At 40.6% G+C, this 42,431-nt stretch carries 52 protein-coding genes and 3 pseudogenes; 5 read left to right on the top strand and 50 right to left on the bottom strand.

Translation table 11 applies throughout. The annotated features are described in order from the left end of the window. The first annotated feature begins 335 nt into the window (after positions 1 to 335). From STRDD10_RS03625 to STRDD10_RS03610, 4 genes and pseudogenes are all read left to right on the top strand, one after another. Positions 336 to 1,093: pseudogene (locus STRDD10_RS03625) on the top strand (threonine/serine exporter family protein). 9 nt (positions 1,094 to 1,102) lie between these two features. Further along, entirely contained in the window at positions 1,103 to 1,546 is a 444-nt protein-coding gene (locus tag STRDD10_RS03620) for a threonine/serine exporter family protein (RefSeq protein ID WP_067193202.1), read from the top strand. A gap of 130 nt (positions 1,547 to 1,676) precedes the next feature. Beyond that, positions 1,677 to 2,849: a hydroxymethylglutaryl-CoA synthase gene (locus STRDD10_RS03615; RefSeq protein ID WP_067193200.1), complete on the top strand. Its 1,173-nt coding sequence runs from the start codon at positions 1,677 to 1,679 to the stop codon at positions 2,847 to 2,849. Further along, a complete protein-coding gene (locus STRDD10_RS03610) occupies positions 2,846 to 4,123 on the top strand; it encodes a hydroxymethylglutaryl-CoA reductase, degradative (protein WP_067193198.1) in 1,278 nt (425 codons plus the stop codon). The genes STRDD10_RS03615 and STRDD10_RS03610 overlap by 4 nt, the downstream gene beginning before the upstream one ends. Before the next feature lie 13 nt (positions 4,124 to 4,136). Here the strand turns inward: STRDD10_RS03610 and fni are convergent, their stop codons facing one another. From fni to tgt, 39 genes and pseudogenes are all read right to left on the bottom strand, one after another. Then, positions 4,137 to 5,147, bottom strand: coding sequence for a type 2 isopentenyl-diphosphate Delta-isomerase (gene fni, locus STRDD10_RS03605; protein ID WP_067193196.1), 1,011 nt, complete (start codon positions 5,145 to 5,147; stop codon positions 4,137 to 4,139). Beyond that, positions 5,131 to 6,147 (bottom strand): phosphomevalonate kinase, encoded by a 1,017-nt coding sequence (locus tag STRDD10_RS03600; protein WP_067193193.1) that lies wholly within the window; start codon positions 6,145 to 6,147, stop codon positions 5,131 to 5,133. The genes fni and STRDD10_RS03600 overlap by 17 nt, the downstream gene beginning before the upstream one ends. Then, positions 6,140 to 7,087 carry a diphosphomevalonate decarboxylase gene (gene mvaD / locus STRDD10_RS03595; RefSeq protein ID WP_067193191.1) on the bottom strand — a complete coding sequence of 316 codons (948 nt, stop codon included), beginning with the start codon at positions 7,085 to 7,087 and terminating at the stop codon, positions 6,140 to 6,142. The genes STRDD10_RS03600 and mvaD overlap by 8 nt, the downstream gene beginning before the upstream one ends. After that, positions 7,069 to 7,947, bottom strand: a complete 879-nt coding sequence (gene mvk, locus STRDD10_RS03590) for a mevalonate kinase (protein ID WP_067193189.1) — start codon at positions 7,945 to 7,947, stop codon at positions 7,069 to 7,071. Before mvk ends, mvaD begins: the two co-directional genes overlap by 19 nt. A gap of 173 nt (positions 7,948 to 8,120) precedes the next feature. Then, positions 8,121 to 9,389 (bottom strand): glutamate-cysteine ligase family protein, encoded by a 1,269-nt coding sequence (locus tag STRDD10_RS03585; RefSeq protein WP_067193187.1) that lies wholly within the window; start codon positions 9,387 to 9,389, stop codon positions 8,121 to 8,123. A 229-nt stretch (positions 9,390 to 9,618) separates the two neighbouring features. After that, entirely contained in the window at positions 9,619 to 10,005 is a 387-nt protein-coding gene (rplQ, locus tag STRDD10_RS03580; protein WP_000331493.1) for a 50S ribosomal protein L17, read from the bottom strand. Between the two features lie 15 nt (positions 10,006 to 10,020). Then, positions 10,021 to 10,956, bottom strand: coding sequence for a DNA-directed RNA polymerase subunit alpha (locus STRDD10_RS03575; protein WP_067193186.1), 936 nt, complete (start codon positions 10,954 to 10,956; stop codon positions 10,021 to 10,023). A 45-nt stretch (positions 10,957 to 11,001) separates the two neighbouring features. Then, a complete protein-coding gene (rpsK, locus tag STRDD10_RS03570; RefSeq protein WP_001118385.1) occupies positions 11,002 to 11,385 on the bottom strand; it encodes a 30S ribosomal protein S11 in 384 nt (127 codons plus the stop codon). A 17-nt stretch (positions 11,386 to 11,402) separates the two neighbouring features. After that, positions 11,403 to 11,768, bottom strand: a complete 366-nt coding sequence (rpsM, locus tag STRDD10_RS03565; protein ID WP_067193185.1) for a 30S ribosomal protein S13 — start codon at positions 11,766 to 11,768, stop codon at positions 11,403 to 11,405. 17 nt (positions 11,769 to 11,785) lie between these two features. Next, on the bottom strand, positions 11,786 to 11,902 hold the full coding sequence (rpmJ, locus tag STRDD10_RS10410; RefSeq protein ID WP_001808836.1) for a 50S ribosomal protein L36: 117 nt from the start codon (positions 11,900 to 11,902) through the stop codon (positions 11,786 to 11,788). A gap of 24 nt (positions 11,903 to 11,926) precedes the next feature. Continuing rightward, positions 11,927 to 12,145 carry a translation initiation factor IF-1 gene (infA, locus tag STRDD10_RS03560; RefSeq protein ID WP_001029883.1) on the bottom strand — a complete coding sequence of 73 codons (219 nt, stop codon included), beginning with the start codon at positions 12,143 to 12,145 and terminating at the stop codon, positions 11,927 to 11,929. 114 nt (positions 12,146 to 12,259) lie between these two features. After that, positions 12,260 to 12,898: an adenylate kinase gene (locus STRDD10_RS03555; protein WP_067193184.1), complete on the bottom strand. Its 639-nt coding sequence runs from the start codon at positions 12,896 to 12,898 to the stop codon at positions 12,260 to 12,262. A gap of 299 nt (positions 12,899 to 13,197) precedes the next feature. Next, positions 13,198 to 14,505, bottom strand: a complete 1,308-nt coding sequence (secY, locus tag STRDD10_RS03550; RefSeq protein WP_067193182.1) for a preprotein translocase subunit SecY — start codon at positions 14,503 to 14,505, stop codon at positions 13,198 to 13,200. A gap of 20 nt (positions 14,506 to 14,525) precedes the next feature. Further along, positions 14,526 to 14,966: a 50S ribosomal protein L15 gene (rplO, locus tag STRDD10_RS03545; protein ID WP_067193181.1), complete on the bottom strand. Its 441-nt coding sequence runs from the start codon at positions 14,964 to 14,966 to the stop codon at positions 14,526 to 14,528. A 122-nt stretch (positions 14,967 to 15,088) separates the two neighbouring features. Beyond that, a complete protein-coding gene (gene rpmD / locus STRDD10_RS03540) occupies positions 15,089 to 15,271 on the bottom strand; it encodes a 50S ribosomal protein L30 (RefSeq protein ID WP_067193180.1) in 183 nt (60 codons plus the stop codon). 13 nt (positions 15,272 to 15,284) lie between these two features. Continuing rightward, the gene (gene rpsE, locus STRDD10_RS03535) at positions 15,285 to 15,779 is read right to left on the bottom strand and encodes a 30S ribosomal protein S5 (RefSeq protein ID WP_067193179.1); all 495 of its coding nucleotides are present in this window, start codon (positions 15,777 to 15,779) and stop codon (positions 15,285 to 15,287) included. A gap of 17 nt (positions 15,780 to 15,796) precedes the next feature. Next, on the bottom strand, positions 15,797 to 16,153 hold the full coding sequence (gene rplR, locus STRDD10_RS03530; protein WP_067193178.1) for a 50S ribosomal protein L18: 357 nt from the start codon (positions 16,151 to 16,153) through the stop codon (positions 15,797 to 15,799). 84 nt (positions 16,154 to 16,237) lie between these two features. Further along, a complete protein-coding gene (rplF, locus tag STRDD10_RS03525) occupies positions 16,238 to 16,774 on the bottom strand; it encodes a 50S ribosomal protein L6 (protein ID WP_067193177.1) in 537 nt (178 codons plus the stop codon). A 299-nt stretch (positions 16,775 to 17,073) separates the two neighbouring features. Then, positions 17,074 to 17,472 (bottom strand): 30S ribosomal protein S8, encoded by a 399-nt coding sequence (gene rpsH, locus STRDD10_RS03520; RefSeq protein WP_061588602.1) that lies wholly within the window; start codon positions 17,470 to 17,472, stop codon positions 17,074 to 17,076. 284 nt (positions 17,473 to 17,756) lie between these two features. After that, the gene (locus STRDD10_RS03515; protein ID WP_001085697.1) at positions 17,757 to 17,942 is read right to left on the bottom strand and encodes a type Z 30S ribosomal protein S14; all 186 of its coding nucleotides are present in this window, start codon (positions 17,940 to 17,942) and stop codon (positions 17,757 to 17,759) included. A 17-nt stretch (positions 17,943 to 17,959) separates the two neighbouring features. After that, positions 17,960 to 18,502 (bottom strand): 50S ribosomal protein L5, encoded by a 543-nt coding sequence (gene rplE, locus STRDD10_RS03510; protein ID WP_067193176.1) that lies wholly within the window; start codon positions 18,500 to 18,502, stop codon positions 17,960 to 17,962. A 23-nt stretch (positions 18,503 to 18,525) separates the two neighbouring features. Further along, entirely contained in the window at positions 18,526 to 18,831 is a 306-nt protein-coding gene (rplX, locus tag STRDD10_RS03505) for a 50S ribosomal protein L24 (protein ID WP_067193175.1), read from the bottom strand. 73 nt (positions 18,832 to 18,904) lie between these two features. Continuing rightward, positions 18,905 to 19,273 (bottom strand): 50S ribosomal protein L14, encoded by a 369-nt coding sequence (rplN, locus tag STRDD10_RS03500; protein ID WP_067193174.1) that lies wholly within the window; start codon positions 19,271 to 19,273, stop codon positions 18,905 to 18,907. 25 nt (positions 19,274 to 19,298) lie between these two features. Then, entirely contained in the window at positions 19,299 to 19,559 is a 261-nt protein-coding gene (gene rpsQ / locus STRDD10_RS03495; protein WP_002885836.1) for a 30S ribosomal protein S17, read from the bottom strand. Between the two features lie 24 nt (positions 19,560 to 19,583). Continuing rightward, positions 19,584 to 19,790: a 50S ribosomal protein L29 gene (gene rpmC, locus STRDD10_RS03490; protein ID WP_067193172.1), complete on the bottom strand. Its 207-nt coding sequence runs from the start codon at positions 19,788 to 19,790 to the stop codon at positions 19,584 to 19,586. A gap of 9 nt (positions 19,791 to 19,799) precedes the next feature. Then, on the bottom strand, positions 19,800 to 20,213 hold the full coding sequence (gene rplP, locus STRDD10_RS03485; protein ID WP_002928793.1) for a 50S ribosomal protein L16: 414 nt from the start codon (positions 20,211 to 20,213) through the stop codon (positions 19,800 to 19,802). Between the two features lie 3 nt (positions 20,214 to 20,216). Beyond that, the gene (gene rpsC, locus STRDD10_RS03480) at positions 20,217 to 20,870 is read right to left on the bottom strand and encodes a 30S ribosomal protein S3 (RefSeq protein WP_006595187.1); all 654 of its coding nucleotides are present in this window, start codon (positions 20,868 to 20,870) and stop codon (positions 20,217 to 20,219) included. 12 nt (positions 20,871 to 20,882) lie between these two features. Continuing rightward, positions 20,883 to 21,227, bottom strand: a complete 345-nt coding sequence (gene rplV, locus STRDD10_RS03475; RefSeq protein WP_000818137.1) for a 50S ribosomal protein L22 — start codon at positions 21,225 to 21,227, stop codon at positions 20,883 to 20,885. Positions 21,228 to 21,238: 11 nt separating this feature from the next. After that, a pseudogene (gene rpsS / locus STRDD10_RS03470) lies at positions 21,239 to 21,519 on the bottom strand (30S ribosomal protein S19). 96 nt (positions 21,520 to 21,615) lie between these two features. Further along, a complete protein-coding gene (gene rplB / locus STRDD10_RS03465) occupies positions 21,616 to 22,449 on the bottom strand; it encodes a 50S ribosomal protein L2 (RefSeq protein WP_067193170.1) in 834 nt (277 codons plus the stop codon). Positions 22,450 to 22,466: 17 nt separating this feature from the next. After that, positions 22,467 to 22,763, bottom strand: a complete 297-nt coding sequence (locus STRDD10_RS03460; RefSeq protein ID WP_067193169.1) for a 50S ribosomal protein L23 — start codon at positions 22,761 to 22,763, stop codon at positions 22,467 to 22,469. Beyond that, positions 22,763 to 23,386, bottom strand: coding sequence for a 50S ribosomal protein L4 (gene rplD, locus STRDD10_RS03455; RefSeq protein WP_067193167.1), 624 nt, complete (start codon positions 23,384 to 23,386; stop codon positions 22,763 to 22,765). The genes STRDD10_RS03460 and rplD overlap by 1 nt, the downstream gene beginning before the upstream one ends. A gap of 25 nt (positions 23,387 to 23,411) precedes the next feature. After that, positions 23,412 to 24,038, bottom strand: a complete 627-nt coding sequence (gene rplC / locus STRDD10_RS03450; RefSeq protein WP_000160197.1) for a 50S ribosomal protein L3 — start codon at positions 24,036 to 24,038, stop codon at positions 23,412 to 23,414. A gap of 239 nt (positions 24,039 to 24,277) precedes the next feature. After that, positions 24,278 to 24,586 carry a 30S ribosomal protein S10 gene (gene rpsJ / locus STRDD10_RS03445; protein ID WP_003009585.1) on the bottom strand — a complete coding sequence of 103 codons (309 nt, stop codon included), beginning with the start codon at positions 24,584 to 24,586 and terminating at the stop codon, positions 24,278 to 24,280. Between the two features lie 232 nt (positions 24,587 to 24,818). Further along, positions 24,819 to 26,632, bottom strand: a pseudogene (locus STRDD10_RS03440) (acyltransferase family protein). After that, positions 26,622 to 27,032, bottom strand: coding sequence for an MORN repeat-containing protein (locus tag STRDD10_RS03435; RefSeq protein WP_067193166.1), 411 nt, complete (start codon positions 27,030 to 27,032; stop codon positions 26,622 to 26,624). Before STRDD10_RS03435 ends, STRDD10_RS03440 begins: the two are co-directional and overlap by 11 nt. Further along, on the bottom strand, positions 27,022 to 27,450 hold the full coding sequence (locus tag STRDD10_RS03430; RefSeq protein WP_067193164.1) for a low molecular weight protein-tyrosine-phosphatase: 429 nt from the start codon (positions 27,448 to 27,450) through the stop codon (positions 27,022 to 27,024). The genes STRDD10_RS03435 and STRDD10_RS03430 overlap by 11 nt, the downstream gene beginning before the upstream one ends. Before the next feature lie 77 nt (positions 27,451 to 27,527). After that, the gene (locus STRDD10_RS10405) at positions 27,528 to 27,704 is read right to left on the bottom strand and encodes a nucleoside/nucleotide kinase family protein (protein ID WP_082782032.1); all 177 of its coding nucleotides are present in this window, start codon (positions 27,702 to 27,704) and stop codon (positions 27,528 to 27,530) included. Positions 27,705 to 27,736: 32 nt separating this feature from the next. Then, positions 27,737 to 28,879: a tRNA guanosine(34) transglycosylase Tgt gene (tgt, locus tag STRDD10_RS03425; RefSeq protein ID WP_067193162.1), complete on the bottom strand. Its 1,143-nt coding sequence runs from the start codon at positions 28,877 to 28,879 to the stop codon at positions 27,737 to 27,739. Between the two features lie 168 nt (positions 28,880 to 29,047). Here tgt and STRDD10_RS03420 point away from each other — a divergent pair, with 168 nt between their 5' ends. Beyond that, positions 29,048 to 29,872, top strand: a complete 825-nt coding sequence (locus STRDD10_RS03420; protein ID WP_067193160.1) for a DUF975 family protein — start codon at positions 29,048 to 29,050, stop codon at positions 29,870 to 29,872. Positions 29,873 to 29,911: 39 nt separating this feature from the next. On the opposite strand, the gene STRDD10_RS03415 is transcribed toward STRDD10_RS03420, so the two are convergent. The 11 genes from STRDD10_RS03415 to polA all read right to left on the bottom strand — a co-directional run bounded on the left by STRDD10_RS03415 (position 29,912) and on the right by polA (position 42,246). Further along, the gene (locus tag STRDD10_RS03415) at positions 29,912 to 30,220 is read right to left on the bottom strand and encodes a hypothetical protein (protein ID WP_067193158.1); all 309 of its coding nucleotides are present in this window, start codon (positions 30,218 to 30,220) and stop codon (positions 29,912 to 29,914) included. Between the two features lie 42 nt (positions 30,221 to 30,262). Beyond that, positions 30,263 to 30,736 carry a DUF6287 domain-containing protein gene (locus tag STRDD10_RS03410; RefSeq protein ID WP_067193157.1) on the bottom strand — a complete coding sequence of 158 codons (474 nt, stop codon included), beginning with the start codon at positions 30,734 to 30,736 and terminating at the stop codon, positions 30,263 to 30,265. Positions 30,737 to 31,028: 292 nt separating this feature from the next. Continuing rightward, positions 31,029 to 31,664 carry a DUF6287 domain-containing protein gene (locus STRDD10_RS03405; protein WP_067193155.1) on the bottom strand — a complete coding sequence of 212 codons (636 nt, stop codon included), beginning with the start codon at positions 31,662 to 31,664 and terminating at the stop codon, positions 31,029 to 31,031. 12 nt (positions 31,665 to 31,676) lie between these two features. Beyond that, the gene (locus STRDD10_RS03400) at positions 31,677 to 32,342 is read right to left on the bottom strand and encodes a DUF6287 domain-containing protein (protein WP_067193154.1); all 666 of its coding nucleotides are present in this window, start codon (positions 32,340 to 32,342) and stop codon (positions 31,677 to 31,679) included. Between the two features lie 81 nt (positions 32,343 to 32,423). Next, positions 32,424 to 32,996, bottom strand: a complete 573-nt coding sequence (locus STRDD10_RS03395; protein ID WP_067193152.1) for a hypothetical protein — start codon at positions 32,994 to 32,996, stop codon at positions 32,424 to 32,426. Between the two features lie 14 nt (positions 32,997 to 33,010). After that, positions 33,011 to 35,089, bottom strand: a complete 2,079-nt coding sequence (locus STRDD10_RS03390) for a GBS Bsp-like repeat-containing protein (RefSeq protein ID WP_067193150.1) — start codon at positions 35,087 to 35,089, stop codon at positions 33,011 to 33,013. Positions 35,090 to 35,325: 236 nt separating this feature from the next. Then, positions 35,326 to 36,237 (bottom strand): helix-turn-helix domain-containing protein, encoded by a 912-nt coding sequence (locus STRDD10_RS03385; protein WP_067193148.1) that lies wholly within the window; start codon positions 36,235 to 36,237, stop codon positions 35,326 to 35,328. Positions 36,238 to 36,359: 122 nt separating this feature from the next. After that, a complete protein-coding gene (locus STRDD10_RS11085) occupies positions 36,360 to 36,965 on the bottom strand; it encodes a DUF6287 domain-containing protein (protein ID WP_197458297.1) in 606 nt (201 codons plus the stop codon). Between the two features lie 58 nt (positions 36,966 to 37,023). Further along, the gene (locus STRDD10_RS03375; RefSeq protein ID WP_067193145.1) at positions 37,024 to 38,916 is read right to left on the bottom strand and encodes an SH3 domain-containing protein; all 1,893 of its coding nucleotides are present in this window, start codon (positions 38,914 to 38,916) and stop codon (positions 37,024 to 37,026) included. 103 nt (positions 38,917 to 39,019) lie between these two features. Continuing rightward, positions 39,020 to 39,454, bottom strand: coding sequence for a CoA-binding protein (locus tag STRDD10_RS03370; RefSeq protein WP_067193143.1), 435 nt, complete (start codon positions 39,452 to 39,454; stop codon positions 39,020 to 39,022). 155 nt (positions 39,455 to 39,609) lie between these two features. Then, a complete protein-coding gene (polA, locus tag STRDD10_RS03365; protein ID WP_067193140.1) occupies positions 39,610 to 42,246 on the bottom strand; it encodes a DNA polymerase I in 2,637 nt (878 codons plus the stop codon). Positions 42,247 to 42,431 lie beyond the last annotated feature (185 nt).

Here is a 42,431-nt window from a genome sequence, read left to right as displayed (position 1 = left end):
ATCAATAGCAAAATAATACGATTTTATTAGACAGTTCATATAATTACAACTATCAAACTTTTTGCATAAATACATATCTTATGCATATTTATAAAAAATAAACTTATCAAATCTAGGTGCTTGACAAATATAAATTATTACTGATATGGAAAAATTAACTGATAAACCCTAACTAATAGTGACTATAAGGATACAAGATTGGGCTCTTCCCCCCTCCTAATAACTGCCAACTCTTAGGATGTTATTGCCCAATAGTGGAGAGATGCTAACACTTTTTTCTCTCTCTTTTTTTTGCTATAATAGAAGGAGATTATCTTCTTGAAATGAGAGGAAGTATGAAAGAAAGTAAAGAGTTCAACCAAGTTATTGATGTCCTGATGTTAGCGGGGACTTTATTATTACGTAGCGGTGCCGAAATTTACCGTGTCGAAGACACCATGGTACGCATTGCCCACTCCCAAGGGATTCAAGATTGTAATGTCTTAGCCATGCCAGCGGCTATCTTTTTTTCTATTGAAAATACAAACATCTCGCGAATGAAACGAGTAACTTCATCAGCCTATAATATCGAAAAGGTCTGTGATGTTAATCAGGTCTCTCGGCAGTTGGTTGCTGGAGAAATCAGTCTAAACGAAGCTGAAATTGCCTTGAAAAGGTTACAAAAAAAGGATTCCCCTATAGTGAAAAAGAAATCACGCTCGCTGCAACCCTCAGCGCTCCATTTTTTTCCATCATGTTCGGAGGAAATCTATTCGATGCTTTAGGAGCTGGAGTTGCGACTTTTTTTGCCTTTGCTTTTTCTCTCATCGTTCAACGATTTATTCATATTCCCTTTGTAACGGCTTTTGCGGGAGCTTTTGTCTTTGGATTAATTGCACAGTTTTGGGCTCACCACCTCAACCTCAATTCTAGTGCAGAGCTGATTATTGCTGGTTCCGTTATGCCTTTTGTACCTGGAATCGCCTTGACAAACTCTGTTCGAGACATCATGACAAATCATATTAATTCTGGAATGAGCAAGATGTTTGAGTCTCTTTTGATTACACTTGCCCTTGGAGCTGGAACTTCTGTCGCTCTTTTACTAATCAACTAGGAGGACAGGATGAGTCTATTATTACATGCCATAGCAAGCTTCATTGCCATCGTCACCTTTCTCATTGTACTAAATGTGCAGCGTTCTGTACTCATTCCGGGAGGATTCCTTGGAATGGCAACTTGGCTTCTCTACTTACTACTTAGAGAACCTACTAATGTTATCATTGCTACTTTTGTAGCTGCTATTATAGGCTCTTGTCTAAGTCAAATTCTTAGTATCTACTATAAAACCCCTGCTGTTGTTTTTATTCTTGCCATCTTGGCACCACTTGTACCCGGATACCTAGCCTATCGTACCACATCTTTTTTTGTGACTGGCAACTATCACCAAGCTGTCGTCAATGCTAGTTTAGTGGTTATTCTAGCCCTAGTCATTTCAATCGGTATGGCGAGTGGAACCGTTATACTTAAAATCTACAACTATTTCAAAAAAAGAACAAAACAATCTTGATTATTTCTAACTTTATCCGTCTCAAGACTGATTTCCTCCTTTCTTGGAAATTTTCTGATAAGTCTCTTGATGAAATGTGATAAAATAGGAGATAGATAATACAAGATATCAAACTAAAAGAGGTTATTATATGACAGTCGGAATCGACAAAATCGGCTTTGCGACAAGCCAATACGCCCTTAAACTGGCTGATTTGGCAAGAGAGCGTGGAGTGGACCCTGACAAATATAGTAAGGGACTTCTACTTGATACACTGAGCATTAGCCCGATTACCGAAGATATCGTGACACTTGGAGCTAGCGCCGCTCATATGATTCTTTCCGAACAAGATTTAGCAGATATTGACATGGTTTTATTTGCTACTGAAAGTGGAATTGATCAGAGTAAAGCTGCTGGTATTTTTGTTCATGGACTTTTAAATATCCAACCATTTGCACGTACCATTGAAATCAAGGAAGCATGCTACGGAGCAACTGCTGCCCTACATTACGCCCAACTTCACGTCACAGCTCGCCCAACCAGTAAGGTATTGGTCATCGCTAGTGATATTGCAAAATACGGAATTGAGTCTTCCGGCGAACCGACTCAAGGAGCTGGTAGCATTGCTATGCTTATCACTCACAATCCCCGTATCCTAGCTTTTAATGACGATAACGTTGCCCAAACACGTGATGTAATGGATTTTTGGCGCCCAAATTATTCTACAACTCCCTTTGTCGATGGAATCTACTCCACTCGTCAATATTTAGAGAGCCTCAAAACAACTTGGGAAGAGTATCAAAGTCGCTACAACCTAACTATGGGAGACTTTGCTGCTTTTACTTTCCATCTCCCTTATCCGAAATTGGCTCTTAAAGGGTTAAAAAAACTACTTGACAAGACTGTCGCTCCGCTTGATAAAGAACGATTGACAGAGGCCTTTATGGATTCTATTCTCTATAGCCAACAGGTAGGAAATATCTATACAGGTTCACTCTTTCTCGGTCTACTATCTCTCCTCGAAAACAATGACAAACTAAAAGGAGGAGATCGAATTGGGCTATTTAGTTACGGAAGCGGTGCTGTTGCAGAAATCTTTAGTGGCACATTAGTCCAAGGATATAAGGACATGCTCAATACTGACCGTAAAAAACAGCTTGAACAACGTCAGCTCCTTTCTGTCAGCGAGTACGAACAACTATTCTTTGAAGAAAGTAAATTGGACAACACTGGAAGCCAAATCTTTAAAGAGTACAACAAGCAGATGTTTGCTCTCACTGCTATACATGAACACAAACGCCACTATGAAAAGGTAGAAAAATGAACAGGAACTGGTCTGGATTTTCAAAAAAAAATCCCCAAGAAAGACTACACATACTAAAAGAAAATAATCTAGTGTCAGAAGATATTTGGAAAATCTTGCAGGAGAATTCTGGTTTGCCTCTTTCTACTGCTGACCAAATGGTAGAAAACCTTATCGGTACATTCTCTCTTCCTTATAGTCTAGCGCCCAATTTTCTCATCGATGGAATGGACTACACCCTTCCTCTAGTAACAGAAGAACCATCCGTTGTTGCTGCAGCTAGTTTTGCTGCAAAAATCATCAAACGATCTGGCGGATTTCTAACAACCGTTCATAAGCGAGAAATGATTGGTCAAGTAGCTCTATACCATGTAAAAGATATCTCATTAGCAAAAGAAAAAGTCCTGTCTAATAAAGAACTACTCCTCTACCTAGCTAATCAAGCCTACCCTTCTATTGTCAAGCGTGGAGGGGGAGCTAGAGAGCTTTGGATCGAAGAAAAAGCAGGTTTCCTTATCTGTTACCTATCAGTCGATACCAAAGAAGCTATGGGCGCTAACATGCTCAACACGATGCTAGAAGCTCTAACCTATAAATTAGAGGAGTTGACTGATGGAAAAAGTCTAATGGCTATCTTATCCAATTATGCGAGTAATTCCCTTGTCACCAGTCAATGTCACATTGATTTTCGTTATCTTAGTCGTCATAAAGAAGAAGCAGACAAGTTGGCTTTAAAAATAGAATTGGCCAGTCAACTAGCACAAGCCGACCCTTACAGGGCTGCTACCCATAACAAGGGAATCTTTAACGGTATTGATGCGCTTGTGATTGCAACAGGTAACGATTGGCGTGCCATCGAAGCAGGATGTCATGCTTATGCATGTAAAGATGGTGCATATCGTGGCTTATCTCTTTGGAAAGCTGACTTTAACAAACGGATTCTCCATGGACAGTTAACTCTTCCCATGCCTATCGCTACCAAAGGAGGATCCATCGGCTTAAATCCTACCGCCCAAGCCAGCCATGAACTTTTAGGAAACCCAGATGCCAAAAAGCTTGCTACCATTATCGTATCACTTGGTTTAGCACAAAACTTTGCTGCCCTAAAAGCTCTCATCAGTACAGGAATTCAGGCTGGACATATGAAATTACAAGCCAAATCCCTTGCCCTACTTGCAGGTGCGAAAGAAGATGAAATGCCACTCCTTGTTGCAGCATTATTAAACGATCAACCTTTCAACCAAGAAAAGGCTCAAGCTATTTTAACGAATTTACGCCAACAAAAAAACGATTAAGCAGAATACTCGCCTAATCGTTTTTTACTTTACTATTTTTAGTAGCTTGTGCTAATTTCCCATATAAAAGATAATCAATTTCACGAAGCTCTTTCAGATTTTTACAGGATAGAGCACACATAATGATTCGAATATCCTTTTTCCAATTCTCTATTATTTCAATTATCTGCTCTACAGGATACTTCGTTGTAAGTTCTAAAATTGTCCGTGAAAGTCCGACTGCTTTTGCTCCTAAAACCAAAGATTTTACAATATCTAATGGATTTCGAACACCACCACTTGCTAAGATTTCTACTCTATCTACCCAGTCAGAGGCATTTAACAATGTTTGAACAGTAGACTGCCCCCAATCATTTAGATAATCACGATTACCACCACGGCAGTTCTCAATATAGGCAAAACTCGTTCCACCACGTCCCGAAATATCAAAAGTCTGAATTCCCAAGTTACTAGCTAGTTCAATCGTACGAATATCCATACCAAAACCAACTTCTTTTAAAACAACTGGAACAGGAAAATTTCTAGCATATTCAGCTAAATGTTGCTTCCAATCATGAAAAACCCTCTCTCCTTCAGGCATAAGAAGTTCTTGCATGAGATTAACATGCACCTGTAAAAATATAGGATCCATTTCCTTTACAGTCCGAAGCCCCATTTCTATTGGCTTGTCAATCCCAAGATTGGTCGCAAGAAGTAAGTTTGGATGGCTATTTCTTACCGCAAAAGATTGATCTTCAGAATTTTTTAATGCCGCACTGTAAGAACCTGTTACAAAGAGAATTCCGCATTTTTCGGCAATCATGGCTAGCTTACGATTGATTACTTCTGCCTGCTTACTTCCACCTGTCATCGCATTGATATAAAAAGGATACTCCCAATCTCTGCCAGCAAAGTAAGTTGAAAGATCAATTTCTTCCAAGTCATATTCAGGAAGAGAACGATGAATTAACTCAATTTCATCAAAACTATTATAGTTTGACTTTTGTTTCAAAGCATAATAGATATGCTCATCTTTTCGATTCATTTAAACCCATCCTTTCTTTATAAAGAAGGGTAATGCCTTCCTTTTCCCAACGCCTCAATAATTCAGTTGTACTGGATGAATCAAAACTAAGGGCAATGCCACAGTCTCCTCCACCTGCTCCACTTGATTTTGCAATAACATCTAAATTTATTTCTGACTCCTTTAATCTAGCTAGTCGTTTCGTATAGATTTGAGGGCTAAGGCTAATTAGGAGTTGACTAACCTCTTCCACTTTATGTTTAACAATCTTCTTATCCCCTAGCGAAATCGCCTCCCGAAGGAGCAAGACAGCTTTTTGTGTTTTTGCTAAAAAATCCGAATAGATAGCAGATTTTATCTGACGAACTAAGTCACTTGAAATTGCAGGTTCTTCTGTCCACCCTACTAAAAAATCACAAGTTAATTTATTTTGAACAGGTTCAATCACGTAGCCCCACTCCAAGTCTAACAGACCAAGTAAGTCCCATTTTGTCATCTCTTTTGCTATCCTATCACGACAAAAAGACTGATAATAAACTAGCTGTTCATATGCTATACAAGCCAAATCTCCCATAGACCCATTATCTCCACGACGAATCAAAACAAGAGATGAAAGCCGAAAGAGCAAATCTGGAGACAAGTCAAACTGGTAAAGACTCGCCATAGCCTTAATGGTGAGCACTACTACACTTCCGCTTGAACCAATTCCAAACTTTTTTCCATCTCTTTCAAACTTACCTGTAAGAGATAGGTGCAAAGGAAGTGTCCGTTTTCCGTTCAAAAACAGAAACTCTTCCATCACAGAAATCGTCTCCTGTATCAAACTATAATCCGCCTGAGGTTGCATCGTAACACTAAAATCAAATAAATCAGACTGAATAAGATACTCCTCTGCAAACTGAATCTCTGCTTGCATATAGATGGGAATAAAAGCGATTAAAGCACTTTGTCCTGGTGTCAAAACTGAGTATTCCCCTGCTAAATAGAGTTTGCCTCCGGTTTGAACACGTAACTTAGTCATGATTCAATTCCTTAGTTTTTGACACAATAACACGATAATTCTGTTTAAAAAGCGGAACCAAACGATCTAGATCTTCTTCTAGACACAGCACCTTTACATTCGGTCCTGCATCCATTGTAAAATAGCATTGCTCTCCTTTTTTTCGTAACTGTTTCACAAAATCCATCGCCTGGTAGCTTTCTTCTGTCAAGTAGGAGAAAGATGGGCTAGCTGTCTCAGTTGTAGAATGCATCAGAAGGGCATTCTTTTCCGTTAATTCACCGACTTTTTTGAACTCATTGTTCTTTAGGTAAAGAAGCATGTCTTGATAATCTTGTTCGGATTGCCGCACCCAATCTTCAAAATTGGTAGAAGTTTCCATACACCGTTTCATACCTTCACGACTAGAAATTGATTTTTTTTGATCATTTAAAACCAACATAATCATTGCTAATTTCAAATCAGTCTGAACTTGAAAGATTTGTCCCGTTTCCTTATCCCATCCAGCTATTGGTCCAAAGAAAGAACGCGAGGATGAACCTGAAGCAAATTTAGCTCGTTGAGCTAATTCTCCTTGATTCAAACCTAGTTGATAATACTCATTACAAGCCAATACAAGAGCAGAAAGACCACTTGAACTGGAAGATAGGCCCGCTGCGGTTGGCATATTATTGTGTGTATCGATACGAACAAAACCAGTTTCATCCGCAGGCTTAAACTGCTCAATAACAGATCCAATTTTCTCTTGTTCAGCGAGGCTTTGTAAGGTACCATCCAGATAAAAAACATGTGATTTTGCTTCTGAATCCAAGGGGCTTAGCTGAGTCTCTGTAATCATATTTTCCAGCGTTAGAGAGATTGAACTGGTTGAAGGAACCATTTTCGTCGTATCTTCTTTCCCCCAATATTTGATAATAGCTATATTAGCATAAGAACGAATTTTTACAGGCTTTCTATCCATATATCTTTTGCTCCTTTTTCTCGCAATCGTTCAACAATTTCCTTAGCTTTTTTTTCATCTTCAGCTAAAGCAATGATACAACCTCCTAGACCACCACCACTCATTTTAGCTCCAAGAGCACCTGCGTTTTCAGCCGTCTCAACCAAACAGTCCGCCTCAGGACAAGACACCCCAATGCTAGCCAACTCACGATGGCATGCTGAAAGTGCCTTACCTAATCCACTTAAATCTTTCTCAGCAATCGCTTGTTCCACTTGATTAGTTAATTGACCAATTACACGAAGGTGAGATAAAGCTTCTTGACCATTTTCCTCTACTTTTTGTATCGCTTCCCTTGTATGACCATAAATTCCTGTATCCGCAATAATCAATTTAGCATTTAAATCTATCGCTAACTCGGAAAAACCTACATTTCGAATAAATTTGATAGCTCTATCACTTAAACAAGTCTTAGCATCTAAACCACTAGGATTCATATGGGCAATCATTTCAGCCCGATTCACCAAGGTTTCCAATAAACTAGCATCTAAATCCTTTTTAAAATAATCAAACACTGCTCGAATAGCTGCGATACTGACTGCTGCAGATGAACCCATTCCACGCTTCTCAGGTATCATAGACGAAATTTGACATCGAATCTTAGCTCCCTCAAGCCCTAAAGACTCTAAAGAAACAAAAACAGCCATAGACAAAGTATCCGCTTCAAATAATTCCCAAGATTTAGTGGCAGGAACAATTTGACAAGTTACTTCAATATTCTTTAAAGGTAAAGCAATCGCAGGATAACCATAGACCACCGCATGCTCCCCAATTAAAATAATCTTACTATGGGATTTACCAACACCCTGACCATACAACATTGCGATTTACCACTTTCTACTACATGTCTTTCTTTTTCCATTATAAGGTAATTTTACAAAAAAAGCGATTGAAAGATTCTTTCATTCATTTATAAAGAAAAAATAAAATGATACTCAAGTAATCCATACAAAACTATTCTTCACAGCTTTTAATACTGCCCACTATCAAAAAGCTAAAATCTCCCTAGACAAAGAGGACGTAAATATTGCTCTTCTCCCAAACCACGACTTAACAAACCTTCATAAGCAATTCTTAAAATATCCGTCGCAAATATTTCCATATCTAATTTCTCCTTTTCCGTTAGCAACTTCTTTGAAAACTGCCGACGAAGTGCAGGATAATTTCGACCATAAGTAAGGAAAAAAGGGCAAGATTCTAAATATTTTTCTACCTCTTCCAACACCACTAATAATCCTAGGTGAAAAGCAGCTGGTGCAAACGTTCGATCTAGAGGTTGCGTACAAACACTCCGAAATTCCACTGTTCCCCTAGTTGTCAAATCCTGGTATTGATAACTTCGATGAAAATCAAAATCTTGAACCTCAGGTTCCAAAAGGACGACATTCCCATTTAAATCATATGCTTCAAATGGTCCCATATCTAGATAGTCAGTGGCTCGTATCGGTTCAAAAAAATAAGTTTTCTCCCCACGTTTGGCAGTAAAGATAGCTGACTGATCTAAATAGGTAAAAAATTCATCTTCTGTCTTAAAATCAACTGGGTTAACTCCAACATTTTCTTTGAAAATTCCATGCATTGATCCTTCCCAAAAAAAGTCACGACTAATTTTAAGATCCCAATCCTGCCCCCAAAATTCTGAATTAGCAAATAAGAAAGCTTTTAGAGGCTCCAACTGATTAAAAGCATTTATGACATGAAGGTAATTTTCTCTAGAAACATCAAGCTGAACTTGACTACCACAAATAAAACTCCCATAATCATAATAATCGTGTAAATCTTTATGATTTTTATTCAATGCTAAGGATAAATAAGACATGAGCATCTCATATCGAGGAGACTTAACAGCGTGATTATCATTTATTTGCCAATTAGGATTTACTCCCCATCCCTGAATCTCATGATGATTTTTTTCAAGTATCTCCTGAATGCGATCAAATAAGTCAAGAAACCGTTTTTCCACTTCATGAATAGCAGAAACTGGAGCAAAGGCAAACTCTATTGTGGTATATGACACTTCAAATAAAATCCGATCACCCGTTTCAGGATTTAGTAATTGTATAGGATTCCCATCCTCATCGATCTTTTCTACAACCATACTCTGAGCTAGTGTCTTCATTAGTTCAGTCGTTACTTTTATACTCGTTGGATTTCCCATTTTTTCAACAATTGGAAACTCTAACTCTACACCAATTAAGAGACTCGGATCTGGCTTAATATGAGACAAATAACGATTTTTAAGTAAATCAACTGAGGTTAACATAGTCTACTCCTTTAGATTCTCTTGTTTTATTATAACAAATTCAGAAAAATATTCATATAACAAAACGCCTGCTTACGAAATTGTTTCTAAACAAAGCAATTTCGTAAACAAGCGTTCACATCATTTACAATATGATGAGTGTTCCCGCTAGGAAAAACCTAGCGGTAGACCAGAGCTAGACTAAGAGGACGAGCCTCCATCATCATAACACTCAACAAAATTGATGAACTTAAACTAATTCAATGATTGCCATTGGGGCAGCATCACCACGACGTGGTTCAGTTTTAAGGATACGTGTATATCCACCATTACGTTCAGCGTAGCGAGGTGCAATTTCTGAGAACAATTTTTGAAGTGCTGTAGTAGATGTATACTTATCAGTAGCTTCATCATAATTTTCTGATGCAATTTCGTTACGTACAAAAGCAGCTGCTTGACGACGAGCATGCAAATCACCACGTTTACCAAGGGTAATCATTTTTTCAACTGTTTTACGGATTTCTTTAGCACGAGCTTCAGTTGTTACGATTGATTCATTGATCAAAAGATCTGTAGTCAAATCACGAAGCATCGCTTTACGTTGTGAGCTAGTACGACCTAGTTTACGGTAAGCCATGAGTTCCTCCTTTTATTATTTCTCTTTTAAGCCTAGACCAAGATCTGCAAGTTTAACTTTAACTTCTTCCAAGCTCTTGCGGCCTAAGTTTCTTACTTTCATCATTTCCGCTTCAGATTTTTCTGTCAAATCAAACACCGTATTAATACCGGCACGTTTCAAACAGTTATATGAGCGAACTGATAGATCCAATTCTTCGATTGTACGTTCTAGAACACGATCATCTGAACTTGATTCTGCCTCTTTCATTACTTCAGCTGAAAGTGCAATTTCTGTTAGATTTGTAAATAAATCTAGATGTTCAGTCAAAATACGTGCGGATAAACCTAGAGCGTCTTCTGGAATAATGGTTCCATTAGTCATGATTTCAAGGGTTAGTTTGTCAAAACCATCATTGCTACCAACACGAGCTGGCTCAACTTGGTAATTAACTTTGGACACTGGAGTATAGATTGCATCTACTGCTAATGTCCCCACCGGAGCATCATCTTTTTTATTTTCGTCAGCTGGTACATACCCACGACCTGTATTAACAGTCATCGTAGCTCTAAAACTAGCACCTGCCCCAATCGTAAATAGATAATGGTCTGGATTTACAATTTCAATATCACTATCTGTCAAGATGTCACCAGCTGTAATTTCAGCAGGTCCTTCAACATCTAGTTCAATTATCTTTTCGTCTTGGACGTAAGATTTTACAGCAATGCCCTTAAGATTCAAGATGATTTGCATCACATCTTCACGAACACCTGGAACTGTATCAAATTCGTGGAGTACACCTTCAATGTTGATTGAAGTAATAGCAGCACCTGGAAGTGAAGCAAGAAGTACACGACGAAGTGAGTTTCCAAGAGTTGTACCATAACCACGTTCAAGTGGTTCTACTACAAATCTGCCATAATCTTTATTTTCATCAATTTTTGTTATATTTGGTTTTTCAAACTCAATCATTTAGTTACTACTCCCTCTTAAAACGAAAAGCTGTGTAGGTTATGATTATACACGGCGACGTTTTGGAGGACGAGCACCATTGTGTGGTACAGGAGTCACATCGCGAATAGCGGTTACTTCAAGACCAGCGGCAGCAAGAGCACGAATAGCTGACTCACGACCAGAACCTGGACCTTTTACAGTAACTTCAACTGATTTAAGACCGTGTTCTTGTGCAGATTTAGCAGCAGCTTCAGAAGCCATTTGAGCCGCAAATGGTGTAGATTTACGAGAACCTTTAAAACCAAGTGCTCCAGCTGATGACCAAGCAATTGCATTACCATGCACATCAGTAATCATAACAATAGTGTTATTAAATGTAGCGTGAATATGAGCAATACCAGATTCGATATTCTTTTTCACACGACGTTTACGTGTTGGTTTAGCCAATTTTTTTACCTCCTATATTATTTTTTCTTACCTGCAATCGCAACAGCTTTACCTTTACGAGTGCGCGCATTATTTTTAGTGTTTTGTCCACGAACAGGAAGTCCACGACGATGACGAATTCCACGGTAAGAACCGATTTCCATCAAACGTTTGATGTTCAAGTTTACTTCACGACGAAGGTCACCTTCAACTTTAATTGCATCAACTTCACGACGAATAGCATCTTCTTGATCACTAGTCAAATCACGAACACGAATATCTTCCGAAATCCCCGCAGCAGCAAGAATTTTTTTAGATGTAGGAAGTCCAATACCATACACGTAAGTAAGTGAAATTACTACACGTTTGTCATTTGGAATGTCAACTCCAGCAATACGAGCCATATTTTCTCCTTTCTATCTTAACCTTGACGTTGTTTGTGTTTTGGATTTGCAGGACAAATTACCATAACACGACCATTACGACGAATTACTTTACAGTATTCGCAAATTGGTTTGACCGATGGTCTTACTTTCATTTCTTATGCCTCCAAGTTTTTCGACTATTTAAAGCGGTATGTGATACGTCCACGTGTTAAGTCATATGGACTCATCTCCACAGTAACACGATCTCCCGCTAAAATACGAATATAGTTTTTACGAATTTTACCAGAAACTGTTGCTAAAATCTGATGTCCATTTTCAAGTTCAACCGTAAACATAGCATTAGGCATGGTATCAACTACTTTGCCTTCTACTTCAATCACATCGTCTTTTGCCACGCAAAAGCACCTCCCTAAATTTCGATTTTTCCCTCCAGAAGCAGAGGGAACAATTATAAGTCAGACTAATTCATTCTAACAAATTTTATTAGATATTGCAAGCCTAAAAACCTTTTATTTCAAATTTGTCAAGACTTTTTTTATGTCAGCGAATACATCATTGATATCTTGATTTCCTTGAATATCGTGAACCAACCCTTTTGCACGATAATGTTCAATAATTGGTTCTCCTTGTGCAATATTAACATCTAAACGGCGCTTGACCGTTTCTGGTTTATCATCTTCACGTTGGTAGTAGTCTTCCTCTTTATAGTCAATTGGCGGGTTAAAGACTTTATGGAAAGTTTCACCCGTTTCTTTATGGATAATACGACCACTCAAGCGTTCAAGTAAACTATCCGGATTTACCTCAATATTAATAACTCCTTCAAGTTCTAGATCCAATTCCGATAAAATTTGATCTAAGGCATGTGCCTGTTCAATTGTACGAGGAAAACCATCCAACAAAAAGCCCGTTTCCTTAATATCCTCTTGAGCTAGTCGTTCTTTGACGATACCATTCGTAACATCGTCTGGCACCAATTCTCCTTTGGAGATATAGCTCTTCGCTAAAATTCCCATTTCAGTTTCATTTGCCATAGCTGCCCGAAACATATCACCAGTAGAAATGTGAGCAACATTGAAAGTTTCTACAATTTTTGCTGCTTGTGTTCCCTTACCAGCCCCTGGTAGGCCCATAATCAATAGGTTCATATTAAATCTCCTTTACCTTCTTTCACTATCCATACCCCTATACTTGATAGAAACATAGATAAAATTTTGAAAGTTCTTTTTTGTTTTTAAATGAAAGTAGAATAATGTATTCCACCCTCATTAAAAAACAAAATAGAGGGAGTAAGACGGAACTACCTTTTAGTCTTGTCTTACCCCCGCAAAGATGATTTGTATTTCTTCCAAGTTTAAAAGTCTTGTTAGAAACAATCAACTACTGCGCTATCAGTGTTTTTTTAAAAATCATCTATCTACTCTGAAGTTTTATTTCAAAATAGATTCTATTCTGTTGTATTCATAAAGCCAGTATATTTCCTCTTTAAGAGATAGCCTTCTAGCTGCTTCATTCCATCAATACCTGTTGAAATAATGATCAGAAGACTGGTTCCTCCTAGAGCAACGATATCTGTCAAGCCAAATGCATCGCGAGCAATGATTGGTAAAATAGAAATAAAGCCAAGGAATAAAGAACCTACCGCTGCTAATCGTCGTAAAGTTACAGACATAAACTGCTCTGTTCCCTTACCTGGTCGCACACCCGGTATATATGCACCACTCTTTTGAAGGTTTTCAGCGGTCTTCTCAGGATTTATCTGTACAAAAGTATAGAAGAACGTAAAAAGTATAATCAATAGAGCATAAATGGCGATTCCACTCGGATTGGCAGTATTAAAAATATTCTGTAAAGTGCGAATCCAAGTTGCTGATGGGTTACTAGAACCTAAGAATTGTAGAATCGCTGGCGGTGCTGCTGTGATAGAAGAAGCGAAAATTACTGGTATAACCCCTGCTGGATTAACCTTTAAGGGAAGATAGGAGCTAGACGGCGCCCCTTGTGCAACTTTAGTATACTGAATTGGAATTTTATATTCTGCTTGTTGCACATAAGTTGTAAAGAAGATGATTGCCAAAGCAACAAGAGTGAAAATCCCTACAAATACGAGAGAAGATTGGAATCGTTCACTAGGGACGTTGACAAAATAATCAACATAGATACTTTGAATCATCTCTGGTATTGCGGAAATAATCCCTGCAAAGATAATCATAGAAACGCCATTACCATATCCCTTATCGGTAATTAAATCACCTAACCAGGTTACAATCATAGAACCGGTTGTCAAAATAGCACCAATCAAAAGATAGGTTTGTAAGTTTGGAGTTGATACCAATTGTGCACTTGACAATGTCTGAAAACCAGCTGTAATCGTAATAGACTGGACAAAGGCCAAAGCTAGGGCGATATAACGAGTAGCTTGATTTAACTTTCTTCGGCCAACCTCACCTTGTTTTCCCCATTCAACAAATTTAGGAACGATATCCATTTGTAAGAGTTGAACAACGATGGAAGCAGTAATATAAGGACTTACCCCTAAAGCGAAAACAGAAAAGTTTCTCATAGCATTTCCTGATACTAAACTAAGCATATTCAAGAAAGAGAGGTTACTCAGCGCTTCAAGGCTTCGAGCATTAATACCTGGTACTGTAATATGAGTACCAATTCGAAAGACAAGTAAGATAAAGATTGTAAATAAAATCTTCGAACGTACTTGTTTTACTTTCAAGGCTTCTTTCAATGTTTTTAGGAACATAGGCCACCCCGCTTATTCGATTAGATGACTTCTACTGAACCGCCTTTAGCTGTAATAGCTGCCTCAGCTGATTTTGAGAATTTGGCTGCTTTCACAGTCAATTTCTTAGTCAACTCACCATTACCAAGAATTTTAACGCCTGATTTTTCAGCTTTTACAATTCCAGCTTCAATTAAAACAACTGGAGTTACTTCAGCTCCATCTTCAAATACGTTCAATTGTTCAAGGTTTACAATCGCATATTCTTTAGCGTTGATGTTTGTAAATCCACGTTTTGGAAGACGACGGAACAATGGAGTTTGTCCACCTTCAAATCCTGGACGTACGCCACCACCGCTACGAGCTTTTTGACCTTTTTGACCACGACCTGAAGTTTTACCATTACCAGATGAAGTACCACGACCAACACGGTTGCGGACTTTACGAGAACCTTCAGCAGGTTTCAATTCATGAAGTTTCATTTTTTCTCCTCTTTTGTAAAATGCTAGCGCTCATACAGGGAAAAAGGTGTTCCCTGTACAAACTCGCCTATACATATATTTAGTTTTAGGGGATGAGAACTTTCTCACATCCCCTAATATTATTAGTTTACTTCTTCAACAGTTACTAAGTGAGATACTGCAGTAACCATACCACGGATTGCAGCGTTATCTTCTTTGATAACTGAGCTATTCAATTTACCAAGTCCAAGTGCTACAACAGTTTTACGTTGTGACGGGATGCGTCCGATTGGAGACTTCGTCAAAGTAATTTTAATTTGAGCCATTTTATCCCCTTTCTTATGCCAAGTCAGAAACTGAAATACCACGAAGAGCAGCTACTTCTTCAGCACGTTTCAATTGTTTCAAACCTTCCACAGTTGCGCGAACAATATTAATTGGAGTATTTGAACCAAGTGATTTTGATGTGATGTCAGCAATTCCAGCCAACTCAACAACAGCACGAACAGCACCTCCAGCGGCAACTCCTGCCCCTTCAACAGCTGGTTTCAACAATACTTTCGCTCCACCAAATTCTGAACGAACTTCGTGAGGGATAGTTGTACCTACCATTGGTACTTCTGTTAAGTTACGTTTTGCATCATCGATTGCTTTACGAATAGCTTCTGGTACTTCTTTCGCTTTACCAGTACCAAATCCAACACGACCATTACGGTCACCTACAACTACAAGAGCTGCAAAGCGAAGACGGTTACCACCTTTAGTAACTTTAACAACACGGTTAATAGCAACTACGCGTTCTTCAAGTTCTACTGCATTGTCTTTAAATGCCATTTTATAGTGTCCTCCTATTAGAATTTCAATCCGTTTTCACGAGCTGCATCAGCCAAAGCCTTCACACGTCCGTGATATAGATATCCACCGCGGTCGAACACCACTTCAGAAATACCTTTAGCAACTGCACGTTCTGCAACAAGTTTGCCGACAACAACGGCTTGTTCAGTTTTAGTTCCTTTTGAAACTTCTTTGTCAAGAGTTGAAGCACTTGCGAGCGTTACACCCGCTACGTCATCAATCACTTGAGCGTAGATGCCTGTATTAGAACGGAAAATGTTCAAACGTGGGCGATCAGCAGTTCCAGAGAGTTTTCCGCGAACGCGACGGTGGCGTTTTTGGCGGAGTTTATTTTTATCTGGTTTAGAAATCACAGTTTTCACCTCTTAATTTTTAAATTGCGTGCTTAAGCACAAAATTGGAAAATAGATGGGTGGTTATAAAATAACCACACAACATTATTTACCTGTTTTACCTTCTTTGCGGCGAACAAATTCACCAACGTAACGAATCCCTTTACCTTTATAAGGTTCTGGTGAACGAAGGCTACGTACGTAAGCAGCTGTTTGACCAACTACTTCCTTTGAAATTCCACTAATCACAATTGTAGTTGGGTTTGGAAGTTCAAAAGTAATTCCTTCTGGAGCTTCAACTTCGTCTGGATGTGATTTACCAACAGCCAAAACAAGTTTTGTTCCTTGAAGCTGAGCACGGTATCCAACCCCACGCATTTCAAGTTCTTTCTTGAATCCTTCTGAAACACCAACAACCATGTTGTTCAAAAGGGCACGAGTAGTTCCGTGGATTGTTTTCATTTCTTTTGAATCGTTTGGACGGTGAAGAGTTACTTCAGTTCCTTCCACACGGATTTCAATATCTTTTGAGAACTGACGAGTCAATTCTCCTTTAGGTCCTTTAACAGTTACTAGGTTGTCATTGTTAGTGAGTTCAACACCAGCAGGCAACACGATAACTTTATTACCAATACGTGACATGTAGTTTTTCTCCTGTTAGATTGTCAGGCCTTTAAGGCCAGTTTTCACGGGGGGATTATGATACAAAGGACGTAGACAAAGTAAAAATAGGAAAATCGGTGACGGCTCGATGAGCCAAGACGATATTATCTTTTTACACAGCTTTCAGTCCGTATTCAATTAGTTCTTCAACGAGCTTTGTATCTTAATTTGAGTTCGAGCTAAGAATTTGGTGAAAAAGATAAGTTTGTCTTGGAGCATCGCTCCTGCTACAAACTTTCTATTTTCACTGCATTCTTTTAACGCTCTCACATCATCAATTACCAAACGTAAGCGATAACCTCACCACCAACGTTCTTTTGGCGTGCTTCTTTATCAGTCAACAAACCTTCAGAAGTTGAAAGGATGGCAATTCCAAGTCCATTAAGAACTTTTGGAAGATCTTCACGTTTTTTGTAAACACGAAGTCCTGGTTTTGAAACACGTTTCAAGTTAGTGATAACTTTTTCACCGTTTGGTCCGTATTTCAAAAATACACGGATGATGCCTTGTTTGTCATCTTCAATGATTTCAATGTTTTTTACAAAACCTTCGCGTTTAAGGATTTCAGCAATCCCTTTTTTGATGTTTGATGCAGGTACTTCAAGCACTTCGTGCTTAGCTTGGTTCGCGTTACGAATACGTGTTAGGAAGTCTGCGATTGGGTCAGTCATAACCATTTTAAATTTCTCCTCTTACTAGTAGTTTGCAAGACGCACTTGCTAGTTAATACATGATACAAAGAGCGTAACAGCAAGAGCAAAAATAGGCAATTTGATGCAGGAGCGATGCTCCAAAGATAATTGGTCTTTTTTGCCAAGGCTGTAGCTCGTGTTCAAATCGGAAAACCCAACTGAACTCGGGCTAAACTCTGTGTGAAAAAGATAAACTTTCCTAGAAACTCCAGTTTCTTCGTCAAGTTTCCTATTTTCACTTGGAGTTTTGACGCCCTTGATATCTTAAATTACCAAGATGCCTTAGTGACACCAGGGATTTGACCTTTGTATGCTAATTCACGGAAGCAAACACGGCAAAGTTTAAATTTGCGGTAAACTGAATGTGGACGGCCACATTTTTCACAACGAGTGTACGCTTGTGTAGAGAACTTCGCTGGACGTTTGTTCTTAGCAATCATTGATTTTTTAGCCATTAGATTTACCTCCTATATTATTTTGCAAAAGGCATTCCAAGGCCTGTAAGCAATGCACGTGACTCTTCGTCAGTGTTAGCAGTTGTTACGATAACGATATCCAAACCACGAGTTTTGTCAACGTCATCAAAGTTGATTTCTGGGAAGATCAATTGCTCTTTCACGCCAAGTGTGTAGTTTCCGCGTCCATCAAATGATTTTGTTGGAACACCATGGAAGTCGCGCACACGTGGAAGTGATACTGAAACCAATTTATCCAAGAATTCGTACATCCGTTCACCACGAAGGGTAACTTTTGCACCGATCGCAACACCTTCACGAAGACGGAAGCCGGCGATTGATTTTTTTGCTTTAGTAATCAATGGTTTTTGACCTGAAATCAAAGCCAATTCTTCAGCAGCCTTTTCAAGGTTTTTAGCGTTAGAAACAGCTTCACCCACACCCATGTTCAAAACAATTTTATCAACTTTTGGCACAGCCATAACAGATGAATAATTAAATTGTTCTGTCAAAGATGGAACTACTTCATTAAGATATTTTTCTTTTAAACGATTTGCCATTATACTTCTCCTTTCCTTCGTGATTAATCAAGCACTTCGCCTGATTTTTTGTTGTAGCGAACTTTTTTTCCGTCAACAACTTTGTAGCCTACACGTCCTGCTACACCATTTTTGTCTAAAACTTGAACGTTTGAAACATGGATAGGTGCTTCTTTTTCTACGATACCACCTTGAGGTAGCTCATTTGTTGGACGTTGGTGCTTCTTGACTAGGTTAACACCCTCAACTACAACTTTATTTACTTTTGGAAGAGCAGTAAGAACAACAGCTTCTACGCCTTTGTTTTTACCTGCAATTACGCGAACTTTGTCGCCTTTTTTTACAAACATTAGGGTTCTCCTTAAAATTTCTTACGCCCACAAGGGCACCCTGAGGACTTCCTCAGGGGACTAGTTTGTTCAATTACAATACTTCTGGTGCAAGTGAAACGATTTTCATGAATCCACCGTCACGCAATTCACGTGCCACGGGACCAAAGATACGAGTTCCACGAGGTGTTTTATCTTCACGGATAATAACTGCAGCATTTTCGTCAAACTTAATGTATGAACCATCAGCTCGACGAGCACCTGATTTAGTACGAACGATAACAGCTTTTACAACGTCACCTTTCTTAACCGCACCACCAGGAGTAGCTTGTTTTACAGATGCTACGATAACATCACCGATGTTAGCAAATTTACGACCTGAACCACCAAGAACTTTGATAGTCAAGATTTCGCGAGCACCTGAGTTGTCAGCAACTTTCAAACGAGTTTCTGTTTGAATCATTTACATTTTCTCCTTTCAGGTTTGATTAGATGATAACCGCTTCTTCAACAACTTCTACAAGACGGAAGCGCTTTGTAGCTGAAAGCGGACGAGTTTCCATGATACGAACGATATCACCTTCTTTAGCAACATTGTTTTCATCATGAGCTTTGTACTTTTTAGAGTAGTTAATACGTTTACCATAGACTGGGTGGTTACGTTTTGTTTCAACTACAACAGTGATTGTTTTATCCATCTTATCAGAAACTACACGTCCAACAAGAGTTTTACGTTGATTACGTTCCATTTGAATTTCTCCTTTCCCAATCTATTATTTTGATTCGTTTTGCACAGTTTTAATACGTGCAATTTGTTTTTTAACTTCATCAAGACGAGCAGTTCTTTCAAGTTGACCTGCTGCTGCTTGGAAACGAAGTTCAAACAATTCTTTTTTCAATTCATTTTCACGCTTCGCAAGTTCTTCTTGAGAAAGACCACGAAGCTCTTTAACAAATTCTTTTACTTCATTAAGTTTCATGACTTCTCCTTATTCTGCTTCACGTTTTACGAATTTACATTTTACTGGTAGTTTGTGGCTTGCAAGACGAAGAGCTTCACGAGCAACTTCTTCAGATACACCTGCAACTTCAAACATCACTTTACCACGTTTAACTGGTGCAACCCAACCTTCAGGTGCCCCTTTACCAGATCCCATACGTACCCCGATAGCTTTAGCGGTGTATGATTTGTGTGGGAAGATTTTAATCCAAACTTTACCACCACGTTTCATGTAACGAGTCATGGCGATACGAGCAGCTTCGATTTGACGGTTAGTGATCCAGTGGCTTGTTGTAGCTTGGAGACCGTATTCACCGAATGCTACTTCTTTTCCACCTTTAGCTTCACCCCGCATTTTACCACGGAATTCACGACGGTGTTTAACACGTTTAGGTACTAACATTGGTTATTTACCTCCTTTAGCGTCTTTACGAGCTGGAAGAACTTCACCACGGTAGATCCAAACTTTAACACCTAGTTTACCGTAAGTAGTATCTGCTTCTTCCCAAGCATAGTCGATGTCTGCGCGAAGTGTATGAAGAGGAACAGTACCTTCAGAGTAACCTTCAGCACGGGCAATATCTGCACCGTTCAAACGACCTGATACTTGAGTTTTAATTCCCTTAGCACCTGCACGCATAGTACGTTGGATTGCTTGTTTCTGTGCACGACGGAATGCAACACGTTGCTCTAATTGACGAGCAATCCCTTCACCAACAAGATGAGCATCCAAGTCAGGACGTTTAATTTCAATAATGTTGATATGGACTTGTTTTCCAGTCAATTTGTTAAGAGCCGCACGAAGTGCATCAACGTTTGCTCCACCTTTACCAATAACCATACCTGGTTTAGCAGTGTGAAGTGATACGTTAACTTTGTTTACTGCGCGTTCAATTTCAATTGTTGAAACTGCTGCGTCAGCCAATTCTTTTTGAATGAATTTACGGATTGCAAGATCTTCATGAAGGTAATCCGCGTATTCTTTTTCAGCATACCATTTGGCATCCCAATCACGGATGATGCCGACACGCATACCAATTGGATGTACTTTTTGTCCCACGTTTTTACCTCCTTATTTTTCTGCAACAGCTACAGTGATGTGAGCTGTACGTTTGTTAATTGGTGAAGCTGAACCTTTCGCACGTGGACGGAAACGTTTCATAGTTGGTCCCTCGTTTGCAAATGCTTCAGATACTACCAAGTTAGCTTTATCCAAACCAAAGTTGTTTTCAGCGTTAGCTACAGCTGAGTTCAAAACTTTCAAGATGATTTCAGCAGCTTTGTTTGGAGTGAATGTCAAAATTGCGATTGCATCGGCTACGCTTTTACCACGGATGTTGTCAAGAACAAGACGTGATTTACGAGGTGAAACACGTACTGTACGAGCCATTGCTTTAGCTGAAGTAATTTCTGCCATTTATGTTCTCCTTATTTTCTACGTGTTTTCTTGTCGTCTGCAGCGTGACCTTTGTAAGTACGAGTTGGTGCGAATTCACCAAGTTTGTGTCCTACCATGTCTTCTTGGATGTAAACAGGTACGTGTTTACGTCCATCATAAACTGCGATTGTGTAACCAATGAAACTTGGAAAAATTGTTGATCGACGTGACCAAGTTTTAATTACTTTTTCTTTTCGTCATTTGCTTGAGCTTCAACTTTTTTCATCAAATGCTCATCGACGAAAGGTCCTTTTTTAAGACTACGTCCCATTTTAATTCTTTCTCCTTTAAATGTTGTACCACAACGGCTTGCACTGCAAATGCAGTGCTACCGAGCTGGCGGAATAATTAAGCTACGCGCTTAAGTTTATTTTTGGTTGCGACGACGAACAATAAGTTTGTCTGATTTCGCTTTCTTGTTACGAGTTTTAAGACCAAGCGCAGGTTTACCCCAAGGAGTAGATGGCGCTTTACGTCCAACTGGTGCTTTACCTTCACCACCACCGTGTGGGTGATCATTAGGGTTCATTACAGAACCACGAACTGTTGGACGGATACCTTTCCAACGGCTACGACCAGCTTTACCAAGGTTTACCAATCCATGTTGTTCGTTTCCGACAACACCAACTGTAGCACGGCAAGTACCAAGGATCATACGAACTTCGCCTGATTGAAGACGAACCAAAACATATTTACCTTCTTGACCCAATACTTGAGCAGAAGCTCCAGCAGCACGTACCAATTCTCCACCACGACCTGGTTTCAACTCGATGTTGTGAATCAAAGTACCAACTGGGATGTTAGCAAGTGGAAGAGCGTTTCCGACTTTGATATCTGCTTCAGGACCTGAAACGATACGTTGACCAACTTCAAGACCTTTTGGAGCGATGATGTATGCTTTTACACCGTCAGTATAGTGTACAAGAGCAATGTTTGCAGAACGGTTTGGATCGTACTCGATTGTTTTAACAACTGCTTCAACGTTGTCTTTGTTACGTTTGAAGTCAACCAAACGGTAGAAACGTTTGTGTCCACCACCTTGGTGACGAACAGTGATACGACCGTTGTTGTTACGACCAGCCTTGCTCTTCAAAGCAACAAGCAACGTTTTTTCTGGAGTGCTTGTTGTGATTTCAGCAAAATCCAAAGAAGTCATATTACGGCGACCGTTTGTTGTTGGTTTATAAACACGAATTCCCACGATATTTCCTCCTTAGATTATTCAGCTTCAGCAGCGAACAACTCGATTGCTTTTGAATCAGCTGTAAGTGTGATGATAGCTTTTTTAGTTTTGTTAGTAAAACCAGTGTAACGTCCAACGCGTTTTGCTTTTGGTTTTACATTAATTGTGTTAACATTGGCAACCTTAACTCCTTCAAACGCTGCTTCAACTGCTTGTTTGATTAAAAGTTTGTGGGCGCGAGTGTCAACTTCAAATACGTATTTTCCTGCTTCCAGTTGACCCATAGAGCTTTCAGTGATCACAGGTTTTTTGATTACGTCATACAAATTCATTATGCAAGAACCTCCTCGATTTTAGAGATAGCTGCTTGAGTAACAAGAAGTTTGTCGCTATTTACGATATCAAGAACACTTGCAGTTGTTGCTGTTGCAACTTTTACGTTTGGAAGGTTACGAGCTGAAAGTTCAGCAAATTTGTTTCCTTCTTCTACAACAACAAGTACTTTTGAGTCGATGCTAAGAGCTGAGAGAACTTTAGCGAATTCTGCAGTTTTTGGAGCTGCAAATTCAAGAGAATTAACTGCTACAAATTTGTTGTCAGCAACTTTTTCTGAGTAAACAGATTTAAGTGCAAGGCGACGAACTTTTTGTGGAAGTTTGTAGCCATATGAACGTGGAGTTGGCCCGAAGACAACACCACCACCACGCCATTGTGGTGAGCGAATAGAACCTTGACGTGCGCGTCCAGTTCCTTTTTGACGCCATGGTTTGCGTCCACCACCTGATACTGCAGAGCGGTTTTTAACAGCGTGTGTTCCTTGACGAAGGCTTGCGCGTTGGCTGATGATGACATCAAACACAACTGATTCATTTGGTTCGATACCAAACACTGCATCGTTCAGAACTACTTCACCAGCTTCTTTACCAGTTTGGTCAAATAATGTTACGTTTGCCATTGTGACTGTTTTCCCCTTTCCTTACTTATTTACCAGCTTTAACTGCTGATTTGATAGTGATAAGAGATTTCTTAGCACCTGGTACGTTACCTTTGATAAGAATAACGTTCTTTTCTGGAACAACTTGTACAACTTCAAGGTTTTGAATCGTTACACGATCACCACCCATGCGTCCTGCAAGGTTTTTACCTTTGAATACGCGGTTAGGTGCAACAGGTCCCATAGAACCTGGACGACGGTGGTAACGAGAACCGTGAGCCATTGGTCCACGTGATTGTCCGTGGCGTTTGATAACACCTTGGAAACCTTTACCTTTAGAAGTACCAGTTACGTCAACAACGTCTCCAGCTGCGAATGTTTCAACTGTGATTTCAGCACCAACTTCCAAGCCTTCAACGTTTTTGAATTCACGAATGAAGCGCTTAGGAGCCGTGTTCGCTTTTGCGACATGTCCTTTAGCAGGTTTGTTACTCAATACTTCGCGCTTGTCATCGAAACCAACTTGGATAGCGTTGTAACCATCTGTTTCAACAGTTTTAACTTGAAGAACCACGTTTGGAGTTGCTTCGATAACTGTTACAGGGATCAATTCGCCAGCTTCAGTGAAGATTTGAGTCATTCCCACTTTTTTCCCTAAGATTCCTTTTGTCATGAGAAAATAGTTCCTTTTCTATATTTTTATTCAAAAAGTTTTTAACGAGCGTTTTTTATGCTCAAACACAAGATACTAAAGGCGTTAAGAACTCGCAACAAAAATAGGAGATTGAAGAAGCGAGCCCTGCTCGCAAGGCAATCTATCTTTTTTGTAAAGAGTTTAGCCTGTGTTCGATTGTGCTATTATCAAGATTTTAGCCCGTGTTCAATTATATTTGAACAATCTCTTAACTTCAATTAAAGTTTGATTTCTACGTTTACACCGCTTGGAAGATCCAATTTCATCAAAGCGTCAACTGTTTTTTGAGTTGGATTGATGATATCGATCAAACGCTTGTGTGTACGCATTTCGAATTGTTCGCGAGAATCTTTGTATTTGTGAGTCGCACGAATGATTGTATAGAGACTACGCTCTGTTGGAAGTGGGATTGGTCCCGCAACTTGAGCACCTGTGCGAGTAGCTGATTCTACGATTTTTGCAGCCGCTGTATCAAGTGTACGGTGTTCGTATGCTTTCAAACGGATACGGATTTTTTTGTTTGCCATCTTTTTCTCCTTTTCGTCTATTTAAAATAATAGGCTAGCTCCACAAGAAAACCGACGCGCGCTGCGTGGCAATGCAACCGAGCGTGTCGCAACCTCTTGCATCAAAGCTAAAGCTGTATAATTTACAGCACCATTATAGAATATCATATGATTCTTTGTATTGCAAGTCTTTTGAATCTTTTTTTTATCTTTTTTATTTAATAAAAGAAATCAGAACAAATGTCTGATTTCTTTACGGTTTTACTGGTCCGTTTTCAACCTTTTCTATAGCTGTTTTAATGGTATTCGCATATAGTTCGCCACCTTGTTTAATGGTCTCTGCGTTTGAACCAAAATGAACATTATCTGTCCCTAACCATATATCAGGATTTTCAAGTGCTACTTGATACCAATCTGCAATCGATACATAGTCATACTTTTCAGCTAACTCTAATTCATATTGCCTCGTCTGCACCGATATACTGTTTGCATCTCCAGCTACACGACCATCGTACGGAGTAACAAGGATTAGACGATGTCCCTTTGGTAAATTCGTTACCAACTTATCAAGTTCCTCTTTGAAATCATCAACTGGGTTTGTTCCCAAGGCAATGATTACATTTTGCTTTAAGACGTGGTTACTAATAGAAGTATTGTAGACTTCCATTCCTGTTTGAAGGTTCCGACTGACTGATGCATCAATATCGATAGTCGGTATTACCGCTTTTAAGTATTCAGAAGCTCTAAGAGCTACAGAATCTCCTATTAAACTAGATCCTGTAGTTACATTATAATCCGTCGCTCTTGCTTGATCTACATTGGCTCTTGTTTGCTGCATCTTTGTTTGCGCTTGATTTAAGGATTCAACAGTCAGACTCTGTTCAAATGTCCCTACTTTTGGCGAAAATACCATCAGAACTAGCGTAACCAATACTAACGGAACAACCAACCAAAATAGCGGTTTTAGATAGGAACTTAAATCCATTTTAGTCCCAAAAATCGTTGCCTTTTTCCCAGCTAAAATAGGTTCTATAATATAAAAAGAAAGAGCTGCAAATACAAACGACAAAAATGTTGTCAATAACGCCGCCAGATTATTGGACATAATTTGACCAAAAATCAAATAAAGTGGCCAATGAAAAAGATAGACTCCGTAACTCGTATCCGCTATAAAATTTACTATAGCAGGCTCTTTTATTTTTTGGTTTTTTCATGTAGAAGACGCGCTGCAAGAATCATTGTTGTCGTCAATATAGAAGCAAGCAGAAAACCAACTAAATAAGTTGAGATATGAGTAAACTTCAGGAAAAACGTTAGGAGGAACAATCCAAACAGACTCGCTCCCGCAAGAGTAAGAGTCTGTTTTAAACTCATTTTTTGTTTCAATTGGCTTAGTAATGGCGCTGTATCAGTTACACCTGTAATCGTTGCTAGAGTTGAACCTAAGAAAAAAGGGAAAATATGCGTGACGCTTGAAAAATATATGCCTGAAAATTCATGTGCTGAAAAGGCCGATACAAACATCGCTAAAAAGCTGACAAAAAAGAGGGCTGACGAGAGGAGAAAAACACTCCCTCTAAAGGCTCCTTTATTTTTTGAGTGTTTTGATAGCCACCAGAGTCCTAAGCCCCAAAAAAGATAATAGTGAACTTCAACAGCTAGACTCCATGTATGTACAAAAAGATGGGGGATAAATTGACTTTCGTAACTGCCTCCTGAAATGATTTCAAATAGATTGGTCACAAACCCCAAACTGGCCATAATCTGCGACCCAATCCCTGCTACATAATCTTGCCGGACTAAAAGAGTCAACGGCATTACTAATAGAATCATGAGAACCAGTGGAGGGAAAATCCTATAAAAACGCCTGCGTAGATAGCCTACTAAATCAATTTCTCCTGAACGAGCAAACTCATCTAATAAGAGGGCTGTAATCAAAAAACCTGAGAATGTGAAAAAGATATCTACACCTACAAATCCACCTGAAAAAATATTTTGATAAAAATGATAGAGCAACACTAACACTAACCCTGCTATTCTTACCAATGAAAACCACTTAATTCGCATTTTGGTATATTCCTTGCTTAAAATTTCCCTCGTATACTACCCTACCTTCAGTTGTCAGTTTCCCTTTTCCTTCTGGGACACCACTGACAAATTCTCCTTCGTACTTCCATCCTTGTTTAGAGGTAAAAGTTCCGTAGCCATTAAACGTTCCATTTTTAAAAGAACCTGTATAGGTATCTCCATTTTCATATGTTAGAGTTCCCTGTCCATTCATTTTGCCACGCTGAACCGTTCCCTCATACTGAAGCTTTCCTCCCGCCAATGTCAGGGACCCAGGAAGACCTATACTACCTACCAAAACACCTAATAAAGACAGTAAAATCAGTCCCACACCTGCTTTTTCAAGATTGGGACGGGTCAGATAGGTCTTTATCTTTTCTTGTAATTCTTTAACTTTCATTTTCAATCCGTTTCAGCCACTCCTGGCATCCTTTTAGTACTCTCTCATAAGTTTCATCAAAGTCTCCTGTATACCAAGGATCGGGTACACTAGTTTGTGCAAATTGGTAAATTTTGCTCTGACAATTTCTAGGGGCCATCCGTTTCAAATCAGCAACATTACTACTATCCATACCGATAATATAGTCAAAGTTTTTAAAATCAGCACTACTTATTTGTTGGGATGTCTTACTTGGATCAAATGCAATTTTATGACGTTGAAATATTCCCTGAGTGCCCATATGAATAGGATTGCCGTGCTCCCATGATGAAGTAGCTCGACTCTCTACTTCAAACTGATCTGCCAACCCTTTCATTACAAACTCTGCCATAGGACTCCGGCAAATATTGCCTAAACAGACAAAAACAATTTTTTTCATTGCAATACCTCATGTCTATTATATCAAAAAAGTAATGGTGACAAGAAAAATCTCTCTTTCCTATCACCACTCACTATTTACCTTATATCCAAAACTTGAAATCCATCTCCTGACTGGTCGATGAACACATCTGCCTTTTCTGTATGGGGCTGATAATAGTGCCGATACTGACTGCGGCGGACTTGGTGACTGCGCTCAATCTCTTCTATCTTGCGGTTACGATGGGCAGTGTCTCGCTCCAACCGTCTCTGCAACCAGCTGGTCTAACAATTCTTCCTTGGTCATATTAGAAGTTTCTACCTGATTTATTGTACCCATATTTCTCAACAAAATGCTCACGAAATTCCAAGAGATTGTCATCCATAATGGCTTGACGGACCTGCTTCATGAGATTGATAAGGAAGTAGAGATTATGGTAGCTAGTCAGACGCAGACCAAAGGTTTCATCTGCCTTGATCAGGTGACGGAGATAAGATCGGGTATAGTTTTGACAGGTGTAGCAGTCACAGTTGTGGTCTAGTGGGGTGAAATCCTCCGCAAACTGGGCATTCTTCACTACCAGCCGACCCTCACTAGTCATACAGGTACCATTTCGAGCGATCCGAGTTGGCAGGACACAGTCAAACATATCCACCCCACGAATCACCCCATCAATGAGGCTATCCGGTGCTCCCACTCCCATGAGATAGCGAGGTTTGTTTTCAGGTAGAAGTTGAGTCGTAAAGTCCAAAACGGCATTCATCTCTTCGTGGGTTTCCCCCACTGCCAAGCCACCAATCGAGTAGCCTGGGAAATCCATGCTAACGAGATCATGTGCGGATTGACGGCGAAGGTCTTCAAATCCAGCTCCTTGAACGATTCCAAAGAGTCCTTGATCCTGCGGACGACGGTGAGCTTTGAGTCCCCGTTCCGCCCACCGGCTAGTTCGCTCAATGGACTTTTTGACATAGTCATAAGGTTGATAAAACTGGGGACACTCGTCAAAGGACATCATGATGTCACTTCCAAGATTGTTTTGAATAGAAATAGCTTTTTCGGGTGAGAGGAACATCTTGGAACCATTGAGATGGTTTTTAAAAGTCACGCCTTCTTCGGTAATATTTCGGCTATCCGCTAGGGAATAAACTTGAAAACCACCACTATCTGTCAAGATTGGCTGGTCCCAATTCATGAACTTGTGAAGACCACCCGCACGGGCAATGAGTTCATCTCCAGGACGGAGCCAGAGATGGTAGGTGTTGGACAAGATAATCCCTGAGCCCATTTCCTTTAACTCTTCAGGAGACTGAGTTTTGACAGTGGCTTGGGTCCCAACTGGCATAAACATAGGTGTCGGGAAGGTGCCGTGAGGTGTGATGATTTCGCCCAGACGAGCTCCCGTGTGTTTTTCTTTCTTAATCAAACGGTATTTGATTGGTGAATCTGACATTTTTTACCTCCGAAGCTGGGAAAAACAGTCCCAGTTCATACTTTGTGCCCAAAGGCATACTGTATGATTTTATCAAAAAAAGGGAGAACTGTCACGAGTTTAAAAATTTACCACTAATTTTAGCATTTATGCTATAATTAGGATATCAATTTATTTTTGGAGGTTATTATGAATATCCGTGCTATTCGGGAAAAAGCCCGTCAAGTAAAGAAGGAAACGCCAGGTTTTGTTCTACTCTACCTAATCCCCATCCTTACGGCCATCTTATCCAATTCATATAATGTATATGAACGAATCTCTTTGGCTTACGGAAATAGTACACCGGGAAATCCTATAGAAGACTTTAATTACTACAGTTTGGGTTTCAATATTTTTTCTGGAACAATCTTCGTGTTTGTGATGCAGCTTTTGCTACAATTGGTTACCACTTCAGCTAATTTCACTAACTTAGACGTCCTTCATGGCGAACGTGAAGCAGTGAATTTCAAAGACTCTCTTCGTGCCTTTGATGGTCAGATATTTGGAAAAGTTCTTGCAACGATTTTCTTGAAACAGTTCTTCCTCTTCCTCTGGTCCCTTCTTGCTACTGTCGCTACTATTGTCTTTGTTATTTATTCCATCCTTGGAATAATTTTTTCTGGCTATACGGGAGGAATCGACGAAGGCGTGATAACTATTATCGTGATCTCCTTCTTGTTAATGATCATTGGTACTATCATCGCAGTTCCCCAATACTACGCTTACACCCAAGTAGACTATATCCTCTACAATCATTTAAAAAATGACACTTATCCATCTGCTTTCTCCATCATTCGGGAAAGTCGTCGTATCATGAAAGGATATAAGTTCAAACGTTTTATCCTTGATTTAAGCTTTATTGGTTGGTACATTCTCGTAAATATTTCCTTCGGATTGGTAGGAATCTATGTCATTCCTTATAAAGCTATCGCTGATGCTATCTTTTACGAAAAACTCCTTACCTTAATCGAATAAAACCAAACCCCAGCAGTTCTAAACTACTGGGGTTCTTTTCTAGTCAAATTCTGTTCCGTCAAAGACATATTCATCCAAATGCTCAATAACTGTAATGACATCATTTTCTCGAACATTCATGAATCTCTTGATGGGAACTGTTTTACGAGTGTGGGGATGAACCAAGGGAAAAGCGATTGGTTTGCCGTTTTTGCAGACACGGAACATCTGAAGGTCGTCCGTATCATTCCAAATGAAGACGAGGGGAATGAGAGTCGGTCGTGGTGGACGAATGTACTCATAGGTCGCTCTCAGCTCTCCCTTGCTATTTCGTACTTCTTCTATATTTTCATTTACTAAAATTGCCATCTTTCTCTCTTTTCTTTTTGGATTAGATGACACATCTGTGACTTACGGCACTAACTGAACTGCTGTCACAGAGCCATCATCACCTGTTGTGATTTGGATATTTTCTTTTCCATCTGCGCCTGACAGCTGGGCGTTGAACTGACCATCATCCAAGGTATAGTTGTAACCATAGACATTATACGCTTGAGCTTCACCGCCTACTTTTGTGATGGTTACGGTACCAGAACCATCCAGCGTCACGACATTTCCCTTGCCGTCTTCCCATGAACCAGCAACCTTGCTATAATCTCCCTTGGTCAAATCCAGCACACCTTTTTCACGGGTATTACTAGCTTTTTTGGTATTCTGTATAGCTGGTTTTGTCACTTGACCTGCTTCTTTTTCTCCAGATTGACTGCTCATTTGTGCTGCTGGCTGAGCTACTGGCTGACGCTCTTGGGCGGTTGCTGGTGCAGCTGTTTGACTACTGGCTGTGGTGGCAGCGCTTGACGTAGCCACTATTGTCGAAGTTTTCATCGAGCTACTTGATGTGCTAGAGCTAGATGAGGTTGCAGTCTCCTCCTTAGCACCACTGCAAGCGGTTAAAAAGAGGGCTGAACCAAGGGCAAGAACAGCTAAAACTGTAAATTTTCTAGATTGTTTCAGGATGAACTCCTTTCGAACCTGTATTTACAAAGATGGATTTACCAGATGAATGTCACTGTGAGTACAGGTTCTTATATTCCTTGATTGGGTGAAACCCGATTACACTTGTAGCATAGCACTAGGGGATGAGGATTGCAAGGAAAATCCTGTAAACCCAAGGGAATTATCCTACCTTGGAAAATACGTGTTGTTTGCCGTATTCTGCATCAGAGCCAAAACGTACTTGACCATTGCTATCAAAGAAAATCGGGTCGCTAGATTGACCATCATTATGAGCGAAAACCGCTACATAACCTGTTTCTTGAATGGTGCCACTAAGAAGTTGGCTACTGGTATCTGTGCTACCATCACTGGCACGAGTATAAGTCACACTACCAGAAGCAGATACCGTAATCGTGTCACCTAGATCATTTTGATAGGTTCCTGCTACACTTGAGAAATCTCCATTTTCCATCGCAGTTGCGTCCATCACTAAAACTTCCTCTTTCTGTTCATCTTTAGCAGGACTCTGCTGTTCCTTTGTAGCTTCCGCTACTTTAGCTGGGCTTGCTTGTTTGGTTTCACCAGCATTTTCAGAAACTTCTGCTTTCTTTTCCTCTGAACTAGAAGCCTGCGTTTTCTTTTCCGTCTTCACTTTACTAGAAGATTTGGTCATCTTACTAGATTTTGTTACCTGACTTGTCTTGCTAGAGCTCGAAGATGCTGTAGCTTGTTTTTGTCCGCCGCATACTCCTAAGAAGAATACAGAAGCTAGAGCTACTACTGCTAAGGCTGTAAAACGTGTTTTTCTACTTTTCATGGTAGATTCACCCTATTCTGTACGATAGAACGGATGTGCCATTGCATCCTCACTTTGACCAACGACTAGACGTTCTCGATTGATGTCAGTCTCATCGGTAAATTGCTTGCTTGCGATAGCTTCTGGAAATTCTTGCCCTGCAGTTGCATAAAATACCGCAGCTCCCGCCCCTTCTGGGAAGCGAATACCTGCGTGATAATATCCATCACGCTGTTCTCCATCTTCTAACTTAGAACCACCAGAAACAGTTCCGTCAGGATTAATCGTAATTGTTTGACCTTCGTCATTCTGCCAAGTACCTGCTACTAAGGAGTAGTCTTTATTAGTTTCTGCACTTGCTTGGGTAGCTTCGCTATCTTGTTTAGGAGCAGGCGTTTGATTCGTTGGATTAGGAGACTTCTCTTCTTCCACTACTTTAGCTGAGCTAGTTTCTTGCTTAGCTGAAGCAGAAGTCTTATCTTGAGTCGCCTCTGGCTTAGTTTCTTCTGATTTAGCTTTCTTTTCCGTCTTAGCTTTACTAGAAGATTTGGTCATCTTAGTAGATTTTGTTACCTGACTTGTCTTGCTAGAGCTTGAACTTGTCGTTGCTTGTTTTTGTCCGCCGCATGCTCCTAAGAAGAATACAGAAGCTAGAGCTACTACTGCTAAGGCTGTAAAACGTGTTTTTCTACTTTTCATGATGAACTCCTTTATCTTCCTCCATAGGGTCACACCCAAAATAAAAGATAGACTAAATACTTTCCCACATTTCCTTACTCGTCAATGACCAATATCAGAATAGGCAATGTAATATCGCACTCCATCTTTTACGAAAGAATACCAATAATCGTTATTCACATTAACTAGATAATCGTCCCAGTCCACACTCGTTCCAGCTGGCTGTGTGTAAGCCACAGTGCTTTTATCCGTAGAAGTATAGACAGGAACATCCTTGTCGATGTCTAGAGTACCTGAAGTCACCTCTCTCCCACCGCGACCAGGTTCTGTAGTTTCTTCCTTAGTCTTATCACTGTTTGGAGTATTCGTTGGCTGTTCCTGCTTTTCTTCTTGCTGATTTTCTTCCGCTACTTTAGCTGGGCTTACTTGTTTGGTTTCACCAGCATTTTCAGAGACTTCTGCTTTCTTTTCCTCTGAACTAGAAGCCTGCGTTTTCTTTTCCGTCTTCACTTTACTAGAAGATTTAGTCATCTTACTAGATTTTGTCACCTGACTTGTCTTGCTAGAGCTTGAACTTGTCGTTGCTTGTTTTTGACCACCGCATGCTCCGAGGAAAAGAGCAGAGCTTAAGGCAACAATGGCTAAGGCTGTAAAACGTGTTTTCTTACTTTTCATGATGAACTCCTTTGCTAATTGATAGCGATATAGCGACGGCTTCCGCTAAAACCGATGTAGCTAATCCAAGCATGACCATCCGCTGTCAGAACTCTGTCATAGTTGACCATGTTTCCTGCATCATAGTGAGCCAACTCGGCACTTGACATGCTAGGTTCTGGTCGGATAGCTGCATAGCCTGTAAAGCGGTAAACACCTCTGGATGGGATATTAGGCACGGCTACTCCTGCTTGCACATTTGTAGTGGTACCGCCTCCCCATTTTAGTGTACCATCATTCTGCTCATAATACAAGTGGATATTATATTCACCGCTTGAATTTTTGTGGTCGCTAGCTTTTACATGTTGGCGATAAGTGCCATCTGGTTGACGGGACATAGTATACCAGATGATATCATCTTGCCCATCAATTTTAGACCATGTTGGAAGTTTGACAGCCTTGAGACCATTTGGACTATAGACATCAGATACTACTACATCAAACTCACCTGTATTTTTGTTTTCAACACGAATAGTTCCTAATCGTTCTTGTTCTTCGGATTGAGGGCGGTTACCAAGAGTAGTTTGAGTTGCTCCGACACCTTGGAGATGTCCATCATTTAGTACATAATAGAGATGAACATTATAAAGTCCTCGTTCGTTTTTGTGTTTTGAAGAATTTACAGTTACTTTGTAGGTGCCATCAGACTGCTGATCAGCAGTGTACCAGATAATATCATCTTGTCCGTTATTTTCAGTCCAAATTGGTACACTAACTGTTTTTAATCCCTTATTACTAGAAACGTTATCAATGACTACATCAAAGCTACCGTTAACAACATCCATATTTCTAACATTGATATTTCCCTTAACAACTGTAGGCTGAGGTTTGGCAGTCTCACGGATAGCGATATAACGACGATTCCCTGAGAAGGATAGATAAGAAATCCATTCATGACCATCTGCTTCTAACTTACGATCATAGTTAACAGATTGACCAGCATCATAGTAGGCGAGTTCTGGACTAGACATCTTAGGTTCTAATTTAATGCTGGCACGACTTGAGAAAGTGTATCTACCGCTAGATGGTGTTCCTTGATTCGGATCTGGTGTCGGAGTAGTTGAAGTGTGGCTTGCACCACCAGCAATATCTTTAAAGTGGATGAAGCCAGTAAATTCATTCGCATTTTGGTATCTTGTATGATAAGAGTAGTCCATTCCTCTAGGGGTATACCAGTTATATTCTTCTATCAGAAGTCTACTTCCTTCTACACTGGCAACCCAAGCTACATGACCATACCCACCATCAGTGGAATAAGCTACTGAACCTCTAGTAGGAATATTGTCAACACGATAGCCTAAGTTTCTTGCGCTAGCTCCCCATTGTCCCCCATTTCCTAAACCTCTAGGGACTTCAAAATGATTGATATTATGTAGCCTATGGGCAACAAAGGACGTGCAATTAGCCTGATTATAACCCCATGAATCAGTAGCGTTCGGATTTCTCCAGTAAGAAGGATAATCATCACCTACAGCACCTCCATTCTCCGTCGCAAGCAAGGCTACATGACCGTTTTCAGCTGGCGTTGCAACTTCTGTAGAGCGGACATACTTACCATCTTTCTTGACAGCACGCACTCGTGTCACATCATTGACAATGGAAGTTTCTGGCTTATCAATGTTTGATGCAGCATAGCCAACAGTCTTCTTCGTTACTAGGTTAGTTGCTTCCGTTGATTTTTCATCAACAGTAGTAACTACCGCTTCTGGAGATTCTACTGCTGTTTTTTCAGTAGCTGTGGTTTCGGAAGGTTTTTCAACTGCTACTTCTAATTTCACAGTTGATGCCTCAGCCACTACTTCTGGATCTGATTTCACAACTTCAACTTCTGGTTTGGCTGCCTTAGCACCTTCTTTAACGACCTCTGGTGTAGGTATTTCCACCGTTTCCTTAGAAACATCTACCGTCACGGTTAGTGCAGGCTCTTGATCCGTTGAAGTAACTTGGTCAGCCAAAACTGGTGTACCTAGGAAGGCAAAGCCAACTAGAACAGAAGCAACTCCAATGGAGTATTTACGAATTGAAAAGCGATTAAGTTTGTTTGTGTTATTCATTGTATGAACCTCTTTTATGTTTTCATTAAAATGGAAAGCAAACTATGATAAGATAAAAAGATGCGTAAGAAACCAGCAACTACTAAAGTTTGAATTCCAATAAGTACTATTAGAATTTAAACCAAGCTGACAATAGACACCAAAAATTCATTGTTCTTACCTCTTTCCTACTTGCTTTATCTGTGCTTATTATAACTCTGATGAAAAAATAAGAACAGGACTTATAAGTCCTGTTCTTATTTTTTCAAATCTTTCTCCCACTCTTCTGTCAATTTTTCAGCTAGAAATTCGTTCCCAAATAACTTTGCAAGCGAAACAGCCTCTTGGTAACATTCTTTCGCTCCATCCACATCTTGCTTATAGCCTAGTAAGTACTGCCATTCCATCATTTTAACAAGTGGTTTTTGCTGATAGTCCTGTGTCATCGTCATAATAGTATTCAGACATTCCAAAACTTCCTTAGAATAGCGGAAATCCTTTCGAATAAACTCCGCATAAGGAACATATAACAACACATCCCTAGCCTTAAACAAATACTCTCTTCCCAGACCTTCTATACTATCCAAGGTCGTTCTCACAATTGCGTTAAAACAATCAATATCAAAGGATTTTGATAGCAAGTCCTCATCATCCAAGTGAGTTTGATATAAATCTACAATCAATAAATCATTGATGGTATACTGTTTTTTATCCCTTAATTTCGACAAATTCTCTTCTAGTATAGGCTTGCCAAATCGCTCACCCTCCATCTCATAAGTGTAAAGTTTTGACTGTAGCACTTCGATAATAAATTGCTCTTCCTCAGGTAAATCATCAAAATAGCGAGCAAAAATAGCATCTACCGCCTCGTCAAGCTCCGATAAAACATCCTTATCCCCATAGCTAGTTGTCCGTATCAGCTGATACTTCAGCTTAAGATAGTCCTCAGGCAGAGGTGGAGCGGTCTCTCCTATCAAGTCAGAAACGGTCATGCCTAGCTTACTAGCCAGTATAGTGAGCTTATCCAAACCAGGCTTCGCCTTACCTGTTTCCCATCTAGTCAGTTGACGAACGCAAAGTTCATCCTCATCACCACAGAGTTCTTCTTTGGTCAGACCTTTCTTTTTTCTCAATTCTTTCAATCGTTGACCAAAATCTAGCTCACCCATATCAGTCGCCCTCCTGACTAATAGCTATAAAATCGTTTTATTTTCTGTCATTATATCAATTTATATAGGTATTTTCAATCAAAAACAGAGACCAGACACCTGTCTAATCTCTGAATCACTGTTTAGTTTGCACGGTAGTATGGATGCGCCATAGCACTCAAATCTTGGGCAATCACCAAGCGTTCTTTGCTGATATCTGTTCCTTCTGTGAAAGCTTTGTCCTCTTCTGCTAGAGAAAATTCTTGTCCACTAGAAGCATAGAAAACCGCCGCTCCAAATCCTTCTAGCGAACGAATTCCGATTACTGCACCATTTCTAGTTTCCAACTTTCCACCGTCTGCTGTAGTTCCATCAGGGTTGATCGTAATCGTGTAACCTTGGTCATTAGACCAAGTGCCGACAAAGTTTGCAAAAACACTCTCATCTGCTACTTGGTCTGTAGCTGGCGTCTCTTCTACAGTCTCTACAGATTCACTAGCAACATTCGTAGCAGAAGCCACTGTTTCTGGTGTAATCAAAGTCGTCCCAGTCGCTCCTTCTACCGTCTGACTAGAGTTTACCGATGAACCAGCCTTCCCAGATGATGACGAACTGCTTGTTTTAGTTGTTTGACTAGAAGAAGTTGATGTCGTACTTTTCGATTGACTCTGACTGTTTGTGCATGCGCCTAACAACAAGGCTGAAGCAAGGGCAAGGCCCGCAAGAGTTGTAACTGATTTACTGTTCATATTCATAATCATTCCTTTTCTATCTCTTTAAAAGCCTGCCTAAGCTAGCTTTCAATGTTTATGTAATAGCAATGTAGCGTCGATTGCCACTACCTGCGATGTAACTAATCCAAGTGCGCCCTTCTGCTTGAAGAACACGGTCATAGTTCACTGTCTGACCAGTTGCATAATGAGCTAGCTCTGCACTAGCCATGCGTGCTTCAGGTCGAACAGCTGCACGTCCTGTAAATCGATAGGTTCCACTTGATGGGATCGTCGGCTGTTGAACCTGTGGTGCTTGCAGGCTGACAGTAGTTGTTGTACCTCCTACTCCTACAAGAGTGCCATCTGCTTGACGGTAATAGAGATGGGCATGGTAGAGGCCTGTGGAGTTCTTGTGATCACTGGCTTTAACCGTTTGCTTATAGGTGCCGTCCGCTTGACGAATCGCTTCATACCACTTAATATCATCCTGTCCATCTGTATCTGACCAAGTAGGAACAACTACTGCTCCAATCCCTTTACTATTATACACATCTGAAATAACAATGTCAAAACTGCCTGTTTTCGTATTATTATTACGGATAGTGATCGTTCCAGTAGTTGGCTTGGTGCTTTCTTTTGGTGCTGGTTTTGCAAGTTCTTTGACAGCAATATAACGACGATTTCCTGCAAACGAAAGGTAAGAAATCCACTCATGTCCATCTGCTTCTAATTTCTGATCATAATTAACCGTTTGTCCAGCATCATAGTAAGCTAACTCTGGACTAGAGAGAGAAGCTTCATATCGGATACTAGACCGATGACTAAAGGTATAGACCCCATTTTCAGCAATAACTTGGCCGTTAGTTGCTGTGGCAGATTGCTGCGCTGTCGTTTGACCGACTCCAGCTAAATCTTTAAAATGAATGAAACCGGAAACGGAAGAAATAGCTACCGTACGCTTGTTATACGATTCACTCCAGTTGAAATTGTACTCCTCAATTTCAACTGCTGAACCTAGAATATTGGATACCCAAGCAACGTGACCATATCCTCCATCATCCCACCAAGCAACTGATCCGATGGCTGGATTTTTATCTACACGGTAACCTTCTCGTTGAGCACGGTATCCCCACTGTCCACCATTTCCATAAGCAGCAGGAAGTTCAAAACCATTGACCGAACTGAGACGATAGGCTGTAAATGAAGTACATTGACGAACATACAAACGCCAATCATCAATCCCTGTGCTACTATATTTGAATCGAGCTGGATAATCATCTCCACGCGCGGCAGATGCACTTCGGCTGCTATAGAATGTCGTTGTGCCTTGACTAAGTTTTTCAGTTTGAGGAGAATTCACAGATGTCTCAAGCTCAAGAACTATTGCTGATTTTTCATCTAACTGCCCTTGACCTTCCACTCGGATATTTTCAGTTTCTTTACTTTTCTTTGGTGCCCGACGTCGTGTAGTATCTGTACTGATGGATGTTGCTGGTTTTTCAACCTTTGCTGCTGCATATCCTTTTGTTTTTTTGACAACTGGAGTTTCCGTCGTTCTACTTTCTACCGTTAAAACTTCTGGTCCTGTCGTATCTGAAGTAGAAACCTTTGAGAGAGAAGCTTCATTTGCTTCTTTTTCCCTTCCAATTGAAGCTCCATCATTGGAGTCGGAGCTCTCTGTTAATACAACAGAAACTTCTTCTAAATGAACTACTGCACTAGCTGTCTCCCCATCAGACTGCGACGATACTTGCCCATTTTCTGCTACGGTTCTTGCATCAGACTTCATTTCAGAGGACTCTGAGACAACTAAAGTCTCTGAAGGCGTCTCGACTGTAAGAACTGCAGTTTCTGTACTATCTACTACTTGATCTGCAGAGACGATTGGCCCCTGAGCCAAGCAGACAGCTCCTAAAAGTACAGATGCAGCTCCGAATGAATACTTACGAATAGAAAAACGGTGAACACTAATAAATAATTCTTTCATATAATCTCCTTTAAATCAAATCGAGGCTAAACTTACCTTCACTCCTCTATTCGGAAGATATTTAAAAAAAATATAAAAAAGCGGAATTTTTTCCACTTTTTTCTTAATTTAGGCACAAGCGAACATATTCTTGCTTGATACAACGGTTCATGACTAGATCCTCTCGGCCCGCATCACGCAAGATTTCTTCTGCTTCCTGGCTTTCTAGTCCCAACTGTGCCCAAAAAATCTTGGCATCCGTCTCCAGGAAATCTCGAGCCACATCTGGTAAAAACTCACTGCGGCGATAGATATCCACGATGTCCACAGAAAAAGGGATGTCCTGCAAACGCGCATACACGGTCTCTCCTAAAATCTGACCACCCGCTGCACGGGGATTGACCGGAATGATGCGGTAACCCTGCTCTTGCATCTCTTTCGACACACGGTGACTGGTCACATCTTCACGATCTGACAAGCCCACGACAGCGATTGTTTTGCTCGTTTCCAAATACTGCTTTAGAATCCCATCGCTAGGATTGTGAAAGGAATAGGTCATGTTTCTCTCCTTTTGCTTGGTCGTTTTAGTCTAGTTCTATTGCTGATTTGAAAGGTAGCTCCCTTTCACCCTTTTTCTCCTTGAAAGAGACCTAAGGGAGGTCGAGGTGACGGCTGTTCCTTGATAAAAGCTTCAGCTGTCAAACAGAGCTTGGCTTACTTGGCTTCGTACCAGGTTTCTCCGGCATTTTCATCCACTTCTAGTGGCACATCGAGGGCGATCGCAGCCTCCATGGTGTCCTTGACTAGCTTTTTCACAGCATCTAGCTCATCATTTGGCACTTCTAGGACGATTTCATCGTGGACTTGGAGCAGCATCTTGGCCTTGTAATGGCCAGCTGTCAAAGCCTCATCCAATCGAATCATGGCAATCTTGAGAATATCCGCTGCAGAACCCTGAATCGGCGAGTTGATGGCCGTCCGCTCGGCAAACCCACGAACATTGAAATTACGAGAATTGATATCTGGCAACTCTCTGCGGCGTTTAAAGAGGGTCTCTACATAACCTTTGTCTTTTGCTTCTCGGACCACCGTGTCCATATAGTTCTTGATTCCTGGGAAACGTTCAAAGTACGTGGTGATATAGTCTTTGGCTTCCTTGCGGGAAATCCCGAGGTTATTGGACAAGCCAAAATCGGAGATCCCGTAAACGACTCCAAAATTAACGGCCTTGGCATTTCGACGGTCGTTGGCCGTTACGTCTTCTGGTTTTTCGATCCCAAAGACCCGCATAGCGGTAGAAGTATGGATGTCCGCACCGTGCTTAAAGGCCTCAATCAAATGCTCATCTGCAGAGATATGAGCTAGGACTCGAAGTTCGATCTGAGAATAATCCGAACTTAGAAGGACACTGTCTTTCCACTCTGGCACAAAGGCTTTCCGGATGAGGCGACCTTGCTCCAAACGGACCGGGATATTTTGCAAGTTGGGATCCACTGAGGACAGGCGACCTGTCTGCGTCAAATCCTGCACATAGCGGGTGTGAATCTTGCCATCTTCCAAGATCCAATCTTGCAGGCCTACCACATAGGTGGACTGAATTTTGGAAATTTGCCGGAAATCAAGGATCTTCTTGACGATCGGAGCAATGGGTGCTAAGCGCTCTAGCACATCGACTGCAGTAGAATAACCTGTCTTGGTTTTCTTGGTGTATTCGACCGGGAGCCCCAATTTTTCAAAGAGCAGAACGCCAAGTTGTTTCGGCGAGTTGATATTGAACTCTTCACCTGCTAGGTCATAGATTTCCTGGGTTAACTGCTGGATGACTTCTTCGTTTTCAGCTTGCATCTCAAGTAAGGCTTCGCGTTTGACCTTGATTCCTGCGATTTCCATCTTGGCTAAGACATCAGCTAGAGGTTGCTCCATTTCCAGCAGAAGGTCCAGCTGACCTTGTTCTGTCAGCTTTGTAAGCATAGGCTCTTCTGTCTCTGCTAAGACGGCAACTTTCCGCGCCAAGTGGGCTAGAAACTCATCCTTTTCAGGGACAGCTTTTTTGGCCCCCTTGCCATAGACCTCTTCATCTAACGCAAGCTCAATCTGCCCGTAGAGACGAGCGATGGTCGCAATGTCATTGTCCTCAACAGTCGAAAGCAGGTACTTGGCTAGTCGCGCATCATAGGCAGGTTTGACTAGTTCAATCCCCAATCGACTGAGCAGGACTTTCGCTCGCTTGAAGTCATAGACTTTGAGAGGCGTTTGTTCTAAATAGGTCTTGAAAACAGGTGTTTGTAAGAGCTGGCAATCCCTTGAAGTGTAGATCTTTTCTCCAGTCGTCCAGGCAAAGCCAATCATCTCTTCTGTATGGTAGTTTTCACCCAGAATCTCAAAATGAAATAGACTGTCACTAGAGAGCATCTCTGGTGTGACGTGATCGACTTCTTCAAAGTCAAGGGCAAGAGGTTCCCGCTTGCTTCCCACATCGAGTGCTTGACGCAACTGCTTAAAGCCCATCTCCTCGTAAAACTTGGCTAAAGCTTCCACTTGCGGTCCCGAATAAACAATATCCTCTAGACCAATCTCAATCGGTGCCTGGATGTCAATCGTAGCCAGTGTCTTGGACAAATAAGCCTGCTCCTTATCCTGGACGAGGTTTTCTTTCATTTTGGAAGCCTTCATGCTGTCGATATTCGCATAAATCCCGTCCAATGACCCATACTCCAAAAGGAGCTTGATCCCTGTTTTCTCCCCGATTTTGGTCACACCAGGGATGTTATCTGACTTGTCACCCATGAGAGCCTTGAGGTCGATAAACTGCTCGGGAGTCAGTCCCATCTTTTCCATGAGATAGGCTGGGGTAAAGTCCTCAAACTCAGCCACTCCTTTTTTAGAAATCTCGACCACCGTATGCGCATCCGTTAGCTGGATCAAGTCTTTATCACCAGAAACAATGGTAATCTCAAAACCGTCTTTTTCTGCTAGCTTGTCCAAGGTCCCGATGATGTCATCTGCCTCATACTGGGCTAACTCGTAGTGGCAAATCCCCATGTGATCCAGTTGTTCACGGATAAAGGGAAACTGCTCCCGAAACTCATCCGGGGTCTTGGCCCGTCCTCCCTTGTAGTCCGCGTACATCTCCGTCCGAAAAGTGGTCTTACCTGCATCAAAGGCCACTAAGACATGGGTCGGCTGAATCCGCTCTAGGAGATGGCTCAGCATGAGATTAAAGCCATAAATGGCATTGGTGTGGAGACCAGACGCATTCTTAAAACGGTCAAGCTGATGATAGAGGGCAAAAAATGCCCGAAAGGCGACGGACGACCCGTCAATGAGTAGTAATTTTTTCTTATCGTTCATAGGTCTATTATACCATGAAAAGAAGGAGAAGATAGAAAAGGAGGCTTCTTGTTAGAGATAAATTGTAAAATATAGTGCCACAAAAAAACTCATAGCATTTCATTGGTGTAAACTGTGAGTAAGCACACGAACAGAACCCGAGGAAAAACTATGAGCTACTCCTAGCTTACCATAACCGACCAAAA

The organism is Streptococcus sp. DD10 (genome assembly GCF_001578805.1).
Taxonomy (GTDB): Bacteria; Bacillota; Bacilli; order Lactobacillales; family Streptococcaceae; genus Streptococcus.
Note: the sequence above shows the minus strand (reverse complement) of the source record. Positions and strands in the feature narration are given on the sequence as shown.

Excerpts from the sequence above, each read along its gene's own strand:
- STRDD10_RS03620 (WP_067193202.1), top strand. The coding sequence starts at position 1,103 with ATGAGTCTATTATTACATGCCATAGCAAGCTTCATTGCCATCGTCACC.
- STRDD10_RS03615 (WP_067193200.1), top strand. The coding sequence starts at position 1,677 with ATGACAGTCGGAATCGACAAAATCGGCTTTGCGACAAGCCAATACGCC.
- STRDD10_RS03610 (WP_067193198.1), top strand. The coding sequence starts at position 2,846 with ATGAACAGGAACTGGTCTGGATTTTCAAAAAAAAATCCCCAAGAAAGA.
- fni (WP_067193196.1), bottom strand. The coding sequence starts at position 5,147 with ATGAATCGAAAAGATGAGCATATCTATTATGCTTTGAAACAAAAGTCA.
- STRDD10_RS03600 (WP_067193193.1), bottom strand. The coding sequence starts at position 6,147 with ATGACTAAGTTACGTGTTCAAACCGGAGGCAAACTCTATTTAGCAGGG.
- mvaD (WP_067193191.1), bottom strand. The coding sequence starts at position 7,087 with ATGGATAGAAAGCCTGTAAAAATTCGTTCTTATGCTAATATAGCTATT.
- mvk (WP_067193189.1), bottom strand. The coding sequence starts at position 7,947 with ATGTTGTATGGTCAGGGTGTTGGTAAATCCCATAGTAAGATTATTTTA.
- STRDD10_RS03585 (WP_067193187.1), bottom strand. The coding sequence starts at position 9,389 with ATGTTAACCTCAGTTGATTTACTTAAAAATCGTTATTTGTCTCATATT.
- rplQ (WP_000331493.1), bottom strand. The coding sequence starts at position 10,005 with ATGGCTTACCGTAAACTAGGTCGTACTAGCTCACAACGTAAAGCGATG.
- STRDD10_RS03575 (WP_067193186.1), bottom strand. The coding sequence starts at position 10,956 with ATGATTGAGTTTGAAAAACCAAATATAACAAAAATTGATGAAAATAAA.
- rpsM (WP_067193185.1), bottom strand. The coding sequence starts at position 11,768 with ATGGCTCGTATTGCTGGAGTTGACATTCCAAATGACAAACGTGTAGTA.
- rpmJ (WP_001808836.1), bottom strand. The coding sequence starts at position 11,902 with ATGAAAGTAAGACCATCGGTCAAACCAATTTGCGAATACTGTAAAGTA.
- STRDD10_RS03555 (WP_067193184.1), bottom strand. The coding sequence starts at position 12,898 with ATGAACCTATTGATTATGGGCCTACCAGGGGCTGGTAAGGGAACACAA.
- secY (WP_067193182.1), bottom strand. The coding sequence starts at position 14,505 with ATGTTCCTAAAAACATTGAAAGAAGCCTTGAAAGTAAAACAAGTACGT.
- rplO (WP_067193181.1), bottom strand. The coding sequence starts at position 14,966 with ATGAAACTTCATGAATTGAAACCTGCTGAAGGTTCTCGTAAAGTCCGC.
- rpmD (WP_067193180.1), bottom strand. The coding sequence starts at position 15,271 with ATGGCTCAAATTAAAATTACTTTGACGAAGTCTCCAATCGGACGCATC.
- rpsE (WP_067193179.1), bottom strand. The coding sequence starts at position 15,779 with ATGGCATTTAAAGACAATGCAGTAGAACTTGAAGAACGCGTAGTTGCT.
- rplF (WP_067193177.1), bottom strand. The coding sequence starts at position 16,774 with ATGTCACGTATTGGTAATAAAGTTATCGTGTTGCCTGCTGGTGTTGAA.
- rpsH (WP_061588602.1), bottom strand. The coding sequence starts at position 17,472 with ATGGTTATGACTGACCCAATCGCAGACTTCCTAACACGTATTCGTAAC.
- STRDD10_RS03515 (WP_001085697.1), bottom strand. The coding sequence starts at position 17,942 with ATGGCTAAAAAATCAATGATTGCTAAGAACAAACGTCCAGCGAAGTTC.
- rplE (WP_067193176.1), bottom strand. The coding sequence starts at position 18,502 with ATGGCAAATCGTTTAAAAGAAAAATATCTTAATGAAGTAGTTCCATCT.
- rplX (WP_067193175.1), bottom strand. The coding sequence starts at position 18,831 with ATGTTTGTAAAAAAAGGCGACAAAGTTCGCGTAATTGCAGGTAAAAAC.
- rplN (WP_067193174.1), bottom strand. The coding sequence starts at position 19,273 with ATGATTCAAACAGAAACTCGTTTGAAAGTTGCTGACAACTCAGGTGCT.
- rpsQ (WP_002885836.1), bottom strand. The coding sequence starts at position 19,559 with ATGGAACGTAATCAACGTAAAACTCTTGTTGGACGTGTAGTTTCTGAT.
- rpmC (WP_067193172.1), bottom strand. The coding sequence starts at position 19,790 with ATGAAACTTAATGAAGTAAAAGAATTTGTTAAAGAGCTTCGTGGTCTT.
- rplP (WP_002928793.1), bottom strand. The coding sequence starts at position 20,213 with ATGTTAGTACCTAAACGTGTTAAACACCGTCGTGAATTCCGTGGTAAA.
- rplV (WP_000818137.1), bottom strand. The coding sequence starts at position 21,227 with ATGGCAGAAATTACTTCAGCTAAAGCAATGGCTCGTACAGTACGTGTT.
- STRDD10_RS03460 (WP_067193169.1), bottom strand. The coding sequence starts at position 22,763 with ATGAATTTGTATGACGTAATCAAAAAACCTGTGATCACTGAAAGCTCT.
- rplD (WP_067193167.1), bottom strand. The coding sequence starts at position 23,386 with ATGGCAAACGTAACATTATTTGACCAAACTGGTAAAGAAGCTGGTGAA.
- rplC (WP_000160197.1), bottom strand. The coding sequence starts at position 24,038 with ATGACAAAAGGAATCTTAGGGAAAAAAGTGGGAATGACTCAAATCTTC.
- rpsJ (WP_003009585.1), bottom strand. The coding sequence starts at position 24,586 with ATGGCAAACAAAAAAATCCGTATCCGTTTGAAAGCATACGAACACCGT.
- STRDD10_RS03435 (WP_067193166.1), bottom strand. The coding sequence starts at position 27,032 with ATGAAAGTTAAAGAATTACAAGAAAAGATAAAGACCTATCTGACCCGT.
- STRDD10_RS03430 (WP_067193164.1), bottom strand. The coding sequence starts at position 27,450 with ATGAAAAAAATTGTTTTTGTCTGTTTAGGCAATATTTGCCGGAGTCCT.
- tgt (WP_067193162.1), bottom strand. The coding sequence starts at position 28,879 with ATGTCAGATTCACCAATCAAATACCGTTTGATTAAGAAAGAAAAACAC.
- STRDD10_RS03420 (WP_067193160.1), top strand. The coding sequence starts at position 29,048 with ATGAATATCCGTGCTATTCGGGAAAAAGCCCGTCAAGTAAAGAAGGAA.
- STRDD10_RS03415 (WP_067193158.1), bottom strand. The coding sequence starts at position 30,220 with ATGGCAATTTTAGTAAATGAAAATATAGAAGAAGTACGAAATAGCAAG.
- STRDD10_RS03410 (WP_067193157.1), bottom strand. The coding sequence starts at position 30,736 with ATGAAAACTTCGACAATAGTGGCTACGTCAAGCGCTGCCACCACAGCC.
- STRDD10_RS03405 (WP_067193155.1), bottom strand. The coding sequence starts at position 31,664 with ATGAAAAGTAGAAAAACACGTTTTACAGCCTTAGCAGTAGTAGCTCTA.
- STRDD10_RS03400 (WP_067193154.1), bottom strand. The coding sequence starts at position 32,342 with ATGAAAAGTAGAAAAACACGTTTTACAGCCTTAGCAGTAGTAGCTCTA.
- STRDD10_RS03395 (WP_067193152.1), bottom strand. The coding sequence starts at position 32,996 with ATGAAAAGTAAGAAAACACGTTTTACAGCCTTAGCCATTGTTGCCTTA.
- STRDD10_RS03390 (WP_067193150.1), bottom strand. The coding sequence starts at position 35,089 with ATGAATAACACAAACAAACTTAATCGCTTTTCAATTCGTAAATACTCC.
- STRDD10_RS03385 (WP_067193148.1), bottom strand. The coding sequence starts at position 36,237 with ATGGGTGAGCTAGATTTTGGTCAACGATTGAAAGAATTGAGAAAAAAG.
- STRDD10_RS11085 (WP_197458297.1), bottom strand. The coding sequence starts at position 36,965 with ATGAACAGTAAATCAGTTACAACTCTTGCGGGCCTTGCCCTTGCTTCA.
- STRDD10_RS03375 (WP_067193145.1), bottom strand. The coding sequence starts at position 38,916 with ATGAAAGAATTATTTATTAGTGTTCACCGTTTTTCTATTCGTAAGTAT.
- STRDD10_RS03370 (WP_067193143.1), bottom strand. The coding sequence starts at position 39,454 with ATGACCTATTCCTTTCACAATCCTAGCGATGGGATTCTAAAGCAGTAT.
- polA (WP_067193140.1), bottom strand. The coding sequence starts at position 42,246 with ATGAACGATAAGAAAAAATTACTACTCATTGACGGGTCGTCCGTCGCC.